Source organism: Pseudoclavibacter sp. RFBJ3 (assembly GCF_002931375.1).
Lineage (GTDB): Bacteria > Actinomycetota > Actinomycetes > Actinomycetales > Microbacteriaceae > Pseudoclavibacter.
In genome coordinates this window covers 335694-390840 of the sequence record NZ_PSXZ01000015.1, presented here as the reverse complement: position 1 = coordinate 390840, position 55147 = coordinate 335694, and the positions used below count along the sequence as shown (strand labels likewise).

The 55147-nt window shown below is 68.2% G+C and carries 57 protein-coding genes (2 of these 57 only partly in view); 25 read left to right on the top strand and 32 right to left on the bottom strand.

Annotation, left to right across the window (positions count from 1 at the left end; all coding sequences use genetic code 11):
- The 3 genes in view from C5E07_RS15690 to C5E07_RS15680 are tightly spaced (at most 19 nt apart) and all read right to left on the bottom strand, a layout consistent with a single transcriptional unit that may run on beyond the window.
- A protein-coding gene (locus C5E07_RS15690) for a hypothetical protein (RefSeq protein WP_104243459.1) crosses the window boundary here: on the bottom strand, window positions 1-563 show its 5' portion. Its footprint begins 1021 nt before the window's first position; the window shows 563 of its 1584 coding nt (coding positions 1-563); its start codon is at window positions 561-563; its stop codon lies beyond the left edge, outside the window.
- Entirely contained in the window at window positions 563-1381 is an 819-nt protein-coding gene (locus C5E07_RS15685) for a hypothetical protein (protein WP_104300468.1), read from the bottom strand. The genes C5E07_RS15690 and C5E07_RS15685 overlap by 1 nt, the downstream gene beginning before the upstream one ends.
- Window positions 1382-1400: 19 nt before the next feature.
- Window positions 1401-1694 (bottom strand): hypothetical protein, encoded by a 294-nt coding sequence (locus C5E07_RS15680; RefSeq protein WP_104243463.1) that lies wholly within the window; start codon window positions 1692-1694, stop codon window positions 1401-1403.
- 317 nt (window positions 1695-2011) lie between these two features.
- Between C5E07_RS15680 and C5E07_RS15675 the strand changes: the two genes are divergently transcribed.
- Genes C5E07_RS15675 through C5E07_RS15665 form a run of 3 tightly spaced genes read left to right on the top strand, consistent with a single transcriptional unit; the run spans window position 2012 to window position 4703 of the window.
- Window positions 2012-2542: a hypothetical protein gene (locus tag C5E07_RS15675; protein ID WP_146080620.1), complete on the top strand. Its 531-nt coding sequence runs from the start codon at window positions 2012-2014 to the stop codon at window positions 2540-2542.
- Entirely contained in the window at window positions 2539-3726 is a 1188-nt protein-coding gene (locus C5E07_RS15670; protein ID WP_258063986.1) for a M23 family metallopeptidase, read from the top strand. The genes C5E07_RS15675 and C5E07_RS15670 overlap by 4 nt, the downstream gene beginning before the upstream one ends.
- Window positions 3727-3764: 38 nt before the next feature.
- Window positions 3765-4703, top strand: a complete 939-nt coding sequence (locus tag C5E07_RS15665; protein ID WP_104300464.1) for an FHA domain-containing protein — start codon at window positions 3765-3767, stop codon at window positions 4701-4703.
- 25 nt (window positions 4704-4728) lie between these two features.
- On the opposite strand, the gene C5E07_RS15660 is transcribed toward C5E07_RS15665, so the two are convergent.
- The 3 genes from C5E07_RS15660 to C5E07_RS15650 form a co-directional block, all read right to left on the bottom strand.
- Window positions 4729-4992 carry a glutaredoxin family protein gene (locus C5E07_RS15660; protein WP_104300462.1) on the bottom strand — a complete coding sequence of 88 codons (264 nt, stop codon included), beginning with the start codon at window positions 4990-4992 and terminating at the stop codon, window positions 4729-4731.
- 135 nt (window positions 4993-5127) lie between these two features.
- Window positions 5128-5226: a 30S ribosomal protein bS22 gene (locus C5E07_RS15655; protein ID WP_082775156.1), complete on the bottom strand. Its 99-nt coding sequence runs from the start codon at window positions 5224-5226 to the stop codon at window positions 5128-5130.
- Between the two features lie 106 nt (window positions 5227-5332).
- Window positions 5333-5545, bottom strand: a complete 213-nt coding sequence (locus tag C5E07_RS15650; RefSeq protein WP_104243471.1) for a helix-turn-helix domain-containing protein — start codon at window positions 5543-5545, stop codon at window positions 5333-5335.
- 210 nt (window positions 5546-5755) lie between these two features.
- Here C5E07_RS15650 and C5E07_RS15645 point away from each other — a divergent pair, with 210 nt between their 5' ends.
- Both C5E07_RS15645 and C5E07_RS15640 read left to right on the top strand, forming a co-directional pair.
- Window positions 5756-7213, top strand: coding sequence for a TrkH family potassium uptake protein (locus C5E07_RS15645; protein ID WP_104300460.1), 1458 nt, complete (start codon window positions 5756-5758; stop codon window positions 7211-7213).
- Window positions 7206-7874 (top strand): TrkA family potassium uptake protein, encoded by a 669-nt coding sequence (locus tag C5E07_RS15640; RefSeq protein WP_068478414.1) that lies wholly within the window; start codon window positions 7206-7208, stop codon window positions 7872-7874. The genes C5E07_RS15645 and C5E07_RS15640 overlap by 8 nt, the downstream gene beginning before the upstream one ends.
- Here C5E07_RS15640 and C5E07_RS15635 read toward each other — a convergent pair.
- Window positions 7867-8853, bottom strand: coding sequence for an Lrp/AsnC family transcriptional regulator (locus C5E07_RS15635; protein WP_181058084.1), 987 nt, complete (start codon window positions 8851-8853; stop codon window positions 7867-7869). The two genes, C5E07_RS15640 and C5E07_RS15635, sit on opposite strands and share 8 nt — an antisense overlap.
- A gap of 142 nt (window positions 8854-8995) precedes the next feature.
- Between C5E07_RS15635 and C5E07_RS15630 the strand changes: the two genes are divergently transcribed.
- Together C5E07_RS15630 and C5E07_RS15625 are read left to right on the top strand one after the other, a co-directional pair.
- Entirely contained in the window at window positions 8996-10570 is a 1575-nt protein-coding gene (locus C5E07_RS15630) for an AbgT family transporter (RefSeq protein ID WP_104300456.1), read from the top strand.
- 55 nt (window positions 10571-10625) lie between these two features.
- Window positions 10626-11825: a M20 family metallopeptidase gene (locus tag C5E07_RS15625; RefSeq protein WP_104300454.1), complete on the top strand. Its 1200-nt coding sequence runs from the start codon at window positions 10626-10628 to the stop codon at window positions 11823-11825.
- A gap of 111 nt (window positions 11826-11936) precedes the next feature.
- On the opposite strand, the gene C5E07_RS15620 is transcribed toward C5E07_RS15625, so the two are convergent.
- The 3 genes from C5E07_RS15620 to proC all read right to left on the bottom strand — a co-directional run bounded on the left by C5E07_RS15620 (window position 11937) and on the right by proC (window position 15826).
- Window positions 11937-13238, bottom strand: a complete 1302-nt coding sequence (locus tag C5E07_RS15620) for a CPBP family intramembrane glutamic endopeptidase (RefSeq protein WP_104300452.1) — start codon at window positions 13236-13238, stop codon at window positions 11937-11939.
- A 103-nt stretch (window positions 13239-13341) separates the two neighbouring features.
- Window positions 13342-14895, bottom strand: coding sequence for a DnaJ domain-containing protein (locus tag C5E07_RS15615; protein ID WP_104243483.1), 1554 nt, complete (start codon window positions 14893-14895; stop codon window positions 13342-13344).
- A 91-nt stretch (window positions 14896-14986) separates the two neighbouring features.
- On the bottom strand, window positions 14987-15826 hold the full coding sequence (gene proC / locus C5E07_RS15610; RefSeq protein ID WP_104300450.1) for a pyrroline-5-carboxylate reductase: 840 nt from the start codon (window positions 15824-15826) through the stop codon (window positions 14987-14989).
- A 215-nt stretch (window positions 15827-16041) separates the two neighbouring features.
- Between proC and C5E07_RS15605 the strand changes: the two genes are divergently transcribed.
- On the top strand, window positions 16042-16341 hold the full coding sequence (locus tag C5E07_RS15605; protein ID WP_146080122.1) for a hypothetical protein: 300 nt from the start codon (window positions 16042-16044) through the stop codon (window positions 16339-16341).
- Between the two features lie 21 nt (window positions 16342-16362).
- Here the strand turns inward: C5E07_RS15605 and C5E07_RS15600 are convergent, their stop codons facing one another.
- Window positions 16363-16824, bottom strand: coding sequence for a nucleoside deaminase (locus C5E07_RS15600; protein ID WP_374953204.1), 462 nt, complete (start codon window positions 16822-16824; stop codon window positions 16363-16365).
- Window positions 16825-16905: 81 nt separating this feature from the next.
- Between C5E07_RS15600 and upp the strand changes: the two genes are divergently transcribed.
- The 4 genes from upp (at window position 16906) to C5E07_RS15575 (ending at window position 19563) form a co-directional block, all read left to right on the top strand.
- Window positions 16906-17541, top strand: coding sequence for a uracil phosphoribosyltransferase (upp, locus tag C5E07_RS15595; RefSeq protein WP_104243489.1), 636 nt, complete (start codon window positions 16906-16908; stop codon window positions 17539-17541).
- Between the two features lie 385 nt (window positions 17542-17926).
- The gene (locus tag C5E07_RS15585; protein ID WP_104243493.1) at window positions 17927-18622 is read left to right on the top strand and encodes a winged helix-turn-helix domain-containing protein; all 696 of its coding nucleotides are present in this window, start codon (window positions 17927-17929) and stop codon (window positions 18620-18622) included.
- A 160-nt stretch (window positions 18623-18782) separates the two neighbouring features.
- Window positions 18783-19247 carry a MarR family winged helix-turn-helix transcriptional regulator gene (locus C5E07_RS15580; RefSeq protein WP_104243495.1) on the top strand — a complete coding sequence of 155 codons (465 nt, stop codon included), beginning with the start codon at window positions 18783-18785 and terminating at the stop codon, window positions 19245-19247.
- The gene (locus C5E07_RS15575) at window positions 19231-19563 is read left to right on the top strand and encodes a helix-turn-helix transcriptional regulator (protein ID WP_181058082.1); all 333 of its coding nucleotides are present in this window, start codon (window positions 19231-19233) and stop codon (window positions 19561-19563) included. The genes C5E07_RS15580 and C5E07_RS15575 overlap by 17 nt, the downstream gene beginning before the upstream one ends.
- A 78-nt stretch (window positions 19564-19641) precedes the next feature.
- Here C5E07_RS15575 and C5E07_RS15570 read toward each other — a convergent pair whose 3' ends face one another.
- From C5E07_RS15570 to C5E07_RS15555, 4 genes are read right to left on the bottom strand one after another with little or no spacing between them, the layout of a single operon-like run.
- Window positions 19642-20757 (bottom strand): bifunctional 2-methylcitrate synthase/citrate synthase, encoded by a 1116-nt coding sequence (locus C5E07_RS15570; RefSeq protein ID WP_104300446.1) that lies wholly within the window; start codon window positions 20755-20757, stop codon window positions 19642-19644.
- Window positions 20758-20797: 40 nt separating this feature from the next.
- Complete coding sequence (prpB, locus tag C5E07_RS15565) at window positions 20798-21697, bottom strand: methylisocitrate lyase (RefSeq protein ID WP_104300444.1); 900 nt, start codon at window positions 21695-21697, stop codon at window positions 20798-20800.
- A complete protein-coding gene (locus tag C5E07_RS15560; RefSeq protein WP_104300441.1) occupies window positions 21697-23232 on the bottom strand; it encodes an MmgE/PrpD family protein in 1536 nt (511 codons plus the stop codon). The genes prpB and C5E07_RS15560 overlap by 1 nt, the downstream gene beginning before the upstream one ends.
- The gene (locus tag C5E07_RS15555) at window positions 23229-23909 is read right to left on the bottom strand and encodes a GntR family transcriptional regulator (RefSeq protein ID WP_104300439.1); all 681 of its coding nucleotides are present in this window, start codon (window positions 23907-23909) and stop codon (window positions 23229-23231) included. The genes C5E07_RS15560 and C5E07_RS15555 overlap by 4 nt, the downstream gene beginning before the upstream one ends.
- Before the next feature lie 275 nt (window positions 23910-24184).
- Here C5E07_RS15555 and C5E07_RS15550 point away from each other — a divergent pair, with 275 nt between their 5' ends.
- Window positions 24185-25189, top strand: a complete 1005-nt coding sequence (locus tag C5E07_RS15550) for an AI-2E family transporter (protein WP_181058080.1) — start codon at window positions 24185-24187, stop codon at window positions 25187-25189.
- Window positions 25190-25341: 152 nt separating this feature from the next.
- Here the strand turns inward: C5E07_RS15550 and C5E07_RS15545 are convergent, their stop codons facing one another.
- On the bottom strand, window positions 25342-26751 hold the full coding sequence (locus C5E07_RS15545) for a glutamate decarboxylase (RefSeq protein WP_104300435.1): 1410 nt from the start codon (window positions 26749-26751) through the stop codon (window positions 25342-25344).
- 165 nt (window positions 26752-26916) lie between these two features.
- On the opposite strand from C5E07_RS15545, the gene C5E07_RS15540 reads away from it, so the two are divergent.
- Entirely contained in the window at window positions 26917-28116 is a 1200-nt protein-coding gene (locus tag C5E07_RS15540; RefSeq protein ID WP_104300433.1) for an MFS transporter, read from the top strand.
- Window positions 28117-28149: 33 nt separating this feature from the next.
- On the opposite strand, the gene C5E07_RS19665 is transcribed toward C5E07_RS15540, so the two are convergent.
- From C5E07_RS19665 to C5E07_RS15525, 3 genes are all read right to left on the bottom strand, one after another.
- Window positions 28150-29046, bottom strand: coding sequence for an AraC family transcriptional regulator (locus tag C5E07_RS19665; protein WP_219820103.1), 897 nt, complete (start codon window positions 29044-29046; stop codon window positions 28150-28152).
- A gap of 40 nt (window positions 29047-29086) precedes the next feature.
- Entirely contained in the window at window positions 29087-29587 is a 501-nt protein-coding gene (locus tag C5E07_RS15530) for a DUF1990 family protein (protein WP_104300644.1), read from the bottom strand.
- A 108-nt stretch (window positions 29588-29695) separates the two neighbouring features.
- Window positions 29696-30073, bottom strand: coding sequence for an ankyrin repeat domain-containing protein (locus tag C5E07_RS15525; RefSeq protein WP_104300431.1), 378 nt, complete (start codon window positions 30071-30073; stop codon window positions 29696-29698).
- 41 nt (window positions 30074-30114) lie between these two features.
- Between C5E07_RS15525 and C5E07_RS15520 the strand changes: the two genes are divergently transcribed.
- Together C5E07_RS15520 and C5E07_RS15515 are read left to right on the top strand one after the other, a co-directional pair.
- Entirely contained in the window at window positions 30115-30507 is a 393-nt protein-coding gene (locus C5E07_RS15520) for an META domain-containing protein (RefSeq protein ID WP_258063985.1), read from the top strand.
- Window positions 30508-30615: 108 nt separating this feature from the next.
- On the top strand, window positions 30616-31596 hold the full coding sequence (locus C5E07_RS15515) for a beta-ketoacyl-ACP synthase III (protein WP_104300640.1): 981 nt from the start codon (window positions 30616-30618) through the stop codon (window positions 31594-31596).
- 124 nt (window positions 31597-31720) lie between these two features.
- Here the strand turns inward: C5E07_RS15515 and C5E07_RS15510 are convergent, their stop codons facing one another.
- The 6 genes from C5E07_RS15510 to chvE form a co-directional block, all read right to left on the bottom strand.
- Complete coding sequence (locus C5E07_RS15510) at window positions 31721-32497, bottom strand: nuclear transport factor 2 family protein (RefSeq protein ID WP_104300428.1); 777 nt, start codon at window positions 32495-32497, stop codon at window positions 31721-31723.
- A 72-nt stretch (window positions 32498-32569) separates the two neighbouring features.
- Window positions 32570-33817, bottom strand: a complete 1248-nt coding sequence (locus C5E07_RS15505; protein ID WP_374953206.1) for an ABC transporter substrate-binding protein — start codon at window positions 33815-33817, stop codon at window positions 32570-32572.
- A 476-nt stretch (window positions 33818-34293) separates the two neighbouring features.
- Entirely contained in the window at window positions 34294-35445 is a 1152-nt protein-coding gene (locus C5E07_RS15500; protein WP_104243534.1) for an ROK family transcriptional regulator, read from the bottom strand.
- A 139-nt stretch (window positions 35446-35584) separates the two neighbouring features.
- Complete coding sequence (gene mmsB, locus C5E07_RS15495; RefSeq protein WP_104243587.1) at window positions 35585-36739, bottom strand: multiple monosaccharide ABC transporter permease; 1155 nt, start codon at window positions 36737-36739, stop codon at window positions 35585-35587.
- A gap of 50 nt (window positions 36740-36789) precedes the next feature.
- A complete protein-coding gene (mmsA, locus tag C5E07_RS15490) occupies window positions 36790-38304 on the bottom strand; it encodes a multiple monosaccharide ABC transporter ATP-binding protein (protein WP_308471374.1) in 1515 nt (504 codons plus the stop codon).
- 162 nt (window positions 38305-38466) lie between these two features.
- Window positions 38467-39588 (bottom strand): multiple monosaccharide ABC transporter substrate-binding protein, encoded by a 1122-nt coding sequence (gene chvE / locus C5E07_RS15485; RefSeq protein WP_104300638.1) that lies wholly within the window; start codon window positions 39586-39588, stop codon window positions 38467-38469.
- A 221-nt stretch (window positions 39589-39809) separates the two neighbouring features.
- Here chvE and xylA point away from each other — a divergent pair, with 221 nt between their 5' ends.
- Both xylA and C5E07_RS15475 read left to right on the top strand, forming a co-directional pair.
- On the top strand, window positions 39810-41003 hold the full coding sequence (xylA, locus tag C5E07_RS15480; RefSeq protein WP_104243539.1) for a xylose isomerase: 1194 nt from the start codon (window positions 39810-39812) through the stop codon (window positions 41001-41003).
- Window positions 41004-41156: 153 nt separating this feature from the next.
- Window positions 41157-42596, top strand: a complete 1440-nt coding sequence (locus tag C5E07_RS15475) for a xylulokinase (protein WP_104300424.1) — start codon at window positions 41157-41159, stop codon at window positions 42594-42596.
- Between the two features lie 151 nt (window positions 42597-42747).
- On the opposite strand, the gene C5E07_RS15470 is transcribed toward C5E07_RS15475, so the two are convergent.
- Window positions 42748-43161, bottom strand: coding sequence for an Hsp20/alpha crystallin family protein (locus C5E07_RS15470; RefSeq protein ID WP_104243543.1), 414 nt, complete (start codon window positions 43159-43161; stop codon window positions 42748-42750).
- A gap of 197 nt (window positions 43162-43358) precedes the next feature.
- Window positions 43359-44291, bottom strand: coding sequence for a DNA-3-methyladenine glycosylase (locus C5E07_RS15465; RefSeq protein WP_104300422.1), 933 nt, complete (start codon window positions 44289-44291; stop codon window positions 43359-43361).
- A gap of 61 nt (window positions 44292-44352) precedes the next feature.
- On the opposite strand from C5E07_RS15465, the gene C5E07_RS15460 reads away from it, so the two are divergent.
- The 5 genes from C5E07_RS15460 (at window position 44353) to C5E07_RS15440 (ending at window position 49743) form a co-directional block, all read left to right on the top strand.
- Entirely contained in the window at window positions 44353-45285 is a 933-nt protein-coding gene (locus tag C5E07_RS15460; RefSeq protein ID WP_104300420.1) for a rhodanese-related sulfurtransferase, read from the top strand.
- A 374-nt stretch (window positions 45286-45659) separates the two neighbouring features.
- A complete protein-coding gene (locus tag C5E07_RS15455; RefSeq protein ID WP_104243549.1) occupies window positions 45660-46937 on the top strand; it encodes a branched-chain amino acid ABC transporter permease in 1278 nt (425 codons plus the stop codon).
- Window positions 46938-46947: 10 nt separating this feature from the next.
- Complete coding sequence (locus C5E07_RS15450) at window positions 46948-47928, top strand: branched-chain amino acid ABC transporter permease (protein WP_104300418.1); 981 nt, start codon at window positions 46948-46950, stop codon at window positions 47926-47928.
- On the top strand, window positions 47921-48940 hold the full coding sequence (locus tag C5E07_RS15445) for an ABC transporter ATP-binding protein (protein ID WP_181058078.1): 1020 nt from the start codon (window positions 47921-47923) through the stop codon (window positions 48938-48940). The genes C5E07_RS15450 and C5E07_RS15445 overlap by 8 nt, the downstream gene beginning before the upstream one ends.
- The gene (locus C5E07_RS15440; protein ID WP_104243553.1) at window positions 48937-49743 is read left to right on the top strand and encodes an ABC transporter ATP-binding protein; all 807 of its coding nucleotides are present in this window, start codon (window positions 48937-48939) and stop codon (window positions 49741-49743) included. The genes C5E07_RS15445 and C5E07_RS15440 overlap by 4 nt, the downstream gene beginning before the upstream one ends.
- Window positions 49744-50081: 338 nt before the next feature.
- On the opposite strand, the gene C5E07_RS15430 is transcribed toward C5E07_RS15440, so the two are convergent.
- Together C5E07_RS15430 and C5E07_RS15425 are read right to left on the bottom strand one after the other, a co-directional pair.
- Window positions 50082-51434 (bottom strand): ABC transporter substrate-binding protein, encoded by a 1353-nt coding sequence (locus tag C5E07_RS15430; RefSeq protein ID WP_104244143.1) that lies wholly within the window; start codon window positions 51432-51434, stop codon window positions 50082-50084.
- 110 nt (window positions 51435-51544) lie between these two features.
- A complete protein-coding gene (locus C5E07_RS15425; RefSeq protein ID WP_181058076.1) occupies window positions 51545-52021 on the bottom strand; it encodes a GNAT family N-acetyltransferase in 477 nt (158 codons plus the stop codon).
- 109 nt (window positions 52022-52130) lie between these two features.
- On the opposite strand from C5E07_RS15425, the gene C5E07_RS15420 reads away from it, so the two are divergent.
- Entirely contained in the window at window positions 52131-53150 is a 1020-nt protein-coding gene (locus tag C5E07_RS15420) for an acryloyl-CoA reductase (RefSeq protein ID WP_104300411.1), read from the top strand.
- 22 nt (window positions 53151-53172) lie between these two features.
- Here C5E07_RS15420 and C5E07_RS15415 read toward each other — a convergent pair whose 3' ends face one another.
- Window positions 53173-53520 carry a helix-turn-helix domain-containing protein gene (locus C5E07_RS15415; RefSeq protein WP_104300409.1) on the bottom strand — a complete coding sequence of 116 codons (348 nt, stop codon included), beginning with the start codon at window positions 53518-53520 and terminating at the stop codon, window positions 53173-53175.
- An 80-nt stretch (window positions 53521-53600) separates the two neighbouring features.
- Here C5E07_RS15415 and C5E07_RS15410 point away from each other — a divergent pair, with 80 nt between their 5' ends.
- Complete coding sequence (locus C5E07_RS15410; RefSeq protein WP_104300407.1) at window positions 53601-54260, top strand: FMN-dependent NADH-azoreductase; 660 nt, start codon at window positions 53601-53603, stop codon at window positions 54258-54260.
- Window positions 54261-54407: 147 nt separating this feature from the next.
- Here C5E07_RS15410 and C5E07_RS15405 read toward each other — a convergent pair whose 3' ends face one another.
- The gene (locus tag C5E07_RS15405) at window positions 54408-55043 is read right to left on the bottom strand and encodes a DedA family protein (protein WP_104300405.1); all 636 of its coding nucleotides are present in this window, start codon (window positions 55041-55043) and stop codon (window positions 54408-54410) included.
- 47 nt (window positions 55044-55090) lie between these two features.
- Window positions 55091-55147: the end of a glutamate-1-semialdehyde 2,1-aminomutase gene (hemL, locus tag C5E07_RS15400; RefSeq protein WP_104244133.1), read on the bottom strand. It continues 1296 nt past the right edge of the window; 57 of the gene's 1353 nt are visible here — the last part of the coding sequence; its start codon lies off the right edge, out of view — the gene reads right to left on this strand; it ends in the stop codon at window positions 55091-55093.

The window sequence follows — 55147 nt, the reverse complement described above, 5'->3', positions numbered from 1 at the left end:
TCCTGCCCTGGCCTCGCGCGCTGCTCCCAGGCCATGCGAGCACCGCCGATCATGACCGACACGATCGCGCAGACCCCAGCCAGCCACCACGTCGACGACTGCAGGAACGTCGCAGTGTTGGTCGCCGCCGCTGGGGCCGTGGGGATGAGGGCCGACACGAGCGACGAAGCTCCCGCGATGAGCACCCCGCCAGCGAGCACCGCGAACAAGCGTCCGTGGAAGGGGACGCCGTCGCCTGAGCGGATGCGCAGCCCCACCATGACGGCCAGGAAGACGAGTCCGATGACCGCGACGGTGCCCGAGATCCAGCTCACGTAGCCGAGGACGGTCCCGAGGTGGGTCTCGATGTCGCCCGTCGGCGCTGCCGGCGCCGTGCCAGAGGGCGCACCGGTCGTCCCGAGGTCGGGCGTCGGGACGTCGACCCACATCGTGCCGAGAGTCGAGAGCTGCTCGGCCATCCACTCGTTGATGTCGTTCTGGAGGGCTTCCCGTGTTCGAGTCCACACCGTCGAGGCGATCTCCTTGGAGTAGCACTCGAAGTCCATGAGTCCGCAGTCGGCCATCAGGCGCTCCATCTCACGTAGCCGCCGACGTCGCCAAGCGACTGCAGGCGCACCGGAGCAGACTCATCGCTCGGAATGCGCCAGTCGCCGTCGACCCAGACGAGGTCGATGACGGCGGCGATGAAGCTGGTCGTCCCGTCGACGCTCACACGCTGGGCGACGTCGACGCGCGCGGTGTCCCCGTCGAACGCAAGCAACCGGTAGCCCACGATCTGGAGTCGCACGCCGGAGCCTCCCGAGCCCGAATCGGCGAGCAGGGACTCCCGATGCTGGCCTGCGGCGAGTGCGTAGTCGAGGAGCGGCGCTCGAAGCGCGGGAGTGTTCGACTGCACGAGGAAGTTCGCGGCGGCGAACAGCGCCCCCTCGGCTGAACGTTGGAAGCAGTATCCGAAGCCGTCCTCGTGCAGTGCCGCCGGGCCCGCTTCCGGTGAGCTCGGTGCCAGGTTGACGTCGACGTCGCGCCAGCTGGTCGCCCGTGCGATCAGGAGCTGCCTGTCGGCGGGAGGCGGTGAGGTCTGCTCCGGTTCGCGCAGCCCGCAGCTGCTCGGAGAGGCGGCCGCGACCGCGCCGGCATCACCGGGCGCGGGCTCGGGACCCGCAGGCGTGGCACCCGCCGAAGCGGATGCCCGCTGGCCGTCGCCCACTGTCATCTCGCCTCCGGATGTGCCGCCACCGAAGGCGGCCTGGATGGAGACCACGACGCCGGCCACGACAAGCAGGGCGACGCCCAGCGCGGCGACGATGAACCCTGGCCGGCTCCCGGAGGAAGCCCTCCGGCGCTGCGCTGACCGCCGTTGGAACGATCCGCCGCTCGGCATGATGCTCGCCCTCCCCGCATCAGACGAAGAAGCCGACGAGGCTGGTCGCCGCCGAGATGATGATGACGCCGCCGAGCGCCATGCCGATCTTCCCCGCGTGCTCGCCGCCCTCGCCTCTGCGTGACTGGATCGCCATCATCGTGCCGGCCGCGATGAGGCCCAGGACGCACACGGCGAGACCGATCCACTTCACCCAGCCGAGCAGCGTCGTGAGCCCCTCGGTGCCTGGAGGCTGCACGGGGTCGGGGTCGGGGAGCGTCGTGAGGTGCGCTGATGCGTCGAGCAGCAGGTCGGTGAGTGCGGCGATCGTCATGGTCGGTGGTCTCCTGTCGAGATGAACGCGGGAACGCGCGATGAAGGGCAGCCCCGCTCACGGCGGGCTCGAGCCGTCGCCGGGCAGTCGAACCGCGAGCGCTCGAGTCAGCTCGCCGTGGGCCCACCGGGGACATGAGCCGGCAGGTCGACGACCTCAGACGGTTCGTCGGCGTGTGCACCGGCTCGGTACAGGAATGGACTCTACGCACGGTCGAGGGGGCTGCGAGGAGTTATCCACAGCCACGATCTGGGGCCTCCCGAGCCACCTAGATTGGTCCTCGCCGCAGCCGGTCTGCGGCGAGAAGGGGGTGCTCCATGCGCCGAAGAATCGCTGTCGCCGGGCTTGCCGCCATGGCCCTCGGTGTGAGCGCAGGCGTGAGCGGCTGCTCGCCCGCCGAGGTACCGAGGCACGCTCCAGCCACCGCTCCAGCTTCGCCATCGGTGCCGACGCAGCTCGCCCGCGGACCGCAGGATGAGCACGTCGACACGCACCTCCCTGGGCCGTCTCCGACGCACGACGAGGCCTCGGATGCGGAGGCTCTGGCCGTCGCATCTGCCGCCATCGAGGCGTACCTCAGCCGCAAGACCGAACGACGCGCCTGGCTCGAAGCGCTGGAACCGCATCTCACGGCGTCGGCGATGGCCGCGCTGAGCTCGGTCGACCCTGCCACCATCCCCGGAGCCTTCCTGACCGCCGCGACTCACCTCGAGCGCCACACGAGCGGGTACCTGGCTCACGTCACCGCACCGACCGAGTCGGGTTCCTACCGCCTGCTGCTCGTGCGCGACGGCAGCTCCGGGCCCTGGCTCGTCGCCGAGATCACGGCCATGGAGTCGAGCTCGTGAGCACCCGGAACGGCCTCTGGTGGGGCGTTGCGATCGCGGTCCTGCTCACGCCGGGTCTGCTGCTCGGCGCGCTCGTGGTCGCGGCCATCGCGAGCACCGCGCTCGTGGGTGTGGCCGCCTGCGCGACGCCCGACTTCCCGTTGCCGGGCGTCTTCTCCGACGCTGGGCCCGAGGCGAAGTCGAGCGTGGGCATGGAGGCCGAGCCGAATTCCGCGGCCGCGCTCGAGGTGAGCACCATGATCGGGGCAGATCAGGTCGAGTTCGCCGGCGCGCAGCTGTCGAATGCGGCCCATATCCTGCTGGCGGGCCGCGCGGCTGGACTCGGCACGCGCGATCAGGTCATCGGTGTCATGACCGCGATTGGCGAGTCGACACTGCTGGTCATCGACCACGGCGACGAGGCTGGCCCTGATTCACGTGGCCTGTTCCAGCAGCGCGACAACGGCGCATGGGGCAGCTACTCCGACAGGATGGACCCGCGCATCAGCGCGGACCACTTCTTCGCAGCACTGCTCGCGGTGACCGAGCGAGACGCGCTCACCCCCTCCGAGGCAGCTCACCGCGTGCAGGGCAACGCCGATCCGGCGCACTACTCGAAGTACTGGCAGGCAGCCGTCGCAGTCAGCGAGACGATCAGCGGGTCCAGCACAGGCCTCGGCGACGGAGCACTCGCTTCCGGTGCCAGCGCGATCGGCTCGGATGGCGATGGATGCGGCGCGGCGGGAGCAGGAGCATCCACCCCTGACGGCGGCAGCCGCACGGCGGTGAGCCCGGGCGGCTGGGCAGCTCCCGGTCTGGGCGGCATCACCGACACGTTCGGCAACAGGTTCCACCCGACCGACTTCGAGTGGCGGATGCACAACGGCATCGACCTCGCCGCCGGCGGCTGCGGGGGCAAGATCTGGGCCGCGCAGTCGGGCACCGTCATCGAGGCCGAACCGGACAGCTCCGGCAACGGGACGATCGTCGTCGACCACGGCGGGGGGCTCATCACCAAGTACCTGCACATGGAGGCGGACGGCTACCTCGTCGGGGTCGGGGCCACGATCACCGCGGGGCAGCAGATCGGCATCACCGGCACCAGCGGGCAGTCGACCGGCTGCCACCTCCACTTCGAGGTGGTCGTCGACGGCAGTCGCGTCGATCCCCTCCCGTTCCTGGCGTCCCGCGGGGTGAGCTTCTGATGGCGAGGAGGCGACGGCCCGACCCAGTGGAGCCCGGCATGGCGGTGCCCCGCTGGCCGCGGATCACCGCGCGGCTCGGAGTCGAGGGCCAGGGGGAGCTGTCCTGGAACTCCGTGGTGCACCGGATCTCCGCGTCGGATCGCGAAGCGGCACGCGCCGACATCGTCGCGCGGTGCACGCGCATCGCGCAGACGATCGCACGCCCCGTCCGACTCGAGCTGCACGAGCGCGACCGGATGCGTGCGCTGGTGGTGCATCCGTCTGGCGCCGCTGAGCCCGGAGACGCCGAGGACGGGCCAGGCCGCACCGAGCCGGACCTGCCAGCGCCGGTGGTGGTGACCGGCACGTGTCGCGCGTGCGGCTGCACCTCGAGCGCCGCCGAGACGCGGTGCCAGGAGTGCGGTGCCCTGGAACCGCTGAGTCGCAGCGCCGAGACTTCGACCAGGGCAGCGAGGGCGGTTCCCGCGGAGGACGGTGCGGGCGAGCGTCGACGGACCGGCAGGCGCGAGCTCCGTCGAGAAGCGCCGCTGCCACAGCCACAGCCACAGCCGCTCGCACCATCGCCCACGCTCTCCCGAAGATCCCGAGAGAGATCCAGGCAGCAGGGGGCGGGTCGCGCGTCTGCGCGACCGCTGCCGTCGCCCCGAGCCCTCGTCATCGAGTTCGACGACAGCTCACGCGCGGTCCTCTCGGGCAGCGCGGCGCTGGGCCGCAACCCGTCGCCCGTCGACGGCCGCATCCCGGTTCGCGTCGACAGCCGAGACAGCACGGTCTCCCGCACCCACGCGCTCGTCGACGTCGACCACGCGGGCCGCATCCTCGTCACCGACTACCACTCGACACACGGCGTGCACCTCAGCGGGAGACGCACCTCGACGTTCGAGCCGGGCGTCGTCTACCGCGTCCCCGACGGCGCGCAGCTGCGGCTCGGCGACGTCCTCTGCCGGGTGAGCACCGAGACCGCCGGCGCTCGCTGAGTGCCCTGGCAGCGACCGGCAGCTCCTACGTGCGGGACGCAGCCGCGAGCGCGACATCCAGCCGCTGGGCCTCCACGAACCACTGCGAATGCTGCACCCCGTCGACGAGGACGACCGGGATGAGCTCGCCGTACTGCCGCTGCAGGGCCTCATCGTCGAGGATGCTGAGCACCGACAGCGCGGCGCCGTGACGGGCCGTCACCTCCCGCACCACCGGCTCAGCCTGCTCGCACAGGTGACAGCCCGGCTTGCCCAGGAAGGTGACCTTCGGAACGCGCGCATCCGTCATGCCTCGAGTCTCGCAGACGAGTGCCCCGAGACGGCAGGCGCGCAGGTCACCGCCGGTCGAGCACTCGACCGGCGAACCGGCACCTTAACGCAGAAAACGCCTGACCCGAGGGCCCGGCGCTCTGCGTCGTCGCGACTACTTCTTGTTGCGACGCTGGTGGCGAGTCTTGCGAAGCAGCTTGCGGTGCTTCTTCTTCGCCATGCGCTTGCGGCGCTTCTTGACTACTGAACCCATAGGAACATCCTTTATCTACAAGTACGAGGTGTGCGCAGCGGTGGGCTGCGGCATCGCTCGCGTCAGCTTACACGTCACCTGCCGGTAACCCTGTGTCCAGCGGAACTCAGGCAGTGTGCTGGTCGAGCTCATCTCCGCGGCCGGACTGCTTGATGGCCTCGGAGACCGCCGACTCCGGCACCCGGAACGAGCGGCCGAAGCGCACCGCGGGAAGTTCACCGGAGTGCACGAGTCGGTACACCGTCATCTTCGAGACCCGCATGAGTTCTGCCACCTCGGCAACGGTCAGGAACCGCACATCAGACAGGTCGTTTGCCATGTGTTGCAGCTCCAAGGTGACAGATGATCCGCGCGTTACGGAAGTGAAGTGAGTGTCAATTGAACACCTTATGGCCCAGAGCACTGCAGAAACAAGGTCCAGAGCGAATCATGCGGTGCCACGGATTCGCGATTCCACCCGCGAGGAGTAGCATGACCGACGCCTCGCGCACGCGCGGCGTCGTCGACGGTGCAGTGAATTGGGGATGGGATGCGCACTCCGCGGGCCTCGAGCATCCCCGCACCCGTGGACACGGATGGGCTGCTGCGGCGCATCGTCGCGGCCGTCGGCCGGAAGATCGACGACTTCGCCCACCACACGCCGTCCCGGTTCGCGGTCATCATCTTCACGAGCATCATCCTGCTGTGGACGACGATCTACATGCTGCCGATCTCCTCGGCCGACGGAACCATGACTCCGTTCCATGAGGCGCTCTTCACCGCCGTCTCCACGATCTGCGTCACGGGCCTCTCCGTGGTCGACATGGCCACCCACTGGTCGGGCTTCGGCCACTTCATGGTGTGGCTCGGCATGCAGGTCGGGGCCATCGGAGTGCTGACGCTCGCGAGCATCATGGGCGCGATCGTCACGCGGCGCCTCGGACTGCGGCAGAAGCTCGTCGCGGCGAGCGACAGCAACGCGCTGCGCACGCACGCCGGCCCCGTCTCCGAGTCGCAGGCGGTGAAGCTGGGCGACATCGGCGGGATCCTCGCGACCGTCGCGATCTCGCTCGTCATCATCGAGACGATCATCGCGATGCTCATCATCCCTCGCCTCCTGATCGCGGGCGAGCCGCTCTGGGACGCGATCCTCGACGGCTTCTTCTGGGCGACGTCGGCGTTCACCAACACGGGGTTCATGCCGACGAGCAGCGGCATCGCGCCCTTCGCGACGGATGTGTGGATGCTCACGTGCCTCGCGACGGCCGTCTTCCTCGGCAGCCTCGGCTTCCCCGTCATCTTCGCTCTCACTCGCTGGGTGAAGACGAAGCAGCGCATCTCGGTGCACGTGAAGCTGACCCTCTCGACGACCGTGCTGCTGTTCGTGCTCGGCGCGGTCGCGATCTACTTCCTCGAGGGCGACAACCCCCAGACGATCGGCGCGCAGGACCCGTGGTTCCGGCCGGTGACCTCTGGCTTCATGTCTGCCATGACCCGCTCTGGTGGCTTCTCGACGATCGACCTCGCCGACGCCGACCCCGCCACCATGCTCGCCATGCAGATGCTCATGTTCGTGGGTGGCGGCAGCGCGTCCACGGCGGGTGGCATCAAGGTGACGACGCTCGCGATCCTCTTCCTCGCGGCCTTCGCCGAGGCGAGGGGCGTGAACGACATCCAGGCGTTCGGCCGCCGCATCCCGAACGATGTGCTGCGCCTTGCCGTCAGCGTGACGCTCTGGGGGGCGACGATCGTGGCGGTCTCCTCGATCTCCCTCATGCACTTCGCCTCGGTGCCCTTCGACGAGGCGATCTTCGAGGCGATCAGCGCATTCGCCACCTGCGGCCTCTCGACGGGGCTCACCGGGGACCTGCCAGAGCAGGGCGCGTACATTCTCTCCATCACCATGTGGCTCGGCCGCGTGGGCACGGTCACCATGGCCGCCGCGCTCGCTTCCAGCGAGCACAAGCAGCTGTTCAGGCTGCCCGAAGAAAGGATCATCGTTGGGTGAGCCGATTCCACACAATGCGCCGGTGCTCGTCATCGGCCTCGGCCGGTTCGGCGCTGCGACCGCGGGCCAGCTGCAGCGTCAGGGCCGGGAGGTGCTCGCGGTCGACACCGACGAGGGACTCGTCCAGAAGTGGGCGGAGCGGGTGACGCATGCCGTGCAGGCGGATGCGCGAAACATCGAGGCCCTGCGGCAGATCGGCGCGCACGAGTTCGCCGTCGCCGTCGTCGCCGTCGGCACGTCGCTCGAGTCGAGCGTGCTCGTCACGGCGAACCTCTCCGACCTGAAGGTGCCGCAGATCTGGGCGAAGGCGATGTCGGCGACGCACGGCAAGATCCTGGGCCGCATCGGCGCGCACCACGTCATCTACCCGGAGCGGGAGGCTGGCGAGCGCATCGCGCACCTGCTCTCGGGGCGCATGCTCGACTTCATCCAGTTCGATGACGACTTCGTGCTCGTGAAGCTGTACCCGCCGAAGGCGATCCGGGGCGTCCCCCTCATGGAGTCCGGCGTTCGCACGAAGTACCGGGTGACGGTCGTCGGGGTGAAGAGCCCGGGCAAGCCCTTCACCTACGCGATGGCGGACACGGTGGTCTCGAACCACGACCTCGTGATCGTGTCCGGCTCGGCCTCCGACGTGGAGCGTTTCGCGGCGCTCACGTAACCGCCCCGGCGATCCACGGCACGTGACCGGTCCTGCGCTGCTCGCTGTCGAAGACGTGCCCCATGCGCTTGCTGTAGTGGAGCATGATGCTGCGCTCGACGACGCGCACATCGCCGTCCTGCACGATCTGCATCTCCACATCCGGCGCCTCAGCGAGTGAGCTCAGCCAGACGATGGCGTACAGGTTGGCGCTGCCTCCCGCGAGCGCCGCGCAGGCACGCACCGACTGGCGCTGGCTGATGCGGGCTGCGGCGCTGTAGAGGCGGCCGGCCGGCACGACCATCCACAGCACGAGCGAGTAGGGCCAGCGTGGCTGCTCGAGCTGCACGTCGATGCGCTGCACGATGTGCCCGGACCGCACGGCGCGGTGCACGAACCTCCTGGCGTGAGCTTCCGAGACGCCGAGTGCCGATGCCAGCTCGCTGCTCGGCGCTCGTCCGTCGCGCTCGAGGACGCTGATCGCCGTCGCGAGCGCGGGTGAGAGCGGAGAGGGCGCTGACGTGCTTCCGTCCCTGGGCTCGGCAGGCCGGGATGAGACTCCGAACCCGGACCGCCAGTGCGAGCCGTCGAGGAACATCCGAGTGACGAGCATGGTGCGCATGCGCGCGACATCGGCGTGGGAGGTGAGGCCGACACGCAGGAACCGGCGCAGCTCGTGCACGTCGGGGACGAGAACGGTGAGCATGAGGTCGTGATCGCCGGTGATCTCGGCGATGGTCACGACCCTCGGGTGGGTGACGAAGGCGTCGATGACGGTCTCGACCGACCCCGGCCGACATTGCACCGCGACGATGGCGGTGACGACCCCGGAGTTCCAGCCGACGTGCGTGGTCACCCAGGCGGAGTCCTCGGCGTGGAGACGTTCCCATCTGCGCCGGGCGGTCGGTGCGGAGACTCCGATCGTCTGCCCGATCTGCGCCCATGGAGCGCGCGGATCCTCCTGCATGACGTCGATGAGCGCGAGGTCCGATTCGGACAACACCGGGGAGAGTTCTCGCGGCCTGAGATCCATATCGAACATCTTGGACCAAGTTGGTGACCGATGCGACCGATGTAACACCGCCGTAAAGCACAATCAGAACACTCAGGACAGCGAAGTCCCCTCGAACATCGGAGTGCCCATGACTCGGACTGACACCACGGAGCTCACGCTCGCGGAGGCGCCAGGACTCAGCGGAAGGATGCTGCGCGGCGTTGAGCGCGTCGGCAACCGACTCCCGCATCCGTTCTTCCTCTTCCTCATCCTCGCCGGCCTCGTCGCCATCGCCTCGGCCATCGCGGCGGGGCTCGGGGCGACGACAGTCGACCCGGCGACCGGCGAGGTCATTCCCATCCGAAGCATCCTCTCGGCGGAGGGCCTCGTCTACGCGGTCTCGACGGCGATCGAGAACTTCATAACGTTCCCGCCGTTCGGCCTCATCATCACGGTCATGCTGGGCATCGGCGTCGCCGAGCGCACCGGCCTCCTGAGCACGTTCATGCGTGCCACGGTGCTGTCCGCACCCAAGTGGGCCGTCACGTACGTCGTCGTCTTCGTGAGCCTCATGGGCAACCTCGCCTCGGACACCGCCGTCATCATCCTTCCCCCACTCGCGGCAGCGGCTTTCCTCGCCGCGGGCCGGCACCCGCTCGCCGGGTTCATCACGTCGTACGCGGCCGTCATCGCAGGGTTCAGCGCCAACGTGGTCCCGGCGGGCACCGACGTGCTCATGTCGGGCATCACGACGAGCGCCGCCCAGATCGTCGAGCCGGGTGCCGAGGTTTCGGTGCTGGCGAACTACTACTTCTTCGCCTCTTCGACCGTGATCCTGTCCATCACGATCACGTTCGTCTGCCAGCGCTTCCTCGAGCCGAAGCTGGGCACCTTCGAGCCCCCGAAGAACACGCTCCTTCCGAGCGCGCTCACCCCCGACTCCGAATCAGGACCGGCGACCAGCAAGGAGCGTCGCGCGCTCCTCATCGCCACGGTGGCGATCGTCGCCTACCTCGCGGTCCTCGTGGTCCTCCTCCTGCTGCCGGGTTCCGCCCTGCAGGGTGAGGGTGGCGCGATCCTGCGCTCGCCGTTCATGTCGAGCATCCCGATCTTCATCCTGTTCATGTTCCTCGTCGGTGGCGTCACGTACGGCATCGCTGCCGGAACCCTCACCAGCTGGGCGCAGGTGCCCAGCATGATGACGGAAGCGGTCAAGGAGCTCGTGCCGTTCATCGTCGTCATCTTCACGGCGGCACAGGCCATCGCGTGGTTCTCGTGGTCGCAGATCGGCCTGCTCCTCGCCACGGGCGGTGCTGATGCGATGGAGGCGACGGGCCTCGGCGGCATCGGCGGCCTCATGATCTTCAGCATCTTCGTGTTCGTCCCCGCGCTGCTGCTCACCAGCGGTTCGGCGCTCTGGACCCTGCTCGCGCCGATCTTCGTGCCCATGTTCATGCTCAACGGCGTCGACCCCGCCTACGTGCAGGCGGCGTTCCGCATCACCGACTCCGCCTCGAACCCGCTCGTGCCGATGAACCCGCTGCTGCCGGTCGTCCTGGGCCTCATGCAGAAGTGGGCGCCGAAGGGGGGACTCGGCACGCTGTTCAGCCTCGTCATGCCGTTCACGATCGCGATCTGGGGGGTCTGGCTGCTGCAGCTGCTCGTCTGGGGGATCTTCGAGCTTCCCGTCGGCCCCGGCCACTCCCTCATGATGGGCGGCTGATGTGCACGCCTGACCACTCGACCCACACCCCGACCCCACTGGAGGAACACCGAGCATGAACATCAGCACCGACCACGTGCCCGCGATCGTCGACGAGCTGAGCGCACAGCTGCCAGCGCGACTGCCCCTGCTGGTCGACGTCGCCGCCGACCTGCACGCGAACCCCGAGATCCGCTTCACCGAGGTGCACGCCGCGGCACGGCTCACGTCCGAACTCGAGTCTGCGGGCTTCGCCCTCGAGCGTGGCTTCGCCGGCCTCGACACGGCCTTCGTGGGCCGCTGGTCGACCCCGGATGCGGATGAGGACACCCCGACGATCGCCGTGTTCTGCGAGTACGACGCCCTCGAGGGCATCGGGCATGCGTGCGGGCACAACATCATCGCGGCGAGCGGACTCGGCGCGGGCATCCTGCTCAAGGACGCACTGACCGCCGCCCCCGGCACCCCCGCCCATGTCGTCGTGATCGGAAGCCCTGGCGAGGAGGGAGCCGCGGGAAAGGTCCCGATGATCGAGGGCGGCGTGCTGGATGGCATCGACCTCGCGATCATGGTGCACCCGGCGGCGACGAACACCGTCGGCGGGTCGACGCTGTCGCGGGTGGCCCTCGACGTCACGTTCACTGGGCGTGCCAGCCACGCTGCCGCGAGCCCCGAGACGGGCATCAACGCGCTCGACGCCTCCACGCTGTCGCTGACCGCTATCGGATTGCTCCGGCAGCAGCTGACCGACGACGCACGTGTGCACGCCATCGTCACCGATGGCGGCCAGGCGCCGAACATCATCCCCGAGCGCTCGTCGCTGCGCATCTTCGTGCGCGCCAATGAGCGGGACCACCTGCTGGAGAACATCGTGCCGAGAGTCCGCGCCTGCTTCGAGGGGGCCGCGATCGCGACCGGGTGCACGGTGCTGATCGAGGAGAACACCCCCGCCTACTACTCGCTCATCTCGAACCCGGTGCTCGCAGGCATCGCCGGCACAGCGTACGAGAAGCTCGGCCGCGCGGTGACGGAGGAGCCCATCACTGGCTCCACCGACATGGGCAACGTCAGCCACGTCGTGCCCTCCATCCACCCGATGATCCAGCTCATCCCCGACGGGGTCACGCACACGAGGGAGTTCGCGGAGGCAGCGGACGGCCCGAACGCCTCGGTCACGATCGCGGACGGCGCGGCCATGCTCGCCGCGACTGCACTCGCCGTGTTCCGCGAACCGAGCCTCGCGGTCGAGGCGAAAGCGGCGTTCGACGCACGCTGATCGATCCTGCGGCGGGTCCTGGACGCTGCTGCGACGAAGCCCCTCGGATGGACACTGGGCCCATCTCGAGGGGCTTTGTCGTGCCCGGCCATTCGAGCCGAGCGGCGGGCGCTACTCGCGACCCCGGTTCGTGTCGGCTGGTGGCGCCCAGTCCGACTGCTGCTGACCGTGGTTCGGAGCCTGTCCGTCGCGCTGCGGCGGCACCTGGCCGTACTGCTGCGCCGGAGCCTGCCCGTACTGCTGGCCGTACTGCTGCGCCGGAGCCTGCCCGTACTGCTGGCCGTACTGCTGCGCCGGAGCCTGGCCATGGAACTGGCCGGCTGCGTCGCCGTAGGTCTGCATCGGCTGCTGCGCAGCCTGCTGGGCGAGCTGCGCCTGCTGCTGCGCGTGCAGCTCGTAGGCGGCGCGCGCCGCTTCCTCCTTGCGCTGCTTGGCGGTCACGAGCGGCGCCGTCGTCGTCTCGATGCCTTCCTTCTTGGCACGCCAGATGACAAACGCCGCGACGATCGCGAGGAACGCGGCAGGGAGGAGCATGATCGGGCCACCCGCACCCTCCGAGCGGTCGATGCCCTCGCTGAGCTGCCCCGTGAGCACGGAGGGGATGAACAGCATGACGTTGTTGGCCGCGTGGATGAGCACGGCGCTCTCGAGCCCACCCGTGTACTTGACGGTGACCGACATGATGACGCCAAAGAAGAAGTAGTACCCGATGAGCCACCAGTCGCCGGCACCGTGGGCGAGGCAGAACAGCGTCGCGGAGACCGCGGTGCCGATGATGAAGGAGAGCTGCGGTGAGGCGAACCAGGAGCCGGCCGCGCGCTGGAAGCCGCCGCGCGCCACGTACTCTTCCGACGCGGCCTGGAAGGGCGTCGTCAGCAGCACGAACACGAGCATGAGCATCGCCGTGCCGTCGATGTTGACCTCGGCTGGCTCGAGCAGGAACAGCCCAGCCGAGTAGACCGCGAAGACCGGGACGATGACCAGGGCGAGCTTGCGGAACCACGCCCACCGGAAGCGGCCCGTGACCGACGAGATCGTGCCGGGCCGGACGCCGAACAGCATCCGCTGGCCGAGGTACGCCAGCGGGAGGAGCGCCGCGAGCGCCAGGTTGTTCGTCACGAAGATCGCGGGTGTCATGGGGACGATGCCGCTCTCGACGGCGTCCATGAGCTGCTGCTGGCTGATCTCCCCGGTCAAGGTGGAGATCAGGATCCCGAGACCGCCGATGGTCATGGAGCTGATAAAGAAGCCGACGACGAGGAACGCGATGAAGAGGAGCCCCCTCCACCATCCCTTGCCGCGGCCGATCGGGCTCAGCGCATGGTCGTACGTGAGCCTGCTGCTGCCGGTCGCGGGTTGCTCGGTGAGCGGTGCACTGCCGGTCGGGGTCGGAGTCATGCCGTGGTTGCTCATGCTTCGACGCTACCGACGAGCGGATGCCCGGGGATCAGCCGCACGATTGATTCCTCATCCGATCTCTCCGCTGCGCGAGGGAGGCCCCAGGGGTGCGGCTACGTCAGCGCTTGTGGGCGACGAGGTCGCGCAGGAGCAGCCGGTCGACACGATTGCCGTCGCCGGCCAGCCAGTCGCCGACCTCGCGCAGCAGCGATTCCGTGGTGGCGAGCCTGACTCGCTGCCAGGTGAGCGCGTTGTCGACCTCGAGCGCCCCCTCACGTTCCGCGACGACCGTCATCCACCCCCGAACCACCGACATCTCGCCGAACAGCTCGTGGAATCGCTCGACGGCGTGCGGGAACTCCGCCGCGGGCGAGGAGAAGGCGACGCCATTGTGCGTGAGCTCGCCGTCTGCCGAGATGCCGTAGGTGCCCGGCGCCCAGAGCTCGTCGTTGATGAGCGCCACGCGGCGGCCGCTGATCACGGCGTGCGCGATCGATCCGGTGCCCTGGCCTGGGACCCGGAGGCCATGCACGATGCGCACGCCTGGGATGCGGAGGAGCTGGGCGAGGGGCTCGCCGACCGAGCGCTGCGCGAGGAATGCCCGCATGGGGTTCGTGCCGCCCGCGGTTCCGCCGGCGTCCATCGCCGTCTGGCCTGGTTCACCCCAGACTCGCCTGCCGTCACCCGCCGGGGGTGCGGACTCGTTGGCAAGCTGGACGAGGAGTCGTTCGCGGGTCACCGCGACGCGGCGCTGCGTGAGGCCGGACCAGGCGAAGTAGCCAGACACTGCAGCTGCGAGGTAGATGGCGGCCTGCACGAGCAGGCTCGCGAACGCCGGGTTCTGCATGCCTGCAGTCGTCGCGAACAGGGACATGACACCGAGCGTCGCCGACAGCACGCCAGCGACGACGGCCACCACGAGTGTCACGAGCCACAGCACGAGAGCCCAGCGCTGGGCTCGGACACGCAGTCGCAAGGTCAGCCAAGCCGCGCTGACCGCCACGTAGGCGAGCACCGCGGGCCACATGGTCGGCTCCTCCCCTGGCCCGAACGTGGGAACCGTGAGGCGCACGAACGACGCGTCGATCAGGAGCAGGAGCGCACCGATGACGACGATCGCAGCGTGAATCGAGACCGCCATCAGCTCACGGCGCGTGTACGGACGCTTCGCGGCGACCGCAGGCGGCCAGTAGGCGGGCTGCTCGGGCCAGCGCGTGCGGAACCACGCCATGCGCCGCACGTCGAAGACCTGCGCGGGGATGCGCGACGGCGGCGGTGCGTCCCGCGTCGCCGGCTCTGCGTGGGCGCTGCGACGAGGAGCGGAGGCGGCCGAGTCCCGCTTCGTGCTGGCGCGAGGGGGCGTGCGGAATCGCCCGCCGCCACCGGCTGAGCGCCTGCTCGTCGGAGCCCATTGCGCGCGCTGCTGGGTGCGGACATGACGCGAGCCGCCACCGGCGAGCCACGCATCGTGCTCCCGCCGCGTCGTCTCGTCGGTCAGTACCTCGACCGCCAGTCGCACCCTGACGAAGTCGTCGGAGCTGCCGCCGAGGTCGGGGTGGGACTCTCGCTGCCTCGCACGCCCGACGCGACGGACCTCTTCGAGGGACGCCGTTCTGGAGACGCCGAGCACGAGGTAGAGGTCTTCTGTGAAGACGTGCCGTCGACCGCTCATGGCCGTCCCTCCCGCTCCTGGTTCAAGTGCCCAAGCCTACGCAGTGATCGCCTCGTCGCCCGTCGCCGTGCGGGCGAGCGCGAGTGTGGACTCAGGAGTTCTCTGCGGCCAGCTCGGCGGATCGGCGCCGGTTCGCGTCGAACGCACGCTCGAAGAGGTCGGCGAGGTCGGCGTCCTGCAGCACCGCGACGGAGCGCTCGGTTGTTCCCTTGGGGCTCGTCACCCGCCGACGCAGCTCGGACGGCTCGGTCTCGGGATCGCGGACGACCATGCCGACTGCGCCCTCGAACGTCCCGACGACCAGCTGCCGCGCGAGCTCCTCGTCGAAGCCGAGGCGCCTGGTCGCCTCGAGGTACTGCTCGATGAGCAGGAACACGTGCGCTGGCCCCGAACCGGAGACCGCGGCAAGCGCATCGATGCGGTCCTCGTCGATGGTGGCCACCCTGCCGACGCTCTCGAAGAGCGCGACGGCGACCGCGAGCGCGGCCTCGCCTGTCGAGTCGTTCGCCGCGAGGCCCGTGACGCCGAGACCGATGCTCGCGGGCGTGTTCGGCATCGAGCGAACGATCTGCGCGCCGTCGGGAAGCCGTGCCGCCAGGCTCTCGAGACGCACGCCTGCCGCCACGGAGATGACAACCGCGTCCGGCTTGAGCGCCGGCGCGATCTCGTCGAGCAGCTCGCCGATCAGGTAGGGCTTGACGCCGAGGACGACGACGTCAGCTTCTTCGACCGCGGCGAGGTTCGCACGCGCATCGGACTCGAGCGCCGTCGTCGTGACCCGGTCGTCGCTCTCGCCTGCCGCCGCCGATGCCGCGGACCTCGTCGTGACGTGGACCCGTGCCCCTTCGCCGAGGGGCGCATCCAGCAGCCCGCGCAGGATCGCGCCGTTCATGTTGCCGCCGCCGAGGAACGCATAGGTGAGTGCCGTCATACCGGGATTGTACGGATGCACCACCGACATTCGCCCGCCGTGCGCCCTCGCGCGCCGCCTCCCCGCTGCCCGAGGACAGGGTCGGTCGAAGCCGCGTCGGCATCGCGACTGTACGGATGCACCATGAAGGACGCCGCGATGCAGCACCTGCTCTGAGACGCGCCAAGGTGGCCTCGGTATGCTGGCCGTTACTCGTCACCGTCGAAGGGGAACTCGTGCCGAATCAGGAACTCGCCGCTCACATCCGCGAACTGCTGCTCGAAAACGTGCACGTGGGCGAGGTGCTCCAGGTGCGCAGCGTGGAAGTCGATGACCGCGTGACGCTCGTGGGAGTCCGCGTCTCGGTGCTGAACCTGCCGCAGGTGCTCGATCTGCCTCCCGTCCTCGCTCAGCTCCGCGCGCTCGTGCGCGAGGCCGCCCCGCACGCGGAGTCGATCTTCGTCGAGCCCGACGTGACCGAGCGACACAACGTGCACGTGAGCACCGAGTCGATCGTCATCCGCTCCGTCGATTGACCAGTGCGGGCACCGCGGCGCTCAGTCGCGGAAGAACCCGCGCACGAGCGCCGCGCATTCCGCCTCGCGTACCCCGGCGATGACCACCGCACGCTCTGGCAGCCTCCGGTCGCGCACGAGGTCGTAGCGCGAGCCGACGGCGCCTGCCTTGTCGTCCCAGGCGCCGTAGACGAGCGTGCCGACCCTCGAGGAGAGGATCGCCCCAGCGCACATGGCGCAGGGTTCGAGCGTGACGACGAGCATGCATCCGTCGAGCCGCCAGCTGCCGAGGTGCTCGGCCGCGCGCCTGAGCGCGAGCACCTCCGCGTGCCCCGTCGGGTCCCCGGTCAGCTCCCGCTCGTTGTGCGCCGTGGCGATGACCTCGCCCGCAGCGTCGGTGACGACTGCACCGATGGGGACGTCTGCGCTCGCGAGCGCCAGCTCGGCCTCACTGAGAGCGATTCCCATGAGCTCGTGCAGGCGCTCGTCGACGTGGAGTGACACGCCGCCCATCTTCCCATCACGGCCACGATCTCATCGACCGGATGTCACCGGGACGCCTCCAGCATCGTTACTCTGTATTTCATGCGCCTGCACGTAGCCGACCACCCGCTCATCACCCACAAGCTCTCGGTGCTGCGGGACGAGAAGACCTCGTCGCAGCAGTTCCGCTCGCTGGTCGAAGAGCTGGTGACCCTCCTCAGCTACGAGGCGACCCGCGACGTCCGCACCGAGTCGTACGAGCTGCAGACCCCGGTCGCGAAGACCACTGGCCTGCGCATGACGGACCCCGTTCCCCTGGTCGTCCCGATCATCCGCGCGGGCCTCGGCATGCTCGACGGGTTCCTGAAGCTCGTCCCCAACGTCGAGGTCGGCTTCCTCGGCATGCGCCGCAACGAGGAGACGCTGCAGCCGGAGACCTACGCCAAGCGCCTCCCGGAGAACCTCGCGAACCGCCAGTGCTTCGCCCTCGACCCGATGCTGGCGACAGGCGGTTCACTTGTCGCCGCGATCGACTTCCTGTTCGACGCGGGGGCAGTCGACGTCACGGCCATCTGCATCGTCGCATCCCCGGAAGGCATCGAGAAGATGCGTGAGGCGTTCGCCGACAAGAACGTCACGGTGGTCGTCGGAGCCCTCGACGAGGGGCTGAACGAGGACGGCTTCATCGTGCCGGGACTCGGCGATGCGGGCGATCGCCTCTACGGCGTCGCGGAATAAACTTCGCGTCATCTGTTGACATGTGCCGTCACGGGGAAAGATACTGGCGGCATGACGAACATCTCGCGACCCCTGACCGCCATTTCGGCGACGGGAACCGCTGGCATGATGATGCCCAGCAGCGTGATGTGCTGTCGAATGTGCCGCTGACTCCGGAACTCACCCTCCGTCGAGTCGCCGCATTTCCCGCCCCCTTCTCTCATGACGGCCTGTCCCATGGAGAAGGAGCCCTGCGCCCCTTGGGCCAGCGTGGTCGCGCTGCTCTCTGCACCCGACCGCATCCCGCCGAGGCTCCAGCCCCTCGGCACCGTCCGCGAACCGTTGCGGGCAGCACCCGCCCGCAGGTGGGTGCCATGAGCATCATCACCTCGAAGGACTTCCTCCCATGTCGCTTGCTACCGACTTCCGCCGCCCTCGCACCCTGAATGCCGTGACCCAGATCCCAGAAACTCCTCGCCCCGCCTACGTCCAGGCGGTCCCCGCCGCGCCTGAAGCGCGCGGTTTCGTCCTCTACGTCGGTCTCGACGAAGCGAAGGCCAACCTCGACGGAACGACGCTCACCGAGCTCGTCGAAGCGCTCAAGCGCGTCACCGCCGAGGTCGCCCCGCACGCCGAGACGCACGCAGCCGTCGCCCTGGCTCCGAAGGGCGCCGGCGGTCGCGACGTCGACGTCGTCCGCCTCGCACTGCAGGACCCTCAGGCGCTCGCTGCCCGCGGGGTCGAGGAGGACCACCTGCCGGACTCCGCTGAGGGGGTCACGATCGACACGACTCGCAAGCGCGTGAGCGTCTCCGGCGAGAACGCGGGCCTCACCTACAAGGAGTTTGAGCTCCTCCAGGCGCTGGTGCTGCGCGAGGGACGCACCGTCGACCGCACCGAGATCATCGACATCCTGTGGCGCGACAGCGACGAGGAGCGCCCGAACGAGCGCACCATCGACGTGCACGTCCGCCGCCTCCGCTCCAAGCTCGGTGCCTACGGAGACATCGTCCGCACGGTCCGCGGCACCGGCTACCGCTTCGACCGTCACGCCGACGTCGAGGTGCTCTACCCGAACGCACAGTCACCCGACCGCCTCTGATCGGCCTGGCCCCATCCCCCGCCGGGACCGGGCCTCTGCGCCGCATTGCGGCGAGTGGATGCGGCCTCTCGCGCCGCGTGGTCGCGCCGGATTCCGTCGCCTGATGTACTGGCCAGTACACTGCAACGGAAGCTGACGAGACGACGAAGCTGGAGGCCGGATGCCGACGACGAGCAACCCAGTGGAGGCTTGGGAGTCCCTCTTCCGAGCCCAGGTCTCGATAATGCGGGAGCTCCGCAGCGAGTTCTCGAGCAATTCCATGTCGATGAACGAGTACGACGTGCTCTTCAACGTCGTGCGGGAGCCGCAGGGACGCATCCGGCTCCGCGACCTGAACCGCAACGTGCTGATCACGCAGTCCTCGGTGTCGAGGCTCGTCGATCGGCTGGTGCAGCGCGGGTTCCTCGTGAAGATCGACGACCGGCTCGACCTGCGATCGACGCTCATCGAGGTCACGACGGAGGGCCGCGCCGAATTCACTCGTGCGGCGCGCACGCACATGCGCAACATCCAGGAGCGGATGACCAGCTCGCTCGACGCGGACGAGCTCCGCACCCTGCAGCACCTCTGCACGAAGCTCCGAGTCGGCCAGACGGGTGGTCGCGGGCGTGACTTCGGCGCCTGATTTCGCATGGGCCGGTGCTGCTTCCGCCGCACCGCTCGATGCGGCGACCGCCAACACGCTCGCCCACGGACTCCAGGTGCTCGCCGACCCGACGCGACTGCGCATCCTGTCTCTCGTGGCCGCGAATCCGGACCGTCCGACGACCGTGACGGAACTCGTCTCAGCGCTCGGATGCGCGCAGTCGACGGCCTCGCACCACCTGCGGATCCTCGTTGACGGCGGGTATCTCACCTACGAGCGCAGCGGCACATGGGGGCTGTATCGCCTCGAGGCGACGAAGCTCCAGGCGACCTCGGCAAGCATCCGTCCCCGCTGAGCCCGGCGCCGAGCCTCCCGAGAGGCGAGAGCCTCGAGACGCAGGCCGGGACGGGCCGACAGCCCCGCCCTGTCCGCCTCAGCCCTCGAGGTGGCGCTCGTCGACGCCGTTGTAGACGGCGAGCGGGCGGATGAGCGAGTTGGCTCCGGCCTGCTCCATGATGTGAGCCGTCCATCCCGTGATGCGCGCCGCAGCGAACAGGGGCGTGAAGGTCGGGGTGTCGAAGCCCATGAGGTGGTAGACGGGACCCGCCGGATAGTCGAGGTTCGGCTTGATGCCCTTCCGCTCGCCGAAGCTCCGCTCGAGCGCCTCGGAGAGCTCGAGCAGGTCACGTCGGTCGTAGTGCTCGGCGAGGCTCTCGAGGGCGGCGTGCATGGTGGGAACGCGTGAGTCGCCGTTCTTGTACACGCGGTGCCCGAATCCCATGATCTTCTTCTTGTTCGCGAGCGCGTCATCGAGCCAGGCCTCGACGTTGGCCGCGTCGCCGATCTCCGCGAACGTGTGCATGACCGCTTCGTTCGCGCCACCGTGCAGGGCGCCCTTGAGCGCGCCGATCGCGCCCACGACCGCCGAGTAGAGGTCTGCCGTGGTCGACGTGATGACGCGTGCCGTGAACGTGGAGGCGTTGAAGGAGTGCTCGGCGTACAGCACCATCGAGACGCGGAAGGCATCGACGACCTCGGGGGCGGCCTCCTCCCCGAACGTCATCCAGAGGAAGTTCTGCGAGTAGTCGAGGTCGTCGCGAGGCTCGACGAGCTCCAGGCCGTGCCTGCGGCGCTGGTCGTAGGCCACGATCGCGGGGAGCGCAGCGAAGAGGGCCTTCGCCTTCGCGAGCTCCGCCTCGGGCGACGGGTCGTCCGCGTCTGGGTCATTGGCGCCGATGACGCTCACGGCCGTCCGCACGACGTCCATGGGATGCGCCGTGACGGGCAAGACATCGATGATGGAGCGCACGTTGTCGGCGAGCGCCCGGCCCGAGCGCTCCTGCGCTACGAACTCGGCGAGTTCCGCCTCGCTCGGCAGCTCGCCTCCCCACAGCAGCAGAGCGACCTCCTCGAAGCTCTTCTGCGCCGCGAGCTCCTGCACCGGGTAGCCGCGGTAGAGCAGGGAGTTGGTCTCCGGGTTGACCTTCGAGATGGCGCTGTAGTCGACGGGCACCCCTGCGAGGCCCTTGTAGATCTCCTGCTCAGTCATCGTTGACCTGCCCTTCCTTGTGTGCCGAACGCTGCTGTCGTCAGCGCTTGACGGTGAAATTGAACACTCCGCTGTCGAAGTGGTTATACCCCTCGTAGTCGACAAGCTCGTACAGCTCCGCGCGGTGCTGCATCTCGTCGAGCTTTCCCGTGAGCGTTCCGTGGCTGATGAGCTCGTCGAGCGCCCCTGCCGTCGCGCCCATCGAGATGCGGAGGGTCGAGACGGGCCAGATGATGAGGTTCATGCCGACGTCGGCGAGCTGCTGCACCGTGAAGAGCTCGCTCTTGCCGAACTCGGTCATGTTGGCGAGCAGCGGCACGTCGATGGCCGCGCGCATGGCCGCGAACTCCTCGAGCGATGCCATCGCTTCGGGGAAGATGGCGTCGGCGCCCGCGTCGACGAGCTTCCTGGCGCGGTCGATGGATGCGTCGAGCCCGTCGACGGCGCGGATGTCGGTGCGCGCCATGACGAGGAAGTTGGGGTCTCGCCGCGCATCCACGGCCGCCCTGATGCGCTTGAGCGCCGTCTCCTCGTCGACGACCTGCTTGCCGTCGAGGTGCCCGCAGCGCTTCGGGTTGACCTGGTCTTCGATGTGCATGCCCGCGAGGCCGGCGTCCTCGAGCTCCTGCACGGTGCGGGCGACGTTCATGGGCTCCCCGAAGCCCGTATCGGCGTCGATGATGGCCGGCAGCTCCGTCATGCGGGCGATCTGCCTGCCACGCCCTGCGACCTCGCTGAGCGTCGTGAGCCCGATGTCGGGCAGGCCGAGGTCGGCGGAGAGCACGGCCCCGGAGATGTAGACGCCCTCGAAGCCCTTCTGCTCGATGAGGCGAGCCGAGAGCGGGTTGAAGGCGCCAGGGAAGCGCAGCAGCTCCCCGCTGGCGAGACTCGCGCGGAACGCCGCGCGCTTCTCGGCGGGGCTGGTCTTGGCGTACAGCATCAGAAGATCCCTCCGCCTTCGTTGAACTCGATGACGCCGGGCGACGCGACGAAGCCGAGCTGGCCCAGCTCACCTGGGGCGAGCTCGGGGAGCCGCTGCACGGTGTCGAGGAAGCGCTCGATCTCGTGGTCCTCGACGACCTCTGCGGCGAGGGTGCGGAACTTGTGGATGTACTCGGCCCTCGCGAACGGCCGCGCGCCGAGCGGATGCGCGTCGGCGACGGCGATCTCGTCACGGATGACGGTTCCGTCGGCGAGCAGGATCTCGACGCTCCCGCCGAACGCCTTCTCGGCGATGTCGAGCGAGTGGTAACGGCGGGTCCACTCCGGGTCCTCCTCGGTCACGACGCGCTTCCACAGCTCGACGGTGTCGGGCCTGGCGGCTCGCTCCGGCGCGTAGGAGCCCACGTGGTGCCAGGCACCGTCCTGCAGCGCGACGGTGAAGATGTACGGGATCGAGTGGTCGAGCGTCTCGCGGCTGGCGGTCGGGTCGTACTTCTGCGGGTCGTTCGCGCCGGAGCCGATCACGAAGTGCGTGTGGTGGGAGGAGCGGATGAGGATGCGCTCGATGCGATCGGGCGCAGTCGCGAGCTGGGGGTGCTCGTTGTGCAGCTTGCGCGCGAGGTCGATCCAGGCCTGCGCCTGGTACTCGGCGGAGTGCTCCTTCGTGTAGCTGTCGAGGATCGCGAGCTTGGACTCTCCTGCGGCGGGGAGGGGCACCTGGTAGCGCGCGTCCACACCTCCCAGGAGCCAGGCGATGACGCCGTCCTCGCCCTCGTAGATGGGGGTGGGGCTGGTCTGGCCGCGCATGGCACGGTCGACGGCCTCGACGGCCATCTTCCCCGCGAAGGCCGGCGCGTGCGCCTTCCAGGTCGAGATCTCGCCCTTGCGCGACTGACGTGTGGCCGTGGTCGTGTGCAGCGCCTGCCCGACGGCCTGGAAGATGCTCTCCGCGTCGAGCCCGAGGAGCGTCCCGATACCGGCCGCCGCCGACGGGCCAAGGTGGGCGACGTGGTCGATCTTGTGCTTGTGCAGGCAGATGCCCTTGGCGAGGTCGATCTGGATCTCGTAGCCGGTCGCGATGCCGCGAACGAGCTGCTCACCGGAGATGGCTCGCCGGCCCGCGAGGTGCTGGGCGACCGCCAGGATCGGCGGAATGTTGTCGCCAGGGTGCGAGTACTCGGCAGCGAGGAACGTGTCGTGGTAGTCGAGCTCACGTACCGCGACGCCGTTCGCCCAGGCCGCCCACTCCGGTGAGGTTCGCTGCGCGTCTTCGAGCCCGAAGAGCGTCGAGCCGGCGCCGTGGCGGGAGACGCCGTGCGCGAGTGCCTGGTCGCGGGCGGCGACGATGGGGGCTCTGGTGAGCGAGGCGGCCGCGACTGCGGCGTTGTCGATGACGCGGTTGATGACCATGTCGGTCACCTCGGCCTGGACGGGGACGGGGTCGGCGGCGACCTCGGCGATCTTCCACGCCAGCTGGTCGCGGCGCTCGAGGTTCTCGTCGCTGCGGTGGACTCGGACGTCGTGGAGATTCACGTGTGGAGGATCCCTTCTGGAGGAGTTGGTCGTGGAGCGCTCGGCTGCAGGGAGGAGAGCGCGTTCGTGAGGCTGCGGTGCAGGTGGACGTGGGTCGCGTGCGAGGCGAGGCGAGGGTCGCGGGCGAGGATCGCGTCGACGACGCTGAGGTGCTCGCTCGCGGCTTCGCGCAGGCGTTCGGGGTTGTGGCTCGCGAGCCTGCGCACTCGCGAGGAGTGGAGGCGGCACGATTCGAGCGCGACGCTGAGGTAGTCGCTTGCCGCGGCCTCGTCGATGGCGCGGTCGAGAGCGTCGACGAGTTCGAAGTAGTCGGCGATGCCGGGCTCGCCGAGCTCGAGGAGCTGGGGTGCGTGCAGCAGGCGGATGCGGATGGACTCGAACGGCTTCTCGTCTCGGCGCATCGCCGCGAGCGCGGCGGCCTGCGTCTCGAGCGCCTCCCGCAGCTCGTAGAGCTGGACGACACGTTCTGGGCTGATCTCGGAGACGAGCAGCACTCTCGGCGACTGGCTGCGCACGAGACCGTCGGCGAGGAGTCTCGTGAACGCACCGCGGACCGGCGTGCGAGACACCTCGAGGCGGCTTGCCTGCTCGACCTCGGTGAGCACCGTCCCGGGCAGGAGCGCACCCGCGAGGATCTCCTCACGGAGCACCGCGTAGACCCGGTCGCTGGCGAGCATGGTTCCCCCTCGTTTGGACACCCCTCAATGTATGCACAGTCGGCCCATTGAGCAACGATTCTGCCCAAACTGCCAGGCTATGCATACATAGGTGCATCCCCGTTCGTGCCCGCAGCAGCCGAGGCCACTTGACCGCTCGCCGCGCCGAGTCGTGCGGAGCCGCTCGTGCTCTAGCCTTGGAGGAAATTCCCTCAGAAGAAGGCCTTTTGATGCCCGATATTCGCAGCACAGCGACTGATCTCTTTCGCCGCAATCCCGTCATGTGGGCCTTTTCCGTGGCAATCGGCCTTCTCCTGGCTGCGCTTCTCGCAACCACCGTCATTCAATTGCAGTCGGTGGTCCTTTCCGTCTTCATCGCATTCTTCATCACCCTCGGACTCGACCCGCTGATTCGTCTCCTTCAGCGCCTCGGGCTCAAGCGAGGAATGGCGATCATCTCCGTGATAGTCGTCTTCATCCTCATCGTCGCAGGGCTCATCTGGATCGTCGTGCCCATTCTGGTCAACCAGATCACCTCCCTCGCGACGACCATTCCTCAAGAGATCACCAGGATCAACAACGAGGGCTGGTTCGACACCGTCAACAAGGCCACGAACGGTGCCGCCACCAACGCCCTCGACTGGGCGCAGAACACGGCGACCGACCCGAACACCTGGGCGACCGTCGGCGGCGGCGCCCTGAAGGTGGGGACGACGATCGTCAACGGCGTCAGCACCGGACTGTTCGTCTTCATCCTCACCCTGAACTTCATCGCGACGCTCGGCAGCATCAAGCAGGCGGGCTACTCGCTCATCAACGCCTCGGTCCGCCCCCGCTTCGAGGAGTACGCGGAGCGGATCATGGCCTCGGTCGGCTCGTACCTCAACGGCATGGTGGTGCTCGCCTTCATCAACGCGGTGTTCAGCGGGCTCCTCCTCTGGATCGTCGGCGCTCCGTACCCGTTCATCGTCGCGGTCATCTGCTTCTTCATCACGCTGATCCCGCTCATCGGAACCATCATCACCACGGTCTTCCTGACCGTGATCGCCCTGTTCGCCTCGCCCGTCGCGGCGCTCATCGTCCTCGTCGCGATGCTCGTCTACATGCAGGTCGAGGCGTACATCCTCACGCCGCGCGTCATGTCGAAGGCCGTGCAGATCCCCGGTTCCCTCGTCCTGATCGCCGCCCTCGCGGGTGGAACGCTGCTGGGCCTCGTGGGAGCCCTCGTCGCGATCCCGCTCGCCGCCGGCATCGTGCTGCTCGTGCGCGAGGTCGTCATCCCCAAGAAGGCGCGGAGCTAACCGAGTCGCCTGAGGCTATCGATGCCTTTCTTCGATGTACATATACCGCCACAATGGCGGACTCTTATCCCACCTCTTTCATCCCCTCCCTCACCCGCGAATAGGATATTCAAGGGCTCACCGACGGGGAATGCGAATACCGCCCGCTGATCTCAGTGGTGGAAGTGCACGCCGTGGCCCGCTTCGCGCGGCAGCGGCGTCTCGAGGGAGTCGAGGTACTCCACGTCACCTCGGATGTCCGCGAGGAGGGACGACGCGAGGTCGCGGCTGAGGCCGACCTTGACGACGATGCGCTGGAGGATGACGTCGCCCATGTTGTCGGCCATGGGGTAGGCAGGCACGAGCCAGCCCTTCATGCGGAGCCGGTCGGCGAGGTCGTAGAGACTCCAGTTGCCGGTGTGGCCGTCTTTCAGCACCCAGGCGAAGACGGGGATCGTGTCTCCGCGGCTCACGAGCTCGAACGGCCCCATCTTCTCGATCTCCGAGGAGAGGTAGGTGGCGACGTCGATCGAGTTCTGCTGGACGAGCCGGTAGCCCTCGCGACCGAGGCGGAGGAACTGGTAGTACTGCAGCAGGACCTGCGCGCCCGGGCGGGAGAAGTTCAGGGCGAGGGTCGGCATGTCGCCGCCGAGGTAGCTGACGTGGAAGATCATGCTCTCGGGGAGCACCGCCGTGTTGCGCCACACCACCCAGCCGACGCCGGGGTACACGAGCCCGTACTTGTGGCCGGACGTGCTGATCGAGTTCACCCGGTCGATCCCGAAGTCCCAGCCGAGGTCCGGCTGGCAGAACGGTGCCACCATCGCGCCGGATGCGCCGTCGACGTGGATCTTCACGTCGTTGCCGGTCGCGGCCTGGATCTCGTCGAGTTTCGCGGCGATCGCCACGACGTCGTCGTAGAGACCGGTGAAGGTCTGTCCGAGGATCGCGACGACACCGATGGTGTTCTCGTCCACGTACGTCTCGAGCTCGTGGCCGTCGAGCACCAGGTGGTCGGGCGACACGGGCACGTACCGCGCCTCGACGTCCCAGTAGTTGCAGAACTTCTCCCAGACGACCTGCACCGCGGCCGACATGATGAGGTTGGGCTTCTCGGTCGACTTCCCCTCCGCCTTCCGCTTCTCCTGCCAGAGCCGCTTGAGCGCCAGGCCGCCGAGCATGCAGGCCTCCGACGATCCGATCGTGGAGGTGCCGATGGTGTCGGCGACGTCCGGGACGTTCCAGAGGTCGGCGAGCATCCGCCAGCAGCGGTCTTCGATGGCCGCCGTCCCCGGGTACTCGTCCTTGTCGATCATGTTCTTGTCCGCGGCCTCGGCGTAGAGCTTCTTCGCCTCGTCGTCCATCCACGTCGACACGAACGTCGCGAGGTTGAGGCGCGAGTTGCCATCGAGCATGGCCTCGTCGTGCACGATCTGGTAGGCCGTCTCCGGGAGGCTCTGGTCCGCCGGCATCTTGAACTTGTCGAAGACCGTCGCCTCGCCGGGCCGGACGAAGACGGGGTTGATGTCGAGGTTGGGGTTGATGTTCGTCGGCTGGCGGGCGCCGCTCGTGTTCTTCTCCATGGAATATCTCTCTTCTCACTCGAACGGGGACTTCGTGGAAGTGCTCGGGGCTCATGGTGATGCTGACAGAGTCAGACTCCCACCGATTGAGACAGGCGGACGATCGGTGCCACGAATCGGACGGACGGTCACACGCTCGACCGCGAGTTCGAGGATGCTTGGCACATGACCACAGGAACCATCCCCACCGTCGCTGCGACGCAGACTCCTCCAAAGACGGCGTGGGCCGCCATCGCGGCCATGATGGCGACGAGCTTCGTCCTCGTCGTCGCCGAGTTCCTCCCACCGAGCCTCCTGCCGTCCATGGCCGCTTCCCTCGGCATCACGGAGGGGCAGGCCGGGCAGACCGTGACCGTGACGGCCTTCGTCGGGTTCCTCACGGCCCCCACGATCGGCATCCTCGTGCCCCGTCTCGACCGCCGCACGCTGCTCGTGGTGCTCGCCGGCGCCGCCGCACTCTCGAGCGCGGTCGTCGCCGTGGCTCCCGGGTTCGTGCTCCTGCTCATCGCCCGGCTCCTGCTCGGCGCGGCACTCGGCGCCTTCTGGGCCATGTCCATCGCCATCGCCGCGAGCCTCTCCCAGCCCAAGCACCTGGGCAGGGCCATCATGCTCGTCAACACGGGCACCACGGTCGCGACCGTCGCCGGCGTGCCGCTCGGCAGCTACCTTGGCACGATCATGGACTGGCGCCTCATCTTCGCGAGCGTCGCCATCGTGACCGTCGTCGTCGCGATCGCGCTGCGACTGGCCCTCCCGCACGTTCCCCCGACCGCATCGAGCGGCGGCTTCCGCTCGCTCGTGGAGACGCTCCGCGTCCCCGGCATCCGCGTGGGGCTGACCGGACACATCCTCACCGTCCTCGGCCACTTCGTGGCCTTCACCTACATCCGTCTCGCCATCGACCGAGTGCCCGGACTCGACGGGGTCGGGGTCGCCGCGCTGCTCGTCGCATTCGGCATCGGCGGTGTCATCGGCAACTTCGTCGTGGGCCTGCTCGTCGACCGGCACCTCGCCGTGCTCCGCTTCGCCGTGCCCCTCCTCATCGGCGTCTCGATCGGCATCGTGGCGCTCGCACCCGGCCAGATCTGGCTCGTCGCGGTCGCCGTCACCACGTGGGGCATCGGGTTCGGCGGCTGGCTCACGACGCTGGGGACGTGGATGGGTCGCCTGGTCCCCGACCGCATGGAATCGGGTGGCGGGCTCTCGGTCGCCGGCTTCCAGCTCGCCATCACCCTCGGTGCCGGTGTCGGCGGCCTGCTCATCGACCTGATCGGCGTCACACCCGCACTGGTCGTCGCGTCCGTATCGGCGATCGTCGGCGGCCTCATCTTCGGCAGCGCGCGCTTCCCCGGCCGCACCAGCTGAGCAGCTCGACTGCCCAGGTCGAGCGGATGCGCGTCAGGAGCTGGCGCGCATCCCTCGCTCCGACCGTGCTCTCGCCTCGGCACGCCAGCGTCCAGGCGTGGATCCCGTGTGCCGCTGGAACGCGCGGCTGAAGCCCGCCTGCGACTCGTAGCCGAGCCCGCTCGCGACCGCCCCGATCGTCAGCTCGCTCCGCAGGAGCAGTCCCTTGGCCGTCTCGATGCGCACGCGTGTCAGGTATCCGATGGGCGTCTCGCCGACGGACTCCTGGAACCGCGCGGCGAAGACCGAGCGCGACATCCGCGCGACGCGGGCGAGCTCGTCGAGCGTCCACGGGTCGCCCGGCTTCTGGTGGAGGGCCTCGAGGGCGGCCGCGAGCTGCGGCTCGGCGACGTCACGCAACCAGCCCGCAGGCGCGCATCCCGCCTCGTTCCAGGCACGGAGCGCCGTCGACACGATCGTCGTCGCGATGCGGCTGCAGATCACGGCGTCACCCGGCCGAGGGTGAGCGCCCCCGAGACTCCAGGCGCACGCCATGCCATCGATGAGCGCCACCATCGAGGGCTCCTGCGCGGCGAAGTCACGCACGATCAGGGAAGCCGGCAGCGCCTCGGCCGCGGTCTGCGCCTGTGGTGCCTCCTCGAAGCCGACGTCGATGAACTCGGCTTCGACGCTCGCGAGCACCGACGACACGTGCCCCCTGGGGAAGAACACCAGGTCACCCGCCACGAGGTCGACGACCGGTGCCCCCAAGGCCGAGAGTCGGATGGCGCCGCGGAAGACGAACACGAACCCCGGACCGGCATGGCGGCGCACAACCGGCTCCCCAGCAGCGAGCTGGTGGCGGTGCGATCCGATGAGCGTCCACTCCAGGGAGGCGAGGGCGCGGTCGAACGCATCACTCGGGGGCGCCTGCAGCATCGTGGTCGTCACACTGAGTCGAACACCACGGACCCGGCGCTTGTTCCGCGCCTCACCGAAGCGCGCGCTCGTACCTCCGCCTCGCCACGATCTGCGCGACTCGGAGGAGCGGGAACAGCAGGCGCCAAGGTCCCGATGGCGCCGGTCGGGTCAGCGAGCGGATCGTGAACTCGACCCGAGCATCCACCCGCCGGACGATGAACGCCTCCTCCCCGCACACGGGATGACCCGGCAGGGTCCGGTAGGCGAACCCCACCCTCGTCGGCTCGTCGACGACGGCCACGACCTCGACGGGCTCCTGGATGCGCACCCCACCCCACCCGGCGATGATCGTCGGCCGCGCCCCCAAGACTGCAGGGGTCCCGTCCGGATGCACCTCAAACCCGCTGCGCGTCTTCACTCGCCAGAGAAGCACGTCTGCCGCGGCCCGCTCCCACAGCGCATCCCCGTCGCCGAGGGCGACCGTCTTCTCGAAGCGTCGGAGCCGCCCAGCCTCAGGGCGCCACACGTCGAGGTGCGGTTGCGTGAGCGCCTGCGGAACGGACGTGGCCATGCCCCCAGCCTGGCATCCGGCTGACTCCTCGGCGAGCTCGAGTTCCGAAGCGCTCGGTTCCTGCACCGCAGGTCGCCCGTTGCCGGTTCCCGCTCCCAGTCGGGACGGTCAGTCCAGCAGGTGCGTCTGGCCGAACATCTCCGCGGTCGCGCGCGCAGTCGGCGTTCCCGCGTCGAGGTCCGCGCCCGCGTCCCGGAGCAGGCGCACGATCTCGTCCTCGCCCTTGAAGAGCGCCCCCGCGATGGGCGACTGGTTCCGCGCGTTGCACAGGTCCACGTCGGCTCCGTGACGGATGAGCGCCTGGACGGCCCCCGCGTGGCCGCTGTACGCGGCGAGCATCAGCGCGGTGTTGCCTGCTGCATCCTGCAGGTCGACGGGCATGCCCTGGTCGATGAGATCCACCAGCGTCTTGCTGTCACCGCGGCGAGCACAGCCCATCGCGAGCTCCGTCAGCGTCTCGACTTGTTCTGGCGTCAGTTCGGGCATGGCAACAGGGTATCCGCCGCTCCGGTTTGACTCGCTACGATGTGGCCACCCCAAGCATCGGAGCCCTCGTGAAGACCATCGGCGTCAGCATCGCAGTCATGGCAGCAACCCTCCTCTTCCTCAGCGGATGCGCGCAGACAGCCGCGCCGGCGGCCGGCACCTGGGGCACCCCCGACTCGAGCGGCCAGGGCGAACCCGGCCTGCGCCTCTCCGACGACGGCAGGGTGACGGGCAACGACGGCTGCAACCGGCTCATGGGCGACTGGAGCGAGACCGACGGGAAGATCGAGTTCGGAGCCCTCGCGTCGACGATGATGTTCTGCGAGGGCGTCGACACCTGGCTCATCGGCGCCGCGTCGGCCTCGGTCGACGGCGACTCGCTCCTGATCTACAACGACGCCGGCGATGAGATCGGCACGCTCCCCCGAAGCTGACGCGCACCCCGGGCGACTCCGTTCGATGCGGCAATCCGGGCGACGCGCACGCTCCGAATACCCCCACAGAGACCAGCACTGACCGGAGGGTAGGATTCTGCGTTGATCATGCTTTCCTTTCCCCAGCCTCAGCCAGTGCACTCGCGCATCGTCGGAGTCGGCTACGAGTCGCCGGAGCGCATCGTGACGAACGATGAGCTCTCGCAGACTCTCGACACGAGCGACGAGTGGATCACGTCACGCGTCGGCATCCGCGAGCGTCGACTTGCCGCAGACGGGCAGAGCGTCACCGACCTGGCCGCAGCGGCCGGCGTCAAGGCGCTCCTTTCCGCGGGCGTGGAGGGCACGGACATCGACATGGTCATCGTGGCGACGATGACGGCCATGGACCGTTCGCCATCGACGGCCGCGCAGGTCGCGACCCGCATCGGCGCGACGCACCCCGTCGCCTTCGACCTCAACGCGGCATGCGCTGGCTTCTCGCAGGCGCTCGCCGTCGCCGACCAGGCGATCAGCGCAGGCTCCGCGAGCCGCGCCCTCATCATCGGCGCCGAGCGCATGAGCGATTTCATGGACTGGACCGACCGCACCACCGCCATCCTCATGGCAGACGGCGCCGGCGCGGTCGTGCTCGAACGCAGCGAGACCCCCGGTGTCGCCCCCGTCGCGTGGGGTTCGCAGCCGGAGCTCGGCAACCTCGTGCGCATCCAGCAGCCGTCCGGCCGCTTCGAGCAGGAGGGCCGCAGCGTCTTCCGCTGGGCAATCACGCAGGCGCAGCACGTCGCGATCGATGCGCTCGCGAAGGGCGGGGTACGAGCGGACGAGCTCGTCGCGTTCGTCCCGCACCAGGCGAACCTGCGCATCATCGACGCCCTCGGCAAGCAGCTCGGCCTCGCCGACGACGTGGTCGCTCGCGACGTCGTCTACTCGGGAAACACCTCAGCCGCCTCCATCCCCATCGCCCTCGCCAAGCAGGTCGAGGCTGGCGTCGCCGAGCCCGGTGGCCCCGCCCTCCTGCTCGGCTTCGGCGGCGGCTTCTGCTACTCGGGTCAGGTCATCGCGTTCCCCGAGGTCCGCAACCCCGCGTAGACGCCGCAGGCTCTGGACGCATCGGCCCGAACGCACACATGCGGGGGCCGCGCCTGAGGCCCCCGCATGCTCCGCACCCACGCCTGACGGCGAGGAGTTGCCCTACCGCCTCGCCGTTCGGCTGCTACTGGTAGGTGTCGACGAAGGTGTCGTGCTTGACGGGAGGTACCGGTTCGAGCGTCTGCGATGTCTGCGGGCTGTACGGGTGGTTCTTCGCAGGGGCTGGCTCGTCGGCGGGCGGCATGAAGACCGGCTTGCCGTCGTCGCCGAAGTACATGAGGTCGAGGTCGAAAGCCCCCTGGTTCTTCAACCCGAAGCTCACCCAGTTCTCCTCGAACGGAGCGCGCGCAAGCTCATAGCAGCGGAACTTCCAGAACTTCCACTCGCCATCCTGCTTGATGAAGTCGATCGCGTACTTGCACCAGACCCAATGTGCCCAGACCTTCTTGCCGAGCACTTCTTCCGGCGAGTACATGTCGGGGAATTCCTCTGCGACCTTCGGGTCGGTGAGGCCTGACTCGCTGCCCGCCATCATCCAGACGCCCGTTGCGGTCTTCCCGTCTCCTGCGACCTCGATGACCGGTGTGTTCGTCGTGTGCAGGATGAGCTTGCCTTCCGGGCGCGGCCGTCCACGGTGATAGTCGGTGATGCTCTGCCAGCTCGTGTACTGCCCTGCGTTGGTGTACCTGGCGCGGAGGCCTTCCGTTCCTTCGTGTGCCCAGAGTGGGATGATCTGCTCGTCTTCGAAGGCATTGTGCAGGTACATGTAGCGGTTGAAGAGGTTCTCGACCTCACCGCGGTCGTTCGCGCGGGTCGCGAGTGCACGCAGCTCAGCGAGCTCCTCACGGAGCTGCTGGATTTCGGCGGTGGTCGTGTCAGTGGTGTTGGTGAGTGCAGTCATAGATTTCTCTCTCCTTCTCTTCCCGGGCAGGCGCCGTCGCCTGCCCGAAGCTTGGTTGGTCTGATTCCTGGTTCAACCCCAGGCGGTATCCATGGCCGCCAGGACCTGGTCGACCGTTCTCTGACCGGTCAAGAGGCCCTGGACGCCCGTCCCGAGTTCCTCGTAGACCTGCGCGTTCGGCCACATGTTGTTCGGCAGTGGGGCGAAGTCGCCCGCCGCGAGGATGTCCGCCACGGGCGCGTAGATCGTCGACGAAAGATCGAGCTGCTCGTAGCCGGTGACCGGGAGCGCACCGGAAGCGTCGGCGAATGCCTGAGCCTGCGCTGGCTCCGCGACCCAATCGAGGAACGCCTTGGCGGCGGCGCCCTTGTCCGACGCCGCGTTGATGGAGAGCGCGTAGTTGGAGCTCGCAAGCACGTACTGGCTGGCTCCGGCATCGACCGGCCACGGCTCGACGGCGAACACGGAATCGGGAACCGACCGCTGAATCTCGGCCGCCGTCGCGGAGGGGACGATCGCTCCGAGAGCCGTACCCTGTCCCAGGCCATTCGTGATCACGTCGAAGCCACCACCTTCGACGCCGCCCTGGAAGCAGCCCGCGTCATTCAGGCTGATGATCGTCTCCAGCGTCGTCTCCCACCCCTCGCTGTCCGCGAAGGAAACATCGCCAGCGGTTCGCTGGTCGTTCCAGTCAGGAGTCTGCGCGTACACGCGGGACGCGGACAGCGACATCGCCAGCATGCCCGTGTTCGGCGGCGCGGCCCCCGCAACGGCGAGCATGGATTTGCCTTGACCCGCGACGTCGGCGCAGGCCTTGAGGTAGGCGTCGAAGTCGTCGGGGAAGGAGGAGACACCGGCCGCGTCAGCATTGGTCGTGCTGTAGACCATGCTCGTGACGGTGAGCTCCATCGGCTGCCCGTACGTCGCTCCCTCGATACCGAAGAGGGACTCGCTCCCGGCGGGGACGATGCCTGCCGCCGTCTCATCGAGTTCGGCCAGGAACCCCGCCTCGGCGAGCGCGACGACCGAGTTCGGCTGGCCCCGACCCGGCGCCGTCTGGACGATGTCGGGAGCGTTGCCCGCGTTGAGCTGCGTGCGCAGGTTCTGCCCGTACGTGTCGTTCGGCTGCGGGTTCAAGGTGATCGTGACGTTCGGGTTCGCCTCCATGTAGGCCTTCGCGAGCACCTCGTAGGGGCTCTCCATGTTGTTGGCGGCCTGGTAGGTCATCGAGAACTCGACGGCCCCATCTTCGGCACCGGTTTCTGAGGTGCCCGAGGAGCAAGCGGTGAGGATGAGGGCAGTGGCGGCCAAGCCGGCCACTGTCCCGGTTGCGCGAAATCGTGAGCGTCGTTGCTCAGTCATATCCGGACCTTCCTTGACATCGTTGTCGTGACCCGAATGCCGAACCGATTCGTCGAATCGTCCTCGGCACGCCGTGTCGATGGGATGCAGATATGCCGCAGGAGGGGAGGCGGCACCAGAGGGCAGACGCGAGACCCGGTCGACTTGATGACCCACGTAGCACTGCGGCCGATGGCCAGGTGCAGATCTCGCTCGAGCAGCATCGTTGCATGCTCACCCTGCTTGCGTCCCACACTACGCACTTCAGTCGGTTTCGCACATAGAAGAGACCGATGGGGCTCTTCAGTCGCGTGGATAGAGCTCACGACCTCCTCGCGGCACGAGTCCCTCAGCGCGGAAAACACCCGTTGGGCTCGCGAAGAACGCCCAGGGTTGCCCCATGTCATCCTTCGCTGCGCGCAGGGCGCCCTGCTCGACCCTCGCTTCGCTGGGGGCTAGCGGCGCAGGTGGGCGCGTTCGATGAGCGCCTGGAACTGCAGCTCGGCGGCGCCGATGAACAGCAGGTCGCTGCCGAGCCCGGCCCGCACCACCTCGACCTCGCCGTAGTTCGGGGCGAGCGTGTGCTCGGCGAGGATCTCGAGGAAGTAGTCGCGCTCGAGGTCAAGCAGCACGCCGAGGAACCCGCCGAGCACCACCCGCTCGGGGTTCAGGATGTTGATCATGTTGCGCACGCCGACGCTGAGCACCCCGAGCTGGCGGTGCGTCTCGAGCTTCACCGCCGGGTCGATGTTCTGCTGCAGCATCCGCTCCAGCTCGTCGTCGCTTGCACTCTTCGTGCCGAGGGCGGCGAGCAGTCGGCGCCTGCTGACGACACGCTCGAGCTCGTCGTCGCCCGAGTTGCCGAGCGCCGCGGGAGTCGCCACGAGGTTGTGCCCGAACTCGCCCGCGTAGCCGGCGACGCCGTGCAGGAGTCTGTCGTCGGCGATGATGCCGCCGCCGATGCCGCTCGCGCCGCCGTTCATGTAGAGCATGTTGCTGATGCCGCGGCCAGCGCCGAAGATGTGCTCGGCGACCGCGCCGAGGTTGGCGTCGTTCGCGGCGAGCACCGGCAGGCCCGTGGCCTTCTGCAGCTGGTCGGCGAGCGGCACGTCGCGCCACTCGAAGTGGGGCACCCAGCGCACGAATCCGTCGGAGGCCCGGACGAGTCCTGGCACGGCGACGCCGATGCCGACGCATTCGTAGAGCGTGTCGAGGCTCTCACTGAGGCCCTCGACGAGGGCCTTCACGATGGCGACCGCTTCTCTCGCGGTCGGCGGCTTCTCGGTTTCGAAGCGGATGCGCTTCAGCAGCTCGCCGCGGAAGCTGACGACACCCACGTTCAGGGCGTCCACCTCCGGCACGACCGCGACGGCGACGATCTTGTCGCAGACGCCGACGACGGGGCTCGGCCTGCCGACGAGATTCGTCGCGACGGGTTCGTGCTCCTCGACGATGCCGCGGTCGGCGAGCTCGGAGACGAGCGCAGCGATGGTGGAACGGTTGAGGCCGGTCTCGCGGGTCAGCTCCGCTCTGGACGCCTGCCCACCGCGGTGGAGGCGTTCGAGGATGAGGGAGAGGTTCGAAGAGGCGACACGATCGGTGGCCATGCCGTCCTCTTTCTCTCGCTCGTCACGGCAGTGCGTGTCTGGTTCTGGTTCTGGTTCTGCTTCTGCTTCCGGGCAGGCTGGCGCTCGGCCGAGCCGTTCCGTCGCCCGCGCTGGGTTCAGCGCGGGCGACGGAGATCGATCAGCTGCGTCCGCCTCGGCGCTTGCCGAGCACGTCGATCGCCACGGCGAGCAGCAGCACGAGGCCCTTGATGACCGACTGCCAGGCCGAGTCGACCGAGAGGATCGAGAGTCCCATGTTGAGGACACCCATGATCATCGCGCCGATGACTGCGCCGATAACCGTACCAACACCACCGGTCACGGCCGCGCCACCGATGAACGCCGCCGCGATGGCGTCGAGCTCGTAGGTGTTGCCGGCTGAAGCGACGGCGCCACCTGCGCGGGCCGTCGTCACGATGCCGGCGAGCGCGGCGAGCACACCCATGTTGACGAAGATGAGGAAGTTGACGCGCTCCGTGCGCACACCGCTCATCTTGGCCGCGAAGAGGTTGCCACCCATGGCGTAGACGTTCCGGCCGAAGACGGTGCGCTGCAGGATGAACGTGTAGAGCATGATCAGCACGGCAAGGATGATGAGGATGATCGGCAGGCCCTTGTGTGCCGAGAGCAGCCACGCGAACGCGAGAACTGCGATGGCGACGATCGCGAGCTTCGCGATGAGGGCGGCCCCGGGCTCGACGGGGAGGTCGAGCTTCTTGCGGCGTGCGCGGGTGCGGAGCTGGCTTCCGATGACGGCTGCGACGACGACAAGCGCGATGAGCATCGTGACGACGTCGTGTCCGCCGAGCATCGTGCCCATCGATTGCGGCAGCGAGCCCTTGCCGATGGCGACGAACTCGTCCGGCAGCGCGTTGATCGTTCCACCCGTGAGGAGCACGAGCGTGAGGCCTCGGAAGAGCAGCATGCCCGCTAGCGTCACGATGAACGCCGGTATGCCCACGTAGGCGATCCAGAATCCCTGCCAGATGCCGATCACCGCCCCCGCCGCGAGGCCGATGAGCACCGCCGCGAACCACGGCAGCCCCCATTGGGTGATGGCGATGGCCGTGATGGCGCCCACGACCGCGACGACCGAGCCGACCGACAGGTCGATGTGGCCAGCGATGATGACGATGATCATGCCGACCGCGAGGATCAGCACGTACGCGTTCTGCTGGATGAGGTTGTTGATGTTCGCGGGCAGCAGGAGCTTCCCGCCGGTGAGGATCTGGAACAGGATGATGATGACGGCGAGTGCGCCGAGGATCCCGTACTGGCGGACGTCGACCGACATCCTCACTTTCCGGGTGCCTGCTTCGTTCGCGGCCTCGGTGTTCGTGGTGGTCACGACTCGTCCTTTCCAGCGGTCATGTACTGCATGAGCAGTTCCTGTGTTGCGTTCTCCTTGGAGACCTCACCCGTGAGGCGTCCTTCGGAGATCGTGTAGATGCGGTCGGCGAGGCCGAGCAGCTCGGGGAGCTCGGAGGAGATCACGACGACCGCCCTGCCCTGCTCGACGAGCTTGTTGATGAGCCCGTAGATCTCGTACTTCGCGCCGACGTCGATGCCGCGGGTGGGCTCGTCGAGGAACAGCACGTCAGGGTCGGTCTGCAGCCACTTGCTGAGCACGACCTTCTGCTGATTGCCGCCGGAGAGCTTGCCCGTGGGCGTCGCGACGCTCGCCGTCTTGATGTTCATGGACTTGCGGTAGCCCTCGGCGACGCCGTTCTCCTTGATGCCGTCGACGATGCCCCAACGGGCGACCTTCTTCGCGGCGGCCGCGGAGATGTTGGCCTGGATGTCGCCGATGAGGTTGAGGCCGAGGTGCTTGCGATCCTCGGTGGTGTACGCCAGGCCGTTCTTGATGGATTCGTTGATGGTCTTCGTGGAGATCAGCTGTCCCGACTTGTACACCTCCCCGGAGATGTTCGTACCGTAGCTGCGGCCGAAGATGCTCATGGCGAGCTCCGTGCGGCCTGCGCCCATGAGGCCGGCGAAGCCGATGATCTCGCCGGCGCGCACGTGGAACGACACGTCGTCGACGACCTTGCGGCTCGGGTCGGCCGGGTGGTGCACCGTCCAGTTCTCGACGCGCAGCTTCTCCTCCCCGATGACCGCCTCGCGGGGCGGGAACATGGAGGAGAGCTCGCGGCCGACCATGGCGCGGATGATCCGACCCTCGGTCGCATCCGGCTCGGTCATGTCGATCGAGTCGATCGTCGCCCCGTCGCGGATGATCGTGACGCGGTCTGCGATGCGCCGGATCTCCTTGAGCTTGTGGGAGATGATGATCGACGTGATGCCCTGCTCGCGCAGCTGCTCGATGAGGCCGAGCAGGTGCGCGGAGTCTTCGTCGTTGAGGGCCGCGGTCGGCTCATCGAGGATGAGCAGCTTCACGTCCTTCGACAGCGCCTTGGCGATCTCCACGAGCTGCTGCTTGCCGACGCCGATCTCGCGGATGACGGTTGCGGGGTTCTCGTTGAGGCCGACCCGCTTGAGCAGCTCCGCCGCACGGCGGTTGGTCTCGTCCCAGTCGATGACGCCGAAGCGCTGGATCTCGTTGCCGAGGAAGATGTTCTCCGCGATCGACAGGTAGGGGCTGAGGGCGAGCTCCTGGTGGATGATGACGATGCCGTCTTGCTCGCTGTCGTTGATGGTCTTGTACCGCACCTCGCGGCCATCGAACTCGATGGTCCCCTCGAAGGTGCCGTAGGGGTAGACGCCGCTCAGGACCTTCATGAGCGTCGACTTGCCCGCGCCGTTCTCGCCGCAGATGCCGTGCACCTCGCCGCGACGGACTTCGATGTCGACGCCCGCGAGGGCTCGCACACCGCTGAATTCCTTCACGATGTTCGACATCTTCAGGATTGTGTCGTCTTGCACCATTGCTCCGTCTCACTTTCCGAGCGTCACCGCTCGGCACTGCTGCGCCTCGAGGGCGCGAGCTGCAACAGAAGCGCGCTCGGGCTGGTGTGGGGGCACAGCCAGCCCGAGCGCGTTCAGTGTGGTGTCGGTGACTCGTTAGAGTCCGACGTCCGATGCCTTGAGGAAGCCACTGTCGATGAGCTTCTCCTGCACGGTGTCCTTCGTGACGACCTCGGGGTCGAGGAGGTACGAGGGGACGACCTTGACGCCGTTGTCGTAGCTCTCGGTGTCGTTGACCTCGACCTCGGTGCCCGCCTTGAGCGACTCGACCATGGCGAAGACCTGGTCGCCGAGGAGGCGGGTGTCCTTCCAGACCGTCATCGACTGCTTGTCGGCGAGGATGTTCGTGACCGATGCCTTGTCAGCGTCCTGACCCGTGAGGATGGGCCACTCGGAGCCGGGCGTGTAGCCGGCGGAGACGAGCGCCTCCGCGATGCCCTGGGCGAGGCTGTCGTTCGGCGAGAGGACGACGTCGACCTTCTTGTCGGCGTAGTTCGAGGCGAGACGGGTCTCCATCTCGTCCTGAGCGCCGGCGCTCTCCCAGCCCTGGATGCCGACCGAGGCCCAGTCGTCGTTCGATGCCGGCGACTTGCCGGAGCCGACGACGAGCTTGCCTTCGTCGATGTACGGCTTGAGGACGTCCCAGGCTCCGGAGAAGAAGAACTTGGCGTTGTTGTCGTCCGGGCTGCCGGCGAAGGGCTCGAGGTAGAACGGGCCGGGCTGGTTCTCGAGGTCCAGGCTGTCGACGATGTACTCGCCCTGGAGCTTGCCCACCGCGTAGTTGTCGAACGTCGCGTAGTAGTCGACGTTCTCCGTGTCGTTGATGAGGCGGTCGTAGGCGATGATCGTGACGCCTTCGTCAGCCGCATCCTGCAGCACCGGTGCGAGCACCGAGCCGTCGATGGCGGCGACGACGAGCACGTCGACTCCGGATGCGATCTGGTTCTGGATCTGCGAGATCTGCGTGTCCGGGTCGTTCTCGGCGTACTGCAGGTCGGTCGTGAAGCCGGCCTCGTCGAGCTTGCTCTGGAGCTGCGCTCCGTCGTTGATCCAGCGCTCGAGCTCGCGGGTGGGCATCGAGATGCCAACGCTCTCGACCTCGACTGCTGCTCCTGCTTCGCCGGTTGCTGCTGGGTCTGCTGGCGCGTCGCATGCGGTGAGACCGAGTGCGAGGCCTCCAACGACTGCGAGACCGAGCAACTTCTTCGTTGCTGACATGACGGTCATTTCCTCTCTGAAATGTGTTGCCCTAAGTTGTCGCGCCAAACATATACCCACTTGGGTCAGGTTGTGCAACCCCGTGTCAGATTCGTGACAAAACTGGCCCCAGGCGCCATCCGAACCCCGTCTCATCCGGAACTCGTGGTGGAAGTGACACAACGAAGTGCTATATGTTGCTCTCTGGAACTTATCAACGACGATACCTAGAACGGACTCCCATGTCTCTGACTCCCACCCCCGCAGACAAGTTCTCATTCGGTCTGTGGACCGTCGGCTACAACGGGACCGACCCGTTCGGCGGCCCGACGCGCGCCGACCTCGACGTCGTGCACGTCGTCGAGAAGCTCGCAGAAGCCGGCGCTTACGGCCTCACCTTCCACGACGACGACCTCTTCCCGTTCGGCTCGAGTGACGAGGTCCGCGACTCGCAGATCTCCCGCCTCCGTGGCGCACTGGATGCGACCGGGCTCGTCGTTCCCATGGTCACGACGAACCTCTTCTCCGCTCCCGTGTTCAAGGACGGCGGCTTCACCTCCAACGACCGCGACGTGCGCCGCTTCGCGCTGCGCAAGGTCCTCCGCAACCTCGACCTCGCCGCGTCGCTCGGCGCCGAGACGTTCGTCATGTGGGGCGGCCGCGAGGGTGCGGAGTACGACTCCGCGAAGGACATCCGCCAGGCCCTCGAGCGCTACCGCGAGGCCGTCAACCTCCTCGGCGACTACGTCACCGACAAGGGCTACAACATCCGCTTCGCGATCGAGCCGAAGCCGAACGAGCCCCGAGGCGACATCCTGCTCCCCACGGTCGGCCACGCACTCGCCTTCATCGAGACCCTCGAGCGCCCGGAGCTCGTCGGCGTGAACCCCGAGGTCGGGCACGAGCAGATGGCCGGCCTCAACTTCGCGGCCGGCATCGCGCAGGCCCTCTACCAGGGCAAGCTCTTCCACATCGACCTCAACGGCCAGCGCGGCATCAAGTACGACCAGGACCTCGTGTTCGGCCACGGCGACCTGCAGAACGCGTTCGCGCTCGTCGACCTGCTCGAGAACGGCGGCCCCAACGGCGGCCAGACCTACACGGGCCCCCGCCACTTCGACTACAAGCCCTCGCGCACCGAGGACGAGACGGGCGTCTGGGAGTCGGCGGCAGCGAACATGCGCACCTACCTCCTCCTCAAGGAGCGCGCGGCGGCCTTCCGCGCCGACCCCGAGGTGCAGGAGGCCCTCGCGGCATCCCGCGTCGACGAGCTCTCCACGAACACGCTCGGCGAGGGCGAGACCTACGACGACTTCCTCGCTGACCGCTCCGCCTTCGAGGACTTCGACGCCGACGCGTACTTCAACGGCAAGGGCTTCGGATTCGTGCGCCTGCAGCAGCTCGCGCTCGAGCACCTCATGGGCGCACGCGGCTAGCACACGCCCAACGACTGACGGGCTCCCCCGTCCCCGCGCAGAGCTGCGGCGGATGCACTCACCACGCGCGTGCATCCGCCCCAGCTCTGTCGTGCATGCTCGACCAGCACCTGAACCTCAACACAGCGCTCGCCCTACAGAAAGCAGACCACAATGCTCGTCGCCGGCTTCGACTCGAGTACGCAGAGCTGCAAGCTCGTCATCCGCGATGCGGAGACGGGTGCGCTCGTCCGCCAGGGGCGCGCAGCTCACCTCCCCGGCACGGAGATCGACCCGGCGAACTGGTGGGCTGCCGTCCAGGGCGCGACCGAGGCCGCCGGCGGGCTCGACGATGTGGCGGCGATCTCCGTCGCCGGCCAGCAGCACGGCATGGTCGCCCTCGACGCCGAGGGCCGCGTCGTCCGCGACGCCCTCCTCTGGAACGACACCCGCAGCGCAGGCGCAGCACGAGACCTCATCGCCGAGTTCGGCCAGGATGCGCTCGTCGAGCGCACGGGACTCGTGCCCGTCGCCTCGTTCACGATCACGAAGCTGCGCTGGCTGCGGGATGCGGAACCCGAGAACGCGGCGCGCGTCGCGGCCGTCGCACTCCCCCACGACTGGCTCACGTGGCGCCTCCTCGGCTACGGCCCAGCAGGCGAGAGCCCCCTCGGCCCGGACCTGACGAAGCTCACGACCGACCGCTCCGACGCGTCGGGGACCGGCTACTGGTCGCCGTTCACGCTCGACTACGACCGCGAGCTGCTCATCGCGGCGCTCGGCCACGACGCCGTCCTGCCCCGTGTGCTCGGACCGGACGAGGTCGCTGGGAAGACACCGGCCGGCGCACTCGTCGCCGCGGGCGCCGGCGACAACGCTGGTGCGGCGCTCGGTCTCAACGCGCGCGCGGGCGACGTCGTCGTCTCGATCGGCACCTCAGGCACCGTCTTCTCCGTCGCCGACCGGCCGGTGGTCGACCCCCGCGGTGGGCTGGCCGGGTTCGCGGACGCGACGGGAGCGTTCCTTCCCCTGTCCGCGACGCTCAACGCCGCTCGCGTCATCGACACGACCGCCGAGGTCCTCGGCGTCGACCACGAGGAGTTCGGTCGGCTCGCCGCATCGGCACCCTTGGGCTCTGGTGGTCTCGCGTTCGTGCCGTACCTCGACGGCGAGCGCACCCCCGACCTGCCGGATGCGACCGCGTCGCTCCTCGGCATGACCCGCGGCTCGTTCACCCGCGAGAACCTCGCCAGGGCCGCAGTCGAGGGCATGCTCGGCAGCCTCGCGCAGGCACTCGACGCCCACCGTGCGCTCGGTGTCGAGGCGAAGCGAGTCATGCTCATCGGCGGCGCAGCACTGAGCGAGGGCGTCCGCGCCGTCGCTCCGACGCTCTTCGATGTGCCTGTCGAGATCCCGGCACCCGGTGAGTACGTCGCCGACGGCGCGGCCCGCCAGGCCGCCTGGGTGGCGACCGGGACACGTCCGGACTGGCCCGTCGAGACGATCGCTCACCTCGAGCCCGCCCCCGACGCGGCACTCCGCAGCCGCTACGCCGCGGCCGCGAGGCTCGCCCGCGAGACCGAAGAGGCAGGAACGGGACTCCACGCCGCCTGACGCGAACGAAGGTGCGAGCGCGAGTCGAGGACAAGCGCAGAGACGCACAGCCCCACAGACGCGGGGACACGCAGAGAGGGGCAGCGCCGGCCGGCGCTGCCCCTCTCTGCGTCACAGGGACCGCATCACGAAGCGGTGATCACCGGGCCGCTCAGGCCTGGATGGTCTCGACCTTCGTGCCGCTCTCGACCTCGATCTTGCGTGGCTTCGCGCGCTCGCTGACCGGCACGGTCACGGTCAGCACGCCGTGCTCGTAGCTCGCCGCGATGCGCTCGGTGTCGAGACCCTGGCCGAGCGTGAACTGGCGGAGGTAGCTGCCGCCGTTGCGCTCACGGACGAGCCACTTGGCGCCCTCGGCGTTGACGGTGCTGCGCTCGGCGCGGATCGTCAGCTGCTGGCCGTCGAGGTCGACGTCGATCGAGCTCGGGTCGATGCCGGGCAGGTCGGCGGTGAGGATGTAGTGGTCGGCCTCGCGGTAGAGGTCGATGGGCATCGAACGCGGGCTGTTCGGTGCTCCCTGGAAAAGGCGTTCCATCTCCTGGAACGGATCGAAGACGCGTGCCATGTCGTTTTCCCTTCCTTGTACGCACGCTCGTCAGCGCGAGACGGTGCGGTGAACTTGAGTCGACTGGTGTCAACTTCCTTGAGCAGAAAATTAGCACTCTGCCCCATCGAGTGCCAGAAAGTTTGCTGAAAACCCCGTCAGCCGTGGGCGAACGCCCCCCCGAAAAGGTCAGCGCACGTCGACGCCGGGCGCAGAGCTCAGTGGGAGCGGTGGTCTTGCACGGTCATACGGGGGCCGTGCTTCGGGCGCGGGTTGCCCGCGAGCTTGATGAGCCGCACGACCCGCTCGCGGTGTCCGCGCCACGGCTCGAGCAGCTCCCGCATGCCGTCGTCGTCGACGTCGCAGCCCGCGAGCGCCCACCCGACCATGTTGGGGATGTGGTAATCGCTGAAGCTCGGGGCGTCAGGGTCGCCATGCGAGCGCTGCACGGTCTCGTTGGCCGTCCACACGCCGACCCCCACGATCGAGCGAAGACGGCGGAGCGGCTCCTCCGACCCCGTCGGCAGGCCGCTCGTGCGCTCGAGTGCCGACGCGACCGTCGCCGAGCGGATCACCGTTCCGGACCGCGAGTAGTCGACGCCGGCCCGATGCCAGTCCCAGCTCGGGATGCGCCGCCACTGCTCCGGCGTGAGCGGCAGGCGCAGGTGCCGCGGCACGAGACCGGCCGGCCCTGGCGCCGCGTCGGCGTGGTCGCGGTGCAGGATGTCCCAAGCGCGATGCGCCTCGAGGCCCGTGATCTTCTGCTCAATGATCGCCGCGCTCAGCGCCTCGAACACCGCGCCCGACTTCGGGAGCCGCAGCCCCTCGTTCCGTCGCCGCACATCCGCCAGCTCCGGCAGGGCGTCGAGACGGAGCTCGCTCCAGTCGTCGTCGCGGCCCAGCAGCGTGGGAGCCTCGTCGACCGCGATCTCGGCGGCCGCACCCCACGACACGACCCGCACCCCCTCCCGGGCCTGGCGGAACACCGTGGTCGCGCCTCCCGCCAGCGTGTGGGACGTGCGCCACACGTCCCGCGACACCGGATGCACCCAGCACGTCGGATCTCGCCTGCCCCGCATGAGGGGAGACAGGGTCTGCTGCACATCGACCGGTGACACCGGCCGATAGAGCGACATGACCCGATCTGGCATGCGGCAAGGGTACGCAGACCCACGGACATTCGGCGTGAGCCCCTCACCTAAAATCGTCCTCATGGCTGTCCCCAAGATCGTGCTCTACTACGCCTTCGCGCCCCTCGCCGACCCGGAGGCGATCCGCCTCTGGCAGCGCGACCTCGCGGCGTCCCTGGGGCTGCGTGGGCGCATCCTGATCTCCAAGGACGGCATCAACGGCACCCTCGGCGGCGAGCTGAACGCGCTCAAGCGCTACGTGCGCACCACCCGGGAGTACGCGGCCTTCAAGGACGCCGACTACAAGTGGTCGGCGGGCACCGGCCTCGACGAGCAGGGACAGAGCCTCGACTTCCCACGCCTCAGCGTGAAGGTGCGCGATGAGATCGTCAGCTTCGGGGCGCCGGGCGAGCTCGAGGTCGACGAGCACGGCGTCAAGGGCGGCGGCACCCACCTCGCACCCGACGAGCTGCACGCACTCGTCGAATCGCGCGACGAGATCGTCTTCTTCGACGGCCGCAACGCGATCGAGGCGCACATCGGCCGCTTCGAGGGCGCCATCGTTCCGGAGACCGGAACCACCCGCGACTTCATCGCCGAGCTCGAATCGGGCAAGTACGACGACCTCAAGTCGAAGCCCGTCGTCACCTACTGCACGGGTGGCGTGCGCTGCGAGGTCCTCTCAGCGCTCATGCTCAAGCGCGGCTTCAGCGAGGTGTACCAGCTCGACGGCGGCATCGTCCGATACGCGGAGCAGTTCGGCAACGAGGGGCTCTGGAAGGGCTCCCTCGCGGTCTTCGACGCTCGCGAGCACCTCGAGTTCGGCCCCGACACCGACGTCCTCGGCCGCTGCCGCGAATGCGAGAGGCCCACGCACCGCACCCAGAACTGCAGCGACCCCTCCTGCAGGGAACGCTTCGTCGCCTGTGCGGACTGCGGCGAGCGCGCACTCCACTGTCCCGAGCACACGCCCGCGGGCCTCAGTGCCGCGGCGGGGGCACCATCCGGTCGGTGACACGCCGGAGACGAAAGACATCTTCACAAATCGGAGATCTTGGATGTGGCGGCACACTGTGCCGTGCTGAGGCACCACAATTGTGGTGACGTAGAACAAAATTGCGCGCTGAGGCTCCTGGCTGCGAGCAGAGCCTCTTCCGCACGGCTATCGTGTGTAGCGGCAGTGAAACATTGCCGATACAAACCATCCGTAGATTCGCAGAGTGGCGAATCCTCGCTTGCAGAAATAGCAGTTCCAGAATCTCGTTCAGTCGTCGTGCCCAGCCCGACTCGCACTGGAGGTACTCCGTGCCCCTTCTCCCCAGTCCGCTCACGCCAGCCGGTTCGCGCTCAGCGACCGCCCGGCGTTCCCGGCTCACCCGAACCCACCGAATGCTCGCAGCACTTGCGATGTCGCTCTTCGCGTTCCTCGGCGTCTTCGCGATGGCCGGCCCCGCGAACGCGGCAGCCGACCCCGTCGATGAGGAGTCGCCGTACTCGATCAGCGGCATCCTCAACTACGAGGGAGAACCCGTCGCGGGCGTCTCGCTCACCGTCGACGGCGACGGCTACTCCGAGACGGTGGAGTCGGGTGAAGACGGCCGCTGGCGCGTGCCCGTCCCAGGCCCAGGCAACTACACGGTCACGCTCGACACGGAGACCCTGCCAGACGGCATCGACCTGCGGAACGAGGACGGCGCCACCGCAGAGGTCACCGAGGACGAATGGTCGACGACCAACGTCGGACGCCTCTTCGCACTCGGAGAGGACACGAGGCAGAGCAGCAACTTCGGCTCGCAGCTCATCGAGCGCCTCGTCGCCGGCCTCAACTTCGGCCTCCTCATCGCGCTCGGCGCGATCGGCATCACCCTCATCTTCGGCACCACCGGGCTGAACAACTTCTCCCACGGCGAGCTCGTCACCTTCGGCGGACTCATGGCCTGGCTCTTCGCCGTCGTCATGGGGCTCAACATCTTCGTCGCCATCATCGTCGTCGTGATCCTCGGCGCCGCCTTCGGCTGGCTCCAGGATGCGACCCTCTGGAAGCCGCTCCGCAAGCGCGGCGTGCGCCTCGTCCCGGCGATGATCGTGAGCATCGGCCTCGGCCTCGCACTCCGCTACCTCTACCAGTTCTTCTTCGGCGGGGCGATCCTCCCGATGAGCTCGGTGGGCCTCAGCGGAGCCGTGGAGTTCGGCCCCGTGCGCATCACGACGGGCTCGCTCCTCAGCATGGGCATCTCGATCGTCACGCTCCTCCTCGTGGCCCTGTTCCTGACGCGCACCCGCGTCGGCAAGGCCACACGAGCCGTGTCCGACAACCCGTCGCTCGCAAGCGCATCCGGCATCAACGTCGACCGCATCATCCGCATCGTGTGGACCACGGCAGGTGGCCTCGCCGCCCTCGCCGGCGTCATGCTCGCCCTCTACCGCCAATCCTCATGGGACATGGGCTTCCAGGTGCTCCTACTGATGTTCGCCGCCGTCACCCTCGGTGGCCTCGGCTCCGCCTACGGCGCCCTCGTCGGCTCGCTCGTCGTCGGCATCTTCGTCGAGCTCTCGACCCTCTTCATCCCCGCCGACCTCAAGTACGCGGCGGCGCTCCTCATCCTCATCCTGGTCCTGCTCGTCAGGCCCCAGGGCATTCTCGGCCGCCGCGAGCGAGTCGGCTAGGAGACGAACCATGGACTGGTCAAACATCCTGAGCAACGCCATCGGCGAGCTCCTCAGCCCCACCACCGCTGCCTACGCGCTCGCCGCGATCGGCCTCGGCATCCACTTCGGCTACACCGGCCTCCTCAACTTCGGCCAGGCCGCGTACATGCTGCTCGGCGCGTACGCGTTCGCGATCCCGACGATCAGCCTCGGCTGGCCCATCTGGGCCGCCGTGCTGTGCGTCATCGTCGTCTCGATCGTCTTCTCGTTCATCCTCGGCGTCCCGACGCTACGGCTGCGCGCCGACTACCTGGCCATCGTCACGATCGCCTCCGCCGAGATCCTGCGGTACATCGTGACGACGACCGGCCTCACCCCCGTGACGGGCGCGGCCAACGGCCTGAACGGCTTCAAGGGCACCTTCGCGGCCATCAACCCGATCCCCGACGGCACCTACGGCTTCGGTCCCTTCACCTACAACGCCTACGACTGGTGGACCCGCATCGTCGGCTGGGGCCTCGTCATCCTCGCGACCCTCCTCGTGTGGGCGCTCATGCGCAGCCCGTGGGGTCGCGTCGTCCGCGGCATCCGCGAAGACGAGGACGCCGTGCGCAGCCTCGGCAAGAACGTCTTCGCCTACAAGATGCAGGCCCTCATCACGGGTGGCCTCCTCGGCTCCCTCGCCGGCATCATCTTCATCCTGCCGAGAGCCGTGCAACCCGCGAACTACACGACGGGTCTCACGTTCTTCATCTGGACGATCATGCTGCTCGGAGGAGCCGCGACGATCTTCGGGCCCATCGTGGGAGCGATGATCTTCTGGGTCGTGCTCTCGCTCACGCAGGGCATCCTGTACGGCGCGATCGAATCGGGCGCGATCACCTTCCTCTCGACGACGCAGGCGGGCCAGCTGCGCTTCATCATCGTCGGAATCGCGCTCATGCTGCTGGTGGTCTTCAGACCCCAGGGCATCTTCGGAAACAAGAAGGAGCTGAGCTTCAGTGCCTGAGCAGACGAGCCCCCCAACGGGCATCCTCCCCACCCACGAGTTCGTCGACGGCAAGGTCGGCCCCGGCTGCAAGAAGGTCGACCCGATCGTCATCGCCGACGGCGTTACCCGCCAGTTCGGCGGCAACACGGCCGTGGATGTGCAGCACCTCGAGATCCCGCGCGGCAAGATCACGGCGCTCATCGGCCCCAACGGCGCCGGCAAGACCACCATGTTCAACCTGCTGACGGGCTTCGACAAGCCCAACACGGGCACGTGGTCGTTCGACGGCACCTCCCTTGCCAACGTGCCCGCCTTCAAGGTGGCCCGCTCCGGCATGGTCCGCACCTTCCAGCTCACGAAGTCCCTCGGACGCATGACGGTGCTCGACAACATGCTCCTCGGCGCCGACCAGCAGGGCGGCGAGGGCATGCTGCGCGCGCTGTTCAAGCCGCTGTGGCGCGACCGCGAGAAGGAGATCACCGAGAAGGCCGACGAGCTCCTCGCCCGCTTCAAGCTCGACGCGAAGCGCGAGGACTACGCGGCGTCCCTCTCCGGCGGACAGCGCAAGCTCCTCGAGATGGCCCGCGCCCTCATGAGCAGCCCGAAGCTCATCATGCTCGACGAGCCCATGGCCGGCGTCAACCCGGCCCTCGTGCAGTCACTCCTCGGCCACGTCAAGGAGCTCAAGAACGACGGCACCACGGTGCTGTTCGTCGAGCACGACATGCACATGGTCACGAACATCTCCGACTGGGTCGTCGTCATGGCCGAAGGCCAGATCGTCGCGGAGGGCCCGCCTGAGACGGTCATGAAGGACCAGGCCGTGATCGACGCCTACCTCGGCGCGCACCACGACCAGGACCTCGGCGACCTCGACATCCAGGAGCTGGAAGTCGAGCGCATCGCCGAGGAACAGGGCGTCGAAGCGGCGGCCGAGTACGAGGCCGAAGTGCTCGGGACGACCACGATCGCCGAGGAGATCGCCGAGACGAAGCCCGGGACCGAGACGACGGAGAGTGACAGCAAATGAGCGAGACGACGCCAAACGCATCCGGTTCTGCGACAGCGACGACCCCCAGAAGCGACGCTGTGCTGTCGACGATCGACCTCGTCGGCGGCTACCTGCCCGGCGTGAACATCCTCAACGGATGCTCGATCGACGCCTACCCCGGCGAGCTCATCGGCATCATCGGGCCCAATGGCGCCGGCAAGTCGACGGTGCTCAAGGCCATCTTCGGGCAGATCAAGATCCGCGGCGGCAGCGTCATGCTGAAGGGCGAGGACATCACGGGCCTGCGCGCCGACAAGCTCGTCGCCAAGGGCGTCGGGCTCGTGCCGCAGAACAACAACGTCTTCCCGTCGCTCACGATCGAGGAGAACCTCGAGATGGGGCTCTTCCTGCGGCCCAAGGTCTTCAACGAGCGGTTCGAGTTCGTCGCCGACCTCTTCCCCGAGCTCGGGAAGCGCCGCAAGCAGCGCGCGAGCTCGCTCTCCGGCGGTGAGCGGCAGATGGTCGCCATGGCGCGGGCCCTCATGATGGACCCGTCGGTGCTGCTCCTCGACGAGCCGTCGGCAGGCCTCTCCCCGGTCCGTCAGGACGAGACGTTCCTGCGTGTGCGCCAGATCAACCGTGCCGGCGTCTCCGTCATCATGGTCGAGCAGAACGCGCGCCGCTGCCTGCAGATCTGCGACCGCGCCTACGTGCTCGACCAGGGCAAGGACGCGTACACGGGCACCGGACGCGAGCTGCTCAACGACCCGAAGGTCATCGCCCTCTACCTCGGCACCCTCGCGGCCGACGAACAGGCGAAGGACGGCGACGCGGCCCACTAGCCGCGAGCATCCACCCAGCCGCCCCGGCCCCCGGCCCGGTCCCCCGCGAAGCCGAAGCCGATCACTGCCCGGCGTTTCGCCCCCTGCCAGACTGCGCAGAGGGCGAAACGCCGGGCAGTGTTGGTTGCCTTCGCGGGCAGCGATGCGCGGGCAGCGGGGGGCCTCCCCACGCCCAGGTTCTGCAGAAGGGCCCCCTCCCCCAGGGGGGGGAGGGAGAGGACGGCAGCGGGGGGCGGATGCTCGGCTCGGGCATGCGATAGGGCCAAGCCCAGCCCCGCCAGGGCACGCGAAAGGGCCCGGGATGCGTGCATCCCGGGCCCTTCGCTCAGCGGGTCAGCTTAGAGCTGGCCAGCCTCTTCTCCGATGTTGGAGTAGGTGTTGCCGTTGCCGTACTGGTAGATGCCGATCGTTGCCTCTGACGGGTCGCCGTTCTCGTCGAACGAGATCGGTCCGGAGACGCCGTCGTAGTCGATGTCGGTTCCAGCTTCGAGGAGCGCGACGCAGTCGGCGTAGGTGGTGCACTTCTCACCCTCTACGGAGACCTTCTGCATGTTGTCCTTGATCGTCGCCGGGTCAGCGGCACCGCCGGCCTGTGCGGCGAGTGCTGCCAGGATGACCGCGTCGTACGACTCAGCGCCGTACGTGAAGTCCTTCAGGTCCGGGTCGATACCGAGCAGCTGGGCGCGGAAGTCGTCGGAGGCGACGACACCGGGGATGGTGCCCTTGGCGCAGTTCAGCGTGCCCTCTTCGAAGTCAGCGGAGTAGTCGGCCATGTTGCCGTCGACCATGTAGAGCTTGTCGGCGGGGAAGCCCTTGGTGCCGATGAGCTGCGGAACGATGGTCGCCGTCTGGTCGAACGCGACGAGCGCGATCGCGTCGGGGTCGGCGGCCGTGACGGCGTCGATCTGTGCGGAGAACTGGCTGTCGCCCTCGTTGAAGGCTTCAGACGCGACGACCTCGCCGCCAGCAGCCTCGACTGCTGTGGTGATGCTCTCGGAGAGGCCCGAGCCGTAGGCGTCATTCAGGTAGATGATGCCGACGGATGCGTTGCCGTCGTTGACGATCGTGTTTCCGTTGACGCGTCCCTGGAGGATGTCCGAGGGGGCCGTGCGGAAGTAGAAGCCGTTGTCGGCGTAGGTGGAGAACTCGGCCGAGGTGTTCGCCGGCGAGATCTGCACGACGCCTGCGCCGGTGATCTGGTCGATGACCGTCATCGAGACGCCCGAGGATGCCGCGCCGACGATGGCGGACACGTTCTGGCTCAGCAGGTCGGTGACCGACTGCGTCGCGATGTCGGTCGACGTGTCGCCCGAGTCACGGTGGACGACGGTGATGTTCCCGCCGAGCACACCGGACGGCGAGGCGTTGATCTCGGCGACTGCGAGGTCGACACCCGCGATCTCGGGCGGGCCGAGGAAGGCGAGGGTTCCAGTCTGCGGAAGCAGCGAGCCGATCTTGAGCGCCTCGGAGCGCTCCTGAGCGGTCGGTGCGTCGACGGGCGTGACGTCGGCTACGGATGCAGCCGTGTCGGGCCCACAGACGGCAGCGGCAGCATCGCCCTCCGCATCTGGACTGCCACCTTCGGTCGTCGACGAGCACGCAGCCAGCATGAAGACGCCGACGCTCATGGCGGCGATTCCTGTGGTGATGCGCAACTTCCTGGAGGGAGACGACTTGGCAAAGTTACTCATGGTGCTCCTTTATACGTAAGCAGAGAGCGAGCGCCGCGCAGCGGCGCCCGGATCTCAAGCTAGCCGCGGCACTGCGACTAACTGATTCATGCTTGTTACGAGCGAGTAAATCATGAGTCAGGGCTCGATGTGTATTTCACCATCGGCACGTGGGGAATGTCGTCCTCCATGAAGTTCTCACCGCATCGTTCGAACCCGAATCTCGCGTACCAGGATTCGAGGTGGGCCTGCCCGTTGAGGGAGGTCGAGAGGCCTTCACTCTCGGCGATCTCGACGAGGTGGCGGATGATCTGAGCCGAGTATCCGAGGCCGCGGGAGCTCTCGGCCGTCACGACCCTGCCGATGGGGCGTGACAGGTGCGTCGGCAGGTGCTCGTCCGGCCAGCCGATGGGGAGGAGTCTCGCGTAGCTGTGCGGGCAGAGGGGGTCGTCGCCGATGAACGCATGCAGGGTGCCGTCGGCGAAGTCGGCCGTGTCCGGGTCGAGGTACACGCAGTCCTGCTCGACGACGAAGATGCTCGAGCGCAGGTGCAGGATGCCCCAGAGCTCGGCGGCACTGAGTTCGGTGAAGGTGCGGACCGTGATCATGCCAGCCAGTCTTGCAGAGCGGCAGAGCAGCAGAGCAGCGAGCGGCATGCGGTCGGCTCCGTGCAGCGGATGCTGGGGAGCTCTGATCCGCGCCCCCTACGATGGCGCCATGGTTCGCGGATACCTGACGACGAAGTCCACCGACGACGCGGGGAAGCCTCGCATCGACGTCGCGTTCGATGAGCTCGGCGACGAGCTGTTCGGCGACGGCCGCCTCCATCGCGGCCAGGTGCTCGTCGACGTGGCCTACTCGAGCCTCAACTACAAGGACGCCCTGCTGCTCGCCGGCAGGCCCGGCGTGAGTCGAGCGGATGTGCTCGTCCCGGGCATCGACGTCGTCGGCGTCGTTCGGGAGTCGCGCACGCCGAACTTCGTGCCAGGCGACCGCGTCGTGCTGAACGGTGCGGGGCTCGGCGAGAGCAGGCACGGCGGCCTCGCCGAGCTGTGCCTCGTCGACGACGAGTCGCTCATCCACCTACCCGAGGAGATGTCCCTCTTGCAGGGGGCCGCCATCGGCACTGCCGGGTACACGGCGATGCTGTCGGTGCTGGCGCTCGAGAAGCAGGTCGCGCCCGGCGACGGCGATGTGCTCGTGACGGGTGCGGCGGGTGGCGTCGGCAGCGTGGCGATCGCCCTGCTGGCGGGACTCGGCTACCGGGTCGTCGCATCCACTGGCCGCGGTGACGAGGAGGGTGACTACCTGCGCCGCCTCGGCGCGGCCGAGATCATCGACCGGCACATGCTCTCCGATGCGCCGGGCAAGGGGCTGCAGACGGAGCGCTGGGCCGGGGCCATCGACGCGGTCGGCTCGACGACCCTCGCGAACGTGATCGCGCAGACGAGACGAGAAGGGCTGGTGACGGCGTGCGGGCTGGCGCAGGGTACCGACCTGCCGACGACGGTCCTGCCGTTCATCCTGCGCGGCGTGACGCTGCGCGGCATCAACTCGGTCGTGCAGAGCCTGGAGGTGCGGGCCGAGGCCTGGAACAGGCTCCTCGAGCTCGACAGCGAACTGCTCGAGTCGATGACCGAGGTCGTCGCCCTCGAGGAGGCGATCGAGGTCGCGCAGCCCATCCTCGATGGGACGGTGCGCGGGCGAACGGTCGTGCGCGTGCGGGGCGACGCCTGATTCGACGGCGACCGGCGGTGGCTCAGGCCAGCGGGGCGTGCTCGAGGTTCTCCGATGCCCACGTGCCGAGCTGCTTGAGCACCGGGATGAGGCGCTGACCTGCCGTCGTGAGCTCGTAGCTGACCGAGATCGGCGGGCCGTCGTTGACGGTGCGCGCGACGAGTCCGGCCCCGGCGAGCTCGGTCAGGCGGTCGGAGAGGACCGCGTCGCTGATGCCCGTCACCGCGCGGCGCAGGGCGACGAAGGTGAGGGGCTGCGAGCCGAGCACATCGATGATCATGCCGTTCCAGCGCTTGCCCAGCAGCGTGAAGGCGAGCGAGATGGCGCCGTCGCATTCCGCGGCGCCGTGCTCCTGCGCTTTCTCTGCCATGCCGCCAGTGTACCCGTGCTAATCTGCACAGAGTCGCTCTGGTTTTCATAGCGACTCTGTGAAATTTCAAGGAGCCCCGCATGTCCCTTCTCCGTATCGATGCCAGCCTGCTCCCCGCCACCTCCGCCAGCCGCGCGCTCGGCGACCTCGTCGAGGCCGAGTGGACCCAGGCACACCCCGACTCGGTCGTCACACGCCGCAACCTCATCGAGTCGCCCATCCCCGCCGACGCCTGGCAGAACGCCGTCTACGCTGGCTTCACGCCCGAGGACGACCGCACCGAGGAGCAGCGCGCCGCTGTCGCCCTGGCAGCGCAGCTGGCCGACGAGATCATCGCGGCCGACGCCCTGCTCTTCACCGTGCCGCTCTACAACTACGGCATCTCGCAGCACTTCAAGCTCTGGTTCGACCTCGCCTACACCGACCCGCGCACCAACGCTGGAAGCACGACGCTCGCCGGGAAGCCCGCAACCCTCGCGACCGTCCTCGGTGGCAACTACGACGAGGGCACCCCGAAGGAAGGCTGGGACCACTCCACGCCGTACCTCACCCGTCTGCTCCAGGACGCCTGGGGCCTCGACCTCCGCGTCGTGCAGCGTCCCTTCACGCTCGTGGGCGTCAACCCGGCACTCGACCAGTTCGCCGACCTCGCCGCCGACCTCAAGTCCGAAGCCGAGACGAAGGCGGTGGAGTCCGGCCGCGAGCTCGCCGAGCTCCGCGGCAAGACCGACGCCGCGTAGGCAGGCGGAGCCCAGCTCCACCGCTCCGACCGTCGACAGCCGGGCAGTCTCGGGATACGGAACTCGCGTCCTTGAGGGAAACGCCTCTCAGCGAAGCGCGTTCTGCATCCCGCAGACTCTCGGACTCCGGGGTCGGGGGGGGTCCACCTAGCTTGCGACGTCGGCCTTCCGGCGGTCGGTGAGCTTCTCGAGCCAGCCGTTGACCACCTGCGCGAGAAGGCCAAGAGCAATGGCCGTGACCACGGCGAGCACCATCATGAGCAGCGGGTTGTCCGTGCTGAACGAGCCGAACACGGCGCCGATCACCACCGCGTAGCCAACCCACACGGCACTCGCGAGCACGGAAAGCGGAAGGAAGGTGGGCATCGGCATCCGGGCGTCGGATGCGGCGAGCACCGTCGCGATGCGCCCAAGCGGCAGCAGCCGCACGGTGACCATGACCCACTTCGGACGGGTCTTCAGCTGATCGCCGACTCGCGTGCGCACGGCGGTGAGCCGGCGCCCGTTCATCCAGCTCCACTTGCCGAACCCGACGCCCCTGGCGAGCCAGTACGTGCCGATGTCGCCGAGCACCATGCCGACGACGCAGAACGCGAAGAGTCCGAAGAGGTTGATGAGGGCCGTCCACCCCTGATCTCCGGCGGTGAGGGCGGAGATCGCCACGACCAGCGATTGACTCGGCAGGAAGGTGACGACGCCGCCGACGAGCAGCACGAGCGCCACGACCGCGAAGCTCCAGCCGGAGCCCCTCAGGTCGAGCACCCAGTTGGTGAGTTCCTCCACGTGGCTTCTAGGCCCTTTCGTCGACGGCTCGGCGTTCCAACGCGGCCCTACTCGGGTGCCGAGGCGTTGGCCGCGGCCCGGGCTGCTGCGGGGAGCGCCGCGAG

Bases quoted from the DNA above. Each gene is read 5' to 3' on its own strand.
- mmsB (WP_104243587.1), bottom strand. From the start codon at position 36,739: ATGTCGGTCGACGTCCGCCAGTACGGGATCCTCGGCGCACTCGCCGTC.
- proC (WP_104300450.1), bottom strand. From the start codon at position 15,826: ATGACGGCACTCACCTATGCGTTCCTCGGCGGCGGCAACATGAACGGC.
- C5E07_RS15440 (WP_104243553.1), top strand. From the start codon at position 48,937: ATGAGCGAGACGACGCCAAACGCATCCGGTTCTGCGACAGCGACGACC.
- C5E07_RS15420 (WP_104300411.1), top strand. From the start codon at position 52,131: ATGGTTCGCGGATACCTGACGACGAAGTCCACCGACGACGCGGGGAAG.
- C5E07_RS15410 (WP_104300407.1), top strand. From the start codon at position 53,601: ATGTCCCTTCTCCGTATCGATGCCAGCCTGCTCCCCGCCACCTCCGCC.
- C5E07_RS15470 (WP_104243543.1), bottom strand. From the start codon at position 43,161: ATGGCACGCGTCTTCGATCCGTTCCAGGAGATGGAACGCCTTTTCCAG.
- C5E07_RS15625 (WP_104300454.1), top strand. From the start codon at position 10,626: ATGAACATCAGCACCGACCACGTGCCCGCGATCGTCGACGAGCTGAGC.
- C5E07_RS15415 (WP_104300409.1), bottom strand. From the start codon at position 53,520: ATGGCAGAGAAAGCGCAGGAGCACGGCGCCGCGGAATGCGACGGCGCC.
- C5E07_RS15660 (WP_104300462.1), bottom strand. From the start codon at position 4,992: ATGACGGATGCGCGCGTTCCGAAGGTCACCTTCCTGGGCAAGCCGGGC.
- C5E07_RS15620 (WP_104300452.1), bottom strand. From the start codon at position 13,238: ATGAGCAACCACGGCATGACTCCGACCCCGACCGGCAGTGCACCGCTC.
- C5E07_RS15665 (WP_104300464.1), top strand. From the start codon at position 3,765: ATGGCGGTGCCCCGCTGGCCGCGGATCACCGCGCGGCTCGGAGTCGAG.
- C5E07_RS15585 (WP_104243493.1), top strand. From the start codon at position 17,927: ATGTCGCTTGCTACCGACTTCCGCCGCCCTCGCACCCTGAATGCCGTG.
- C5E07_RS15675 (WP_146080620.1), top strand. From the start codon at position 2,012: ATGCGCCGAAGAATCGCTGTCGCCGGGCTTGCCGCCATGGCCCTCGGT.
- C5E07_RS15530 (WP_104300644.1), bottom strand. From the start codon at position 29,587: ATGGCCACGTCCGTTCCGCAGGCGCTCACGCAACCGCACCTCGACGTG.
- C5E07_RS15615 (WP_104243483.1), bottom strand. From the start codon at position 14,895: ATGAGCGGTCGACGGCACGTCTTCACAGAAGACCTCTACCTCGTGCTC.
- C5E07_RS15460 (WP_104300420.1), top strand. From the start codon at position 44,353: ATGGCTGTCCCCAAGATCGTGCTCTACTACGCCTTCGCGCCCCTCGCC.
- C5E07_RS15630 (WP_104300456.1), top strand. From the start codon at position 8,996: ATGACTCGGACTGACACCACGGAGCTCACGCTCGCGGAGGCGCCAGGA.
- C5E07_RS15685 (WP_104300468.1), bottom strand. From the start codon at position 1,381: ATGCCGAGCGGCGGATCGTTCCAACGGCGGTCAGCGCAGCGCCGGAGG.
- C5E07_RS15555 (WP_104300439.1), bottom strand. From the start codon at position 23,909: ATGCTCGCCAGCGACCGGGTCTACGCGGTGCTCCGTGAGGAGATCCTC.
- C5E07_RS15545 (WP_104300435.1), bottom strand. From the start codon at position 26,751: ATGGAGAAGAACACGAGCGGCGCCCGCCAGCCGACGAACATCAACCCC.
- C5E07_RS15425 (WP_181058076.1), bottom strand. From the start codon at position 52,021: ATGATCACGGTCCGCACCTTCACCGAACTCAGTGCCGCCGAGCTCTGG.
- C5E07_RS15680 (WP_104243463.1), bottom strand. From the start codon at position 1,694: ATGACGATCGCCGCACTCACCGACCTGCTGCTCGACGCATCAGCGCAC.
- xylA (WP_104243539.1), top strand. From the start codon at position 39,810: ATGTCTCTGACTCCCACCCCCGCAGACAAGTTCTCATTCGGTCTGTGG.
- prpB (WP_104300444.1), bottom strand. From the start codon at position 21,697: ATGCTGTACGCCAAGACCAGCCCCGCCGAGAAGCGCGCGGCGTTCCGC.
- C5E07_RS15500 (WP_104243534.1), bottom strand. From the start codon at position 35,445: ATGGCCACCGATCGTGTCGCCTCTTCGAACCTCTCCCTCATCCTCGAA.
- C5E07_RS15655 (WP_082775156.1), bottom strand. From the start codon at position 5,226: ATGGGTTCAGTAGTCAAGAAGCGCCGCAAGCGCATGGCGAAGAAGAAG.
- C5E07_RS15510 (WP_104300428.1), bottom strand. From the start codon at position 32,497: ATGACTGCACTCACCAACACCACTGACACGACCACCGCCGAAATCCAG.
- C5E07_RS15430 (WP_104244143.1), bottom strand. From the start codon at position 51,434: ATGAGTAACTTTGCCAAGTCGTCTCCCTCCAGGAAGTTGCGCATCACC.
- C5E07_RS15465 (WP_104300422.1), bottom strand. From the start codon at position 44,291: ATGCCAGATCGGGTCATGTCGCTCTATCGGCCGGTGTCACCGGTCGAT.
- C5E07_RS15650 (WP_104243471.1), bottom strand. From the start codon at position 5,545: ATGGCAAACGACCTGTCTGATGTGCGGTTCCTGACCGTTGCCGAGGTG.
- mmsA (WP_308471374.1), bottom strand. From the start codon at position 38,304: ATGTCGAACATCGTGAAGGAATTCAGCGGTGTGCGAGCCCTCGCGGGC.
- C5E07_RS15455 (WP_104243549.1), top strand. From the start codon at position 45,660: ATGCTCGCAGCACTTGCGATGTCGCTCTTCGCGTTCCTCGGCGTCTTC.
- chvE (WP_104300638.1), bottom strand. From the start codon at position 39,588: ATGTCAGCAACGAAGAAGTTGCTCGGTCTCGCAGTCGTTGGAGGCCTC.
- C5E07_RS15450 (WP_104300418.1), top strand. From the start codon at position 46,948: ATGGACTGGTCAAACATCCTGAGCAACGCCATCGGCGAGCTCCTCAGC.
- C5E07_RS15645 (WP_104300460.1), top strand. From the start codon at position 5,756: ATGCGCACTCCGCGGGCCTCGAGCATCCCCGCACCCGTGGACACGGAT.
- C5E07_RS15540 (WP_104300433.1), top strand. From the start codon at position 26,917: ATGACCACAGGAACCATCCCCACCGTCGCTGCGACGCAGACTCCTCCA.
- C5E07_RS15580 (WP_104243495.1), top strand. From the start codon at position 18,783: ATGCCGACGACGAGCAACCCAGTGGAGGCTTGGGAGTCCCTCTTCCGA.
- upp (WP_104243489.1), top strand. From the start codon at position 16,906: ATGCGCCTGCACGTAGCCGACCACCCGCTCATCACCCACAAGCTCTCG.
- C5E07_RS15515 (WP_104300640.1), top strand. From the start codon at position 30,616: ATGCTTTCCTTTCCCCAGCCTCAGCCAGTGCACTCGCGCATCGTCGGA.
- C5E07_RS15525 (WP_104300431.1), bottom strand. From the start codon at position 30,073: ATGCCCGAACTGACGCCAGAACAAGTCGAGACGCTGACGGAGCTCGCG.
- C5E07_RS15475 (WP_104300424.1), top strand. From the start codon at position 41,157: ATGCTCGTCGCCGGCTTCGACTCGAGTACGCAGAGCTGCAAGCTCGTC.
- C5E07_RS15570 (WP_104300446.1), bottom strand. From the start codon at position 20,757: ATGACTGAGCAGGAGATCTACAAGGGCCTCGCAGGGGTGCCCGTCGAC.